The sequence below is a fragment of the Lacrimispora sp. genome (assembly GCF_047605665.1).
In the GTDB taxonomy this organism is placed as follows: domain Bacteria; phylum Bacillota; class Clostridia; order Lachnospirales; family Lachnospiraceae; genus Lacrimispora.
Window position 1 is genome coordinate 1 of record NZ_JASGFH010000002.1, and the last position, 57,671, is coordinate 57,671.

A 57,671-nucleotide genomic window follows, 5' to 3' on the forward strand; every position below is an offset into this window, starting at 1 on the left:
CTGACTGTCACTAATAGGTCGAGGGCTTAACCAGGTTGGTTTAGGTAAGAGGAAATAAGAACGGATGAATAGATATATAACAATGTGTGGTTTTGAGGGTATATGCCTCAGAAGAGAAAACGAAGAAAACAAAGTAAGCGCGAGTGGCTCAGTTGGTGGAGTACGACCTTGCCAAGGTCGGGGTCGCGGGTTCGAGTCCCGTCTCGCGCTTTTTTTAATTGCAGCGGAAACCTGGATTTATCAGGGGTTTGGCTGTTTTTTTGTGTTATAAAAATACCTTTTTGGCTGTATTGAGTTGTAGACAGGGTGGACAGTTTCATTTAAACGGATAAAAGACTGGAAGTCTGCGACATCAGCGGGTGGAGTCGGTAGAAAACCAGAATTTCTCCATTTTAACATTTTAACAAAAGTGTTTTCACAAGAACAGAATAGGGCAAATCACGCTGCATTTTGCAAGACAAAGGATGAAATACCGGGAAATATGGTATACAGGAGTTGAAGAATGTGGTAGAATGCAGATATATCAAGACAAATGGAACCCTGTAATAATCATGAACGCAGCTTGTGGACGGGCTTTGTCTGACCGTAAGGACTTTGGTTTGGCAGAACCGTTTAGGCAGCAGAAGATAAGGAGGAGTACATGTTGGAAAAGGTGATTACAATCAGCCGTGAGTTTGGCAGCGGCGGGCGTGAATTAGGTATGAAATTGGCGGAAAAGCTGGGAATTCCGTTTTATGATAAGGAACTGATTTCCCTGTCAGCAGAGGAAAGCGATTTGTCAGAGGAAGCATTTCTTCACTACGATGAGCATATTCCCACTTTGCAGGAATCTTTGAAGCAGCATGTTTATTCGCCGTTTTCTTCTCTTTATGAGGTGTCTGTATCAGACCAGATTTTCCTGGCTCAAAGCCGTGTCATCCGGAAACTGGCGGAGCAGGGGCCCTGTATTATTGTGGGACGGTGTGCGGACCGGGTTCTTGAAAACAGCTTGAACCTGTTTGTATATGCGAAGATGGAGAACCGTTTAAAGAGAATGAATTCTTTGTCCACGGGAGTTGCCCCTGAATTAATGGAAAGTAAAATCAGGGAAGTGGATAAAAAGAGAAAAGATTACTACCAGTATTACACGGGAAATGAATGGGGAAAAGCGCAGAATTACCATTTGTGCCTGGAAAGCGGTGTGGCAGGGATTGACGGCTGCTTAAGCGCTGTCATGGCCTATCTGGAGTTTGTGCATTAAATAAAAATGTGATTTGGATTGTATTAAGGAATTTCCGGAAAATGTAAGAATAATGTAAATCCTAACCCAATAAATGGATGGTATAATATGGTTTATGAGAAATCATTTTTAGGTTTCTGATACTGGGTATGAAAATTTGTTTTCGTAATATGACAAATAAGGGGGTTTTTAAGATTGTGAAATTGATAGGAAAAAAATATAAACGCCTGCTTGCCTGGGTATTTGCAGTGGTATTGTCTTTATTTGCCAGTTTGCCGGGCTATGGGGAAACCGTATCCGGGCCGGGAGCAAATCTTGGAGCAGGGGGCGCGCCATCCACAAACGGAGTGACCATATATGTGAGTAAGAGGACCAAGGTTTTGACATTAAAGCAAAACGGTGCATTGATTGCCCAATATCCCGTTGCATTAGGGGCTTCGTCTGAAGATGGAAACAAAAAGGTAGAGGGGGATATGAGGACGCCCAGCGGCCAGTTCTACGTTTGCACGAGAAATGATAAAAGCGTGGCTTATTTATCCTTAGGTCTTTCCTATCCCGGAATCAAGGATGCGGAAAGAGGTTTTGCAGACGGCATTATTACGCAAGAGGAGCGGGACGAAATCGTAAAAGCGAACCTGGAAGGCAGCCAGCCGCCCTGGGACACCGCTCTTGGCGGGGCTATTATGATTCACGGAGAGAGAATTCCCGATGGAACGACCAGCGGATGTGTTGCAGTTGATAATGCTGTAATGGATGTTTTGTGGAGCTACTGCAATCTAGGTGTGCCGGTTACCATAGGACCATAAGAAAAAATTCCCCCAATATACGGTTTTAAGCCGTTTTTGGGGAATTTTTTATGGCTGTCCTTGTATTATAACAGCCATTGTACTATAATGATTAGAACTATGATAAAATAAAGACACAGAGGAGAAGCGGTCCATGCAGTTTGCTGAAAGAATGAATCGTTTTGGAGAGGGAATCTTTTCAAAGCTGTTGGAAATGAAAAGACAGAAAGAAGAAAAGGGAGAACCGGTCATTGATCTGGGTGTAGGCGCTCCTAATATTCCTCCGGCAAAGCACATTACAGAGGCTTTGTGTCAGGCGGCGGCAGACCCGAAAAATTACATTTATGCCATCAACGACCAGAGGGAGCTTCTTGAAGCAGTGGCCCAGTGGTATGACAGAAGGTATGGCGTGACCTTGGACCCTGCAACGGAAATCTGTTCTTTATTAGGTTCCCAGGAAGGGTTGGCTCATATCGCTTTGTCCATTGTGGATGAAGGCGATGTGGTTCTGGTTCCGGACCCCTGTTATCCGGTATTTGCAGACGGCCCTCTTTTGGCGGGAGCAAATCTCTTTTACATGTCTCAGAAAAAGGAAAATGGTTATATTATAGATTTTAATGATATTCCTGAAGATATTGCAAAAAAAGCGAAATTTCTGATTGTTTCTTATCCCAATAACCCTACGACTGCCTTGGCGACTGATTCTTTTTATGAGAAGCTGATTGAATTTGCCGTAAAATATAATATTATCGTTCTTCACGACAATGCATACAGTGAGCTGGTGTTTGACGGCAGGGAATGCGGAAGCTTTCTTAAGTTTCCGGGGGCGAGAGAAGTGGGAGTGGAGTTTAATTCCCTTTCCAAGACTTACGGACTGGCAGGAGCCAGAATCGGCTTCTGCCTTGGAAATAAAGAAGTGGTCAGCCGGATGAAGACTCTGAAATCCAATATGGACTATGGCATGTTCCTGCCTCTCCAGAAGGCGGCCATTGCGGCCATCGGAGGGGATCAATCCTGTGTGACAGAGACGAGAAGAGCCTATGAAAGAAGACGGGATGCCCTTTGTGATGGGATGTCCCAAGTGGGCTGGAAAATGGAAAAGCCGGAAGCTACCATGTTTGTATGGGCTGAAATACCGGAAGGGTTTGCCAGTTGTGCCTCTTTTGCAGTGGAGCTGCTGGAAAAATCCGGTGTTCTGGTGACGCCGGGAAGCGCCTTTGGTCCGTCAGGAGAAGGATATGTGAGACTGGCTCTGGTTCAGGATGAGGATGTGCTGGCACAGGCAGCCAAAATGGTGGAGAAAAGCGGGATTTTGAGGAACCGGTCATGAAAAAAGGATATATCTGGACCGCGGTTACCGTGTTTTATGTGCTGTTTATATTTTCCCATTCCATGAAGCCGGCGGATATTTCGTCAGAGGACAGTGGAAGGGTGTTGGAGCTGATTCAGAAAGCTTTTAAATCATGGGAAATAAATGCCCCGTGGGTGACGGAGCATGTGATACGAAAGGCAGCTCATTTTTCAGAGTATGCTTTATTGGGAGTTCTGCTGTGGAACTGCCTGCCGGCCTGCGGATTTGATCCTCAGGTGCGTTGGCTGATCCATGTGACGGCAGGGTGCGTGGTCCCTCTTTTGGATGAAACAATACAGTTGTTTGTTCCGGGAAGGTCCGGACAGGTTGGAGATATATGGATTGACTGTTTTGGAGTGGCTTTTGGAACATTGCTTGGAGCCGCAGGGCTGATGGTGAGAAAGCGCGCCATGGATGGCAGGATAAAAAGAAGGGCGAAATAATATGATGAAAAATTACCGGATGGTATTGGAATATGATGGAAGCAGGTACGATGGCTGGCAGAAGCAGGGAAACAGCTCTCAGACCATACAGGGGAAAATAGAGAGCGTTTTGGAACGGATGGCAGGTGTGCCTGTGGAGGTTCACGGTTCCGGGCGGACGGATGCCGGTGTTCATGCATTGGCTCAGACAGCCAACTTTCACGCTGATGTGAACATGTCGGAGGCAGAAATAAAGGAGTATTTAAATAAGTATCTTCCGGAGGATATCGGGGTAAAATCAGTGGAACAGGCTTCTGACCGGTTTCACAGCAGGCTCAATGGAACGGAAAAGACGTATTTGTACCGGATCGAAACCGGCGAGAGGAAGCAGGTATTTGAAAGAAAATACATTTACGGCCTTTCTCAGCCTCTCAATGTAAAGGAAATGGAGCGGGCGGCTTCTTTTCTGACAGGAGAGAAGGATTTTAAGAGCTTTTGTTCCAACAAGAAGATGAAGAAGTCTTCGGTGAGAATTTTAAAGAGCATTGAATTTGAGCAGGAAGGAAGCAGGCTTTTCATCCGGTATACGGGAAATGGATTTTTATATAATATGGTAAGAATTCTTACGGGAACCCTGATTGAAGTGGGATTGGGACAGCGAAGAGCAGAGGAGATGAAGGAGATTCTGGAGGCAAAGGAGAGAAGTGCGGCAGGTTTTACGGCACCTCCGGAAGGGCTTTTTCTGGAAAAAGTATTTTATTAGAATAAATCAGGAGGCAGCGGGAAAGGAGCGGCATGACGGAATTTTTGGTGAGAAGGTTTGTCAGGGATTATGATAATACGGATGATGCACAGGTGAGGACAAGGTACGGGCTGATGGCCAGCACTGTGGGGATATGCTGTAATATTATTCTGTTCTGCGCCAAGATTCTTGTGGGACTGATGGTCAACAGCATTTCTGTCATGGCGGATGGATTCAACAACCTTTCTGATGCTGCATCCTCTATTATCGGGTTTGTGGGAGTGAAGATGGCCGGGAAACCGGCTGATGAGGAGCACCCCTTCGGACATGGAAGATTGGAATATATTGCCGCATTTATTGTGGCCTTTCTGGTCATTGAGGTTGGTTTTTCTCTCTTTAAAACTTCTTTGGGAAAAATTTTTCATCCTGAGGAAATGGTATTTAAAGGGATTTCTGTATTTATTTTACTCCTTTCCGTCTGTATCAAGCTGTGGCTGGCAGCTTTTAACCGCAAGCTGGGAAAACGGATTCAGTCTGCGGTCATGAAGGCCACGGCAGCGGACTCCTTAGGAGATGTGGCGGCTACCACGGCAGCCATGGTCTCTCTTTTGGTCTACGGGATATGGGGGCTGAATATTGACGGGATTGTGGGAATTATGGTTTCCCTGGTGGTTATGTGGGCAGGCGTGAGCATTGCAAAGGATACTCTGGCTCCCCTCATCGGTGAACCCATTGACCCCAGGCTGTACGGGGAAATTACCGGTTTTGTGGAAAGCTATGAGGGAATCATAGGAAGCCATGACCTGATCGTCCATAATTACGGCCCTTCCAGAAGTATGGCTTCCATCCATGCGGAGGTTCCCAATGATGTAAATGTGGATGATTCCCATGAAGTCATTGACAGGATTGAACGGGAAGCATTGAAAAAATTTGGCATATTTCTGGTGATTCACATGGACCCTGTGGAGACGAATAATTCCAGAGTGATGGAGTTCGGATGCATGGTGGAAAATGTGTTAAAGGAAGTGGACGCCAGAGTCTCATTTCACGATTTTCGCATGGTGGAGGGAAGGAGCCGGATCAACCTGATTTTTGATCTGGTGTTCCCCAGGGAGTATGATACAGAGAAGCGGGAATGGTTAAAGGAAGAGATTGAGAGAAGGATCACGGAGGCGGATAAGCGGTGCTGTCTGGTCATTACAGCCGAAAGCGGCTTTGGAGTGGAAAAATAAGGAAATAAAAAATTTCCATATTATGCAATAAGAAGACAGCATTCCGCATTAACTTAGTAGAAAGGAAATCTGATCCATGTTGTTTATGGGATTGATGAGCCTTGGCGGGCCTGAGGATTACGGCCGTTTGAGCGATGAAGCACTGCTTATAAAGGTTGCTGGCGGAGATCAGGAAGCCTTTCGGCAGTTATATCAGAATACAGACCGGACAATATATAGCTTTATTCTGTCCATTGTAAAGAACCCCCAGGATGCGGAGGAGATCATGCAGGAAGTCTATTTAAAGATATGGACTTCCGCAGCAGGCTACAAGTCCCAGGGGAAGCCTTTGGCGTGGATGTTTACCATTGCACGGAATCTTTGCTATATGAAATTTCGGGAACAAAAACATGATTCGGATATCACCTTGGAAGATTTAACTGGAATGGAAACGGGAGAAGTCTGCCCGGATATCGAAATGGCTGCGGATAAGATGGTGCTTCTTGCCGCCCTTCAGATTCTTAAGGAGGAGGAGAGGGAAATCGTCCTGCTTCACACCTCTGGAGGGTTAAAGCACAGGGAAATTGCCGCCAGCCTTAAGATACCGCTGGCTACGGCTCTTTCCAGATATAACCGGGCTATGAAAAAACTGGAAAATTATTTGAGAGAGGAGTAGGCTTTGTTATGGCAAAATTAGATCGCAGACAATTGAATAGACAACAGCTTGAAGCCTGCATAAGGTCTGCGGTATGCGAGTTGACTCCTGACGTTCTGGACCGGATTGATTTAAACACGCCCCAGGAAAAGGAAGCAGCAGCCCGGCCTGTCCGAACCCCCCAGGGGGGCCTCTCTTTGCCCGCAGGGCAAATTCACCTTAATGTAAGGCGGAAGGTGACAGGCATTTTAGCTGCCGCATGTCTTTCCATGATCGCCCTGGCAGGGGGAACGTACACCTACCAGAATGGAAAGGTGGATTCTGTAATCGGAATCGATGTGAATCCCAGTGTGGAGCTGTCTGTAAATAAGAGGAACAAGGTTCTGGAAGCAGAGGCCCTCAATGACGACGGGATAGCTATTATGGAAGATATGGACTTAAAGGGCGTGGACTTAAATGTTGCGGTCAATGCAGTCATTGGCTCCATGGTCACCCAGGGATACTTAAATGATCTGGACAATGCCATTTTGGTCACAGTGTCCAACGACAGCATCAAAAAGGCCCAGGGCCTGCGCTATGCGGTGGTAAAGGACATACAGGCCACATTGGAGGAAAAGCAGTTAAAGGCAGTGGTCTATGACCAGCAGGTCATTGAAGAGGATGAAGTAAAACAGCTTGCTGATGAATATAAGATTTCTTATGGAAAGGCTTATTTCTTAAAGGAGCTGATCAGTCAGAACTCTTCCCTGACTCTGGAAGATATGAAGGAACTGGCTCCCTTGACCATGGAAGAGATTGCCAGAGTCATAACAGAGCGTTCCTATGCGGTGGGAGATAAAACCGGTGTTCAGGAGCCTGAGACGCTGCCGCCCACAACGCAGGCGCAGACCAGCCCGGAGACCAGCCCTCCTTCCACAGAGGCATCGGTGCCTGAGACGCTTCCGGCTGCTACAGAGAGCCAGACAGCGGCCCAGACTTCCCAGCCACAGACCCAGCCGTCCACTTTAGCACCTTCCCAGACCCCGGAGGAGACTTCCTCAGGGCAGGAGGTGGTATCCTCAGAGGTCATAAAGATCGACTATGTGGACTATGAAAATGAGCTGGTTATGGTTTATTTCAAAACAAAAGTCAAATGGAAAAACCCCACTGTTTCCGTAAAGGACGGTGATGGAAATACTTATTCCGCAAAAATGGGAGACACTTCTTCCGACTATTGCGAGATTCATGTAACAGGACTTCAGGGAGCAACGGAGTATACCTTTATTTTAGGAGGCATTTCGCCTAAGATCGGAAGGCAGACAACGGTAAAGGGAGTATTTGAGACTCCTGTCATCGGAGACGGAATGCCGGATTCGGGGACAGAAGAGGAAACAGAGGAGACATCGGATACAGAACCGGCCTCCACCACTGCCACAGCACCGTCTGAAAGCAAAGAAAAAGAGACGAAAAAAGAAGAGACAACTCATACAGGAGAAGAGCCTTCCCGTTAGAAGGCTCTTTTTCTCCGTAAAGGCAGAAAAATAGTGAAATATGTAAAAAAGTGCTTGACCGGGGAGAAGTGCTATAGTATAATATATTCGTTGCGTCAATGGGCTATCGCCAAACGGTAAGGCAACGGACTCTGACTCCGTCATCTCAAGGTTCGAATCCTTGTAGCCCAGCTAAAAAGTTTTGGTTTTCCGGGAAGGAAAACGGAAACTTTTTTCATTTCCAGGCACTGGAAAAAGTGCTTGACAATTGTGAAAGCGTCATATATAATTAATCTCGTTGTAGTGATGGGCTATCGCCAAACGGTAAGGCAACGGACTCTGACTCCGTCATCTCAAGGTTCGAATCCTTGTAGCCCAGGTTGAAAGCGGAACCTTTGGTGGTTCCGTTTTTTGTGCGAAAAAATACGTATCAGGCCGGTTTTAGGGGGATTTCTCCGGTTTGTCTGGACAAGAACAGGAAAATGTTTTATAATGTTATTTAATTTTGATGAGAGGTGAGGCATGTATACGTTTGACAGCAGGGTCCGGTACAGTGAGATCGATGAATATGGAAAGCTGACCTTAACAGGTATCATGAATTACCTTCAGGATTGTTCTACCTTTCAGTCTGAGGATGTGGGACTGGGAATATCTTATTTAAAGAACCGCAATGAAGCCTGGTGGCTTTCTTCCTGGCAGATTGCCGTAAACCGTTATCCGGTTTACGGGGAAGAGATTGTGATCGGCACCTGGCCCTATGATTTTAAGGGATTTTACGGCTACCGCAACTTTACCATACAGAGTAAGACCGGAGAATATTTGATCAAGGCTGATTCGGTGTGGTTTTTGTTTGATACGGAAAAGGGGCGCCCCATTAAGGTCCGTCTTGAGGATATCCGCGGATACGGGGCCGGAAGCGAGGAACGGCTGGATATGAATTACGCTCCCCGCAGGATTGAAGTGCCGACGGATTACCAGGAGGCAGAGCCGGTCATTATTGGAAACCATCATATTGATACCAACCATCATGTCAACAACTCCAAATACGTGGAAATAGCCAGAGAGGTGCTTCCCGGTGAGATGGAGGTGGCTGAGCTGAGAGTTGAATATAAGAAGGCAGCAGTTTTTGGTGATATTGTTTATCCCCGCGTAAGCCGGACAGAAGAAGGATACATAGTTTCCTTGTGTGACGATCAGGAAAAGGCTTATGCAGTCGTTTGGCTGGGGGGAACAGCAGAGAGGATGTAAGATGATAGAATTAGGAAAGATGCAGACCCTGCTTGTGCAGAGGGTCAAGGAGTTCGGCGTGTATATAGGCGAGGAAGCAGGCAGTGAAGTGTCTGTGCTTCTGCCGAAGAAGCAGGTGCCGGAGGGCGCTAAGCCCGGAGATGAGGTCACTGTATTTATCTACAGGGATTCTGAGGACCGGCTGATTGCGACTTCAGCAGCCCCCTTGCTTCAGGTGGGGGAAATCGCTGTGCTGAACGTAAAGGATGTGGGAAAAATCGGCGCATTCCTGGATATGGGACTGGAAAAAGACCTTCTGCTTCCTTTTAAAGAGCAGACCCACAAGGTACGGACCGGAGAAAAGGTATTGGTCGCTCTTTACGTGGATAAGAGCCAGCGCCTGGCGGCAACCATGAAAATCTATTCCTATTTAAGTGACCAGACGCCTTATAAAAAGGATGACCAGGTGAGCGGAATCATTTATGAGCTCAACGATACTCTGGGAGCCTTTGTGGCGGTGGACAATAAATATTACGGATTGATTCCGAAAAAAGAGGTGTTTGAAGATTACCGGGAAGGCGATGAGATCACAGCCAGAGTCACCAAGGTGAGGGAAGACGGAAAGCTGGACTTAAGCCCAAGGCAGAAGGCCTACATTCAGATGGATGCGGATTCAGCCCAGGTCTTAGAGGTGATGGAAACCCAGTTTGACGGCATTTTGCCATTTACGGACAAGGCGGACCCGGAGATCATCAAACGGGAATTTGCCATGAGCAAGAACGCATTTAAGCGGGCAGTGGGACACCTTTTAAAAGAAGGAAAAATCAAAATAACAGAAAACAAAATCGAAAAGATCAAATAGCGGGTAAGCGGATAACAGGAGGATTGTTTTGGACTCGATAGACTATTATAATAAGTATGCGGCAAAGGAATTTGAAGAAACAGTGAATCAGGATATGTCGGCCATCATGAAGGAATTTTTAAGCCTTCTGGAGGAAGGGGATACGATTCTGGATTTAGGCTGCGGATCTGGCAGGGACAGTTTGTCCTTTTATGATCAGGGATATGATGTGACGCCCCTTGATGCATCGGAGGAGATGTGCAAGCTGGCGGAAATCCATACCGGCTTAGATGTGCTGCAGATGACATTTGAAGAAATGGATTTTGACAAAGTCTTTGATGGAATCTGGGCCTGTGCTTCACTGCTTCACACTCCGAAGAAGGAACTGTCTGACATTCTTAAAAAGATAGCAAGGGCCTTAAATGACAAGGGAATTCTTTACATGTCTTATAAGCTGGGAGATTTTGAGGGATTTCGGGGGAAACGGTATTTCTGTGATTTTACAGCGGATTCCATTTCAGAAATTTTAAGGGACAGCGGACGTTTTGAAATCGTAAAGCTTTGGGAGACAGAGGATGTTCGTTCTGGTCATTCTGACGTTAAGTGGCTGAACGTTTTAGCGAGGAAAATATAAAATAGCACGAAAATATACAAGGCAGCCCGGAGGATTTCCGGACTGCCTTGTGGTTTATCACTAAAAAAGCGAGGAAACATCAGTGTCTTATCGAATATAGACAGAAATATCTGAGCCCTTCTCGTGATATTTTGGCGTTTCAGTCATTTTTTAAATTGGTTATACAAATTAGCCAAAAGGCCCAAAAGGATTTTGGTAATTAGCAATATGGTAAAAGAAAAATAATTCATGTATGATGATTTCAGAAACAGGACACCCCGGTGAATCAGCCGGAAGGACCGATGAAAGAACACACATTTAATTTTTAGGAGGATTAGTAAAGATGGCTAGTTTATCGCTGAAAAACATCGTTAAGAAATACCCCAACGGATTTGAAGCAGTTAAGGATTTCAATCTGGAGATTGCTGATAAAGAGTTCGTTATCTTCGTAGGACCATCCGGATGTGGTAAATCAACTACTCTTCGAATGATCGCAGGCCTGGAGGATATCTCTTCCGGTGAACTTTATATTGATGGAAAGTTAGTAAACGATGTGGAGCCAAAGGACAGAGATATCGCAATGGTATTCCAGAACTACGCTCTGTATCCACATATGACAGTATTTGATAACATGGCATTTGGTCTGAAGCTGAGAAAGACTCCAAAGGAAGAGATTGACAAGCTGGTTCACGAAGCAGCCAGAATTCTTGACCTTGAGCACTTATTAGACCGTAAGCCAAAGGCTTTGTCAGGCGGACAGAGACAGCGTGTTGCTATGGGACGTGCTATCGTGCGTGATCCTAAGGTGTTCTTAATGGATGAGCCTTTATCCAACTTAGATGCCAAGCTGAGAGGACAGATGCGTATTGAGATTTCCAAACTGCATCAGAGACTTCAGGCAACCATTATCTATGTAACCCATGATCAGACAGAGGCTATGACCCTTGGTACCAGAATCGTAGTTATGAAGGACGGTGTCATTCAGCAGGTGGATTCTCCTCAGAACTTATATGATAAGCCAGGCAACAAGTTCGTTGCAGGATTTATCGGAGCGCCTCAGATGAACTTAATTGATGCTGCAGTTGCTAAGAACGGAAGCGACGTTACCTTGACCTTCGGCGGCAACACCATCGCTCTTCCGGAAGAAAAAGCGAAGAAGCTGGAAAGCTCCGGATACGTTGGAAAGACCGTTGTTTTAGGAATCCGTCCGGAAGATTTACACGATGAGGAAGCTTTCCTTGAGTCTTCCCCTGCAAGCGTGATCAGCGCTACCATCAGAGTTTACGAGCTTTTGGGTGCAGAGGTTTACTTATACTTTGATGTAGAGGATACAAACTTTACAGCAAGAGTAAATCCGCGTACAACTGCAAGACCTGGCGATACCATTAAGCTGGCTCTTGACTTAAGCAAGGTTCATGTGTTTGATAAAGACACAGAGCAGGTGGTCTTAAACTAAATTTTATGAAAATTTAAGCAGGCGGGTATGATACCCGCTTGCTTTTTTTTAATTTTTGCTTTAATATATTATACAAAGAAGTTCGATTCGCCCATTGGCTCATCGAACGGCTGGTTTTTTGTGACAATTTCCATTATTTTGAGGATTACAGAAAATTATGCCAAGGTAAATTTACGATAAAGGAGAATATGCCATGATTTCGAATCAGATACTTCAGACTACCATCGAAGGATTGAAAGGAATTACAAGAATTGATCTTTGCATTTGCGATACAGAAGGGAAGGTTTTGGCAACCACGTTTTCTGATGCAGAAGATTATGAAAGTTCAATCCTGGCGTTTGTGGATTCTCCGGCCGACAGCCAGGTGATCCAGGGATACCAGTTTTTTAAGGTGTTCGATGAACACCAGTTGGAATACATCCTTCTTGCAAAGGGAGGAAGCGATGATGTTTATATGGTAGGCAAACTGGCCGCTTTCCAGATACAGAGCCTGTTAGTTGCATATAAAGAGAGATTTGACAAAGATAACTTCATTAAGAACCTGCTGCTTGATAATCTGCTTTTGGTGGATATTTACAACAGGGCCAAGAAGCTTCATATTGAGACCAATGTCAAGAGAGTGGTATTCATCATTGAAACCCAGCATGAAAAGGATGTCAATGCGCTGGAGACAGTACGCAACTTATTTGCTGCTAAAACCAAGGACTTCGTCACTGCCGTGGATGAGAAGAACATCATCCTGGTAAAGGAAGTGAGAGAGGGAGAGACCTACGACGATCTGGAGAAGACCGCCAATACGATCTTAGACATGCTCAATACAGAAGCCATGACTCAGGTCCATGTGGCTTTCGGAACCATTGTCAGCGAAATCAAAGAGGTCTCCAGATCTTACAAGGAAGCCAAGATGGCTATGGATGTAGGAAAGATCTTCTACACCGGAAAAAATGTGGTTGCTTACAGCAAGCTGGGAATCGGACGTCTGATTTATCAGCTCCCATTGCCTTTATGCCGCATGTTCATCAAGGAAATTTTCGATGGAAAATCACCGGATGATTTCGACGAGGAGACTTTGACCACGATCAACAAGTTTTTCGAAAACAGCTTAAACGTGTCCGAGACTTCCAGACAGCTTTACATCCACAGAAATACCCTTGTATACCGCCTGGACAAGCTCCAGAAGAGCACAGGATTGGATCTGCGGGTATTTGAGGATGCCATTACCTTTAAAATTGCCCTTATGGTAGTAAAATACATGAAATATATGGAGAACCAGGACTATTGACGAAGCAATGAGCAGTGTGAATATTAACCAATGAGCAGTGCGAAAAAAGGCAGTAATACAGCCGCGTTGTGCTTGCACAAAAGCGGCTGTATGGCTGACTTTTTTCATAGGGCGAAGCCCGTAACCGAGATGAAGCGAAGCGGAATCGAGGTGCACTGCGGACGGCGTGCTTGTACAAAAGCTCGTTTTACACCCAACACTAGAGGACCAACATGATTGAATTTTGGAATGTAAGCAAAACATATGAAGCCGGAAACAAAGCCCTGCGCAACATCAGCATGACCATTCAGGACGGTGAATTCGTATTCATCATCGGCCGAAGCGGTTCAGGCAAATCCACGCTCTTAAAAATGCTGTTAAAAGAAGTAGAGCCAACCTCCGGAAAAATCGTAGTAAATGATATGAATCTCGGCAAGATGCCAAGAAAATTTATTCCTAAATACCGCCGGAAGCTTGGAATGGTTTTCCAGGACTTCCGTCTTTTAAAGGACAGAAATGTCTATGAAAACGTAGCCTTTGCCCAAAGGGTCATAGGCGCCTCCACAAAGAGCATCAAAGAATCAGTTCCTGCCATGCTGAAGATGGTAGGGCTTTCTTCAAAATACAAATTTTTCCCCCAGCAGCTTTCCGGAGGGGAACAGCAGAGAGTTGCTATTGCAAGAGCTTTAATCAACCGTCCTGAAATCCTTTTGGCCGATGAGCCCACGGGAAACTTAGACGGTCAGAACTCCATGGAGATCATGAAGCTTTTAAATGAGATCAATAAGCTTGGAACAACAGTGATTGTAGTCACCCACAGCCAGGAAATTGTGGACAGGATGAAGAAGCGGGTTATTGTGATGGACCGTGGAACCATCGTAAGCGACGAACAAAAAGGTGGTTATACATATGAGAATTAGTACGTTTTGGTATTGTCTGAAGCAAGGTGTCAATAATATATGCAGGAACATTCTTTTTTCCCTGGCCTCCATTGCTACAGTTGCAGCCTGCATCTTTTTGTTCTGCCTGTTTTTTTCCATTGTAGTCAATGTGCAGTATGTGATTAAAAATACAGAGAGCACCGTTGGAATCACGGTATTTTTCGAGGAAGGACTGGACCCGAACACAGTCACGGAAATCGGCAACAAGATCAGGGCCAGAGAAGAAGTGAAGGAAGTGAAGTTCACCTCGGCTGAGGATGCCTGGGAAGAGGCGAAGCAGGAATACTTCGGCGATATGCAGGAGCTTGCAGAAGGATTTGAAGAGGACAACCCTCTTGCCAATTCCTCCTCTTATACAGTATTTTTAAAAGATTTAGTAGAGCAGGATCAACTGGTCCAGTGGATAGAGAGCCTGGAAGGGGTCAGAAAAATCAATTATTCCAGGACGGCAGCAGAAGGAATGAACAGCTTAAACAAGGTGATCGGAATTCTTTCCATGCTGATCATCGGCGTCCTGCTGGCAGTGGCTATTTTCCTGATCAGCAACACCATATCCGTGGCTGCGGCCTTTCGGAAAAATGAAAATCAGATTATGAAGCTGATTGGAGCCACGAACTATATGATCCGGGCGCCTTTTGTGGTGGAAGGAGTTGTTATCGGCCTGGTGGGAGCTGCGATCCCTCTGGCTGCCATTTACTTCCTGTACCGCTCTTCCGTTGAGTATATTGTGACCCGTTTCAGCATTTTATCGGGACTTTTTCAGTTCCTTCCGGTAGAGGCCATCTATCCCTATATGGCGGCAACTGCCATGTCTCTTGGCGTTGGAATCGGCTTTTTTGTGAGCTTTTTTACAATCCGGAAGCATTTAAAGGTGTAAAAGGCTGTATCAGACATTTGGAAGCAGCCGTAAAAACGTATAATACGGCTGGTATGGGGAATATTAATGATATAGGTTTCTGTCTATCCGGTGAAATACGTCAGCCCATGAAGAGACAGATAGGAGAGTAACAGTGGAAAATAAAAATAAATTTTGGAAGGGTGCCCTGGTCGGGGCGCTTTTAACCACTTTGGCAGGTCTTGTTATTGTGGGCATGTCTTTGGGGATTTTTTTGATTGGAAGAGCTGCTATGGATGGAGGCGGTCAGACCGCTGAATCCGGACGGGCGCAGAATCAGGAAGGAAGCCTGGACTTAAAGCGGATTTCTGAAAAAATCCAGACCATTCAGGGAGTGATCGATAAGTATTTTCTCTTTGATGAGGATAAGACAAAGGTAGAGGACTGGATATACAAGGGAATGCTTTACGGACTGGAAGACCCTTATACGGTTTACTACAATGCAGAGGAATATAATAAGCTGATGGAAGACACTTCCGGGGAATACTGCGGAATCGGCGTCATGGTCAGCCAGAGCGCGGAAACCGGCGTCATTACGGTCACCAAGGTCTTTGAAGGCACCCCTGGTGCGGAAGCGGGAATGCTTCCCGGAGACATCATTTATAAGGTGGGCGACGAGGAAGTGACCGGCATGGATTTGGAACTGGTGGTAAAGGACCATATCAAGGGAGAAGAAGGTACTACAGTCATAGTCACGGTTCTGCGTCAGGAGACGGGAGAATATGTGGATATGAAAATGCAGCGCCGTCAGATCACGGTTCCCACGGTAGAGCATAAGATGCTGGAAAATAAGGTAGGATACATTTCCGTCAGCCAGTTTGATACGGTTACAGCAGGCCAGTTTAAAGAGGCCATAGCGGATTTGGAAAAACAGGGCATGGAGAAGATGATCGTGGATTTGAGAAACAACCCAGGCGGAGTTGTGGATGCGGTCGTTTCCATGGTGGATTATATCCTTCCCGATGATTTGATCATTGAAGGTGATCCAGACCTTGTGAGAACAAAGAAAGATAAGACCCTTTTGCTTTATATGGCGGATAAGAACGGAGAAGGGGAGCAGTATTACTCTTCCGACGGACATAAGGTGGATGTGCCCATGGCAGTTTTGGTCAACGGACAGTCGGCCAGCGCATCAGAAGTCTTTTCCGGCGCATTAAAAGCCTATGACAAGGCGGAGCTGGTGGGAACGAAGACCTTTGGAAAGGGAATTGTTCAGACCTTATTCCCTCTGGATCAGGGAACGGCCATTAAGATGACGGTAGCTCATTACTACACGCCAAGCGGTTTGGACCTTCATGGAAAGGGCCTGGAGCCGGATGTGGAAGTGGAGCTTAATGAGGAATTGAAAACAAAGATCAAAATTGAGCCTGAGGAAGACAATCAGCTTCAGGAAGCGATAAAAGCATTGAATGAAAGCTAGTGGATAGAAAAAAGCCCTCTGGGCCGGTGGCAGCCGGCAGCCAGAGGGCTTTTCCTGTTTCATAAGTTTTATCAGCATGCTTCCAGGTCTTTGAGAAACTGGCGGCAGGCATCTTCCCTGGTGGCCCAGGAGGTGACGAGGCGGATTGCAGTGTGGCTGTCGTCAATCCGTTCCTGTACAGAGAACAGATAGTTTTCCTCCAGCTTTGCGATAACCCGGTCAGGGAATATGGGGAAAAGCTGGTTGGTGGAAGAATCGGAGTAAAAGGAGTAACCGCATGCCTGAATTCCCTTTCTGAGAATGGAAGCCATTTCATTGGAATGGGAGGCCATGTCATAGAAGAGATTGTTCTGGAACAATTCTTCAAACTGGATTCCTAACAGCCAGCCTTTTGCCAGCATGGCTCCTCTCTGCTTGATCATAAAACGGAAGTCAGGCTTTAAATCCGGGTGGGAGATGATCAGGGCTTCTCCGAAGAGCGCGCCGCTTTTCGTGCCTCCGATGTAGAATACGTCTGTCAGCCGGGCAATATCCTCCAGGGTCAAGTCATTGGCGGAGCTTGTGAGGGCAGAGGCCATGCGGGCTCCATCCATAAACAGGTATAAGTCTTTTTGACGGCAGATATGGTGAATGGCTTCCAGCTCTGCTTTTGTATACTGGGTTCCGATTTCTGTGGAATTGGAGATATAGACCATTTTAGGCTGAACCATGTGTTCGTCGGTGTGATGATCCAGTGCTTTCTGAATGAGGGCAGGAGTCAGCTTTCCATCCTGGCTTGTCATGGCCAGAACCTTGTGCCCTGCAGCTTCGATGGCACCTGTTTCATGAACGTTGATATGTCCCTTGTCCGTGGAAATGACTGCCTGCCAGGGGCGGAGGGCAACTCCTATGGTGATGGCATTTGTCTGGGTGCCGCCTACGAGGAAATGGATGTCCACATCTTCCCGGCGGATTTCATCCATAATGAGTTTTTTTGCATGATCGCTGTGAATGTCCAGGCCGTATCCGGTATTTTGTGTTAAGTTGGCATTCATCATGGCTTCCAGAATCTTTGGATGAGCGCCTTCGCTGTAATCGTTGTTAAAGCTGTACATTGTAATTCCTCCTGCTGTTTAAGTGTATAAAACGTATGATATAACAAATGGAGGGGAATTACAATATATTTGTAAAAAAGGGGTGAGGAATTGTGATGGAAATAGAACGTATGTTCATAAACCGGGTATACATTTTTGTACCTGTATGGTATAATTGATAAATAGGGTAGGGGGAGTTTTTGATGGTAAAATCTTTGTTCAGATTTTAATTATCATATTATGAATGGCTATCAGAGATATGGAACCAGACATAAGGATAACAGGATTTGTTTTGAATTAAAAGATGGATTAGAAAGGTATGAGCCTTGGACTGAATGTTCCAGTGCCCAGATGCTAATAGAGGTGAAATGAAATGATAATAAGTGCGAGCAGAAGAACGGACATACCTTCATATTATTCGGAATGGTTTTACAACAGGATACAAGAAGGATATGTTTTGGTGAGAAATCCTATGAATATCCATCAAATAAGCAAAATCAACCTGTCTCCAGATATCGTGGATGGAATTGTGTTTTGGACTAAGAATCCGGCTCCAATGCTAAAACGATTAAATGAATTGGAAAGATATTCGTACTATTTTCAATTCACACTAACTCCGTATGGAGAAGAGATAGAACCCAATCTGCCGTCAAAGAGAAATGTGGTTATTTCTCAATTTATTGAATTATCTGATAAGATTGGACCGGACCGGGTGATCTGGCGGTATGATCCTATTATATTAAACCATCAATATACCGTACAAAATCACATTCGATATTTTGAGATGCTTGCGAAAATATTAAAGGGATTTACTAAGAGGTGTGTGATCAGTTTTGTGGATATGTATAGGAATACCAGAAATAATGTAAAAAGTCTTGGACTTGAAGCGATTACAAATGAGGATATGATAATAATTGCGGAAGCATTTTCTGAAATCGCTAAAAAGTATGATCTGAAATTATGTACATGTTCAGAAAGCATTGAATTAAGTCAATATGATATCTCACATGCGCACTGTATTGATAAAGACTTGTTTGAGTGTCTGATGGAGTGTAAATTACAATTGGCAAAGGACCCAAATCAAAGAGAGGAATGCGGATGCGTGGCGAGCATTGACATAGGCGCGTACAATTCTTGTAAAAGTATGTGTAAATATTGCTATGCTAACTATAATACTGATATAGTGGATAAGAATTATAATTTGCACAATCCCAAGTCCCCCCTGTTATTCGGGGAAATTGGCAAAGAAGATAAAATAACAGAAAGAAAGATGGTTTCATTGAAAGATGAGCAAATGAGTTTATTCTAAATTTATAGCCTATATAAACTTTTTATTTGGCCCCTATGGAGGTAAAATACATTATGGAATTCAAATTACAATCGGAATACCAGCCCACCGGCGATCAGCCGCAGGCCATTGAGCAGTTGGTCCAGGGCTTTAAGGAAGGAAATCAATTTGAGACTTTGCTGGGAGTTACTGGCTCCGGTAAGACGTTTACCATGGCAAATGTAATCCAGCAATTACAGAAACCTACTCTCATCATCGCCCACAACAAAACTCTGGCTGCCCAGCTTTACAGCGAGTTTAAGGAGTTTTTCCCGGAAAATGCAGTGGAGTACTTTGTATCCTATTACGATTATTACCAGCCGGAGGCGTATGTGCCATCCACAGACACCTATATTGAAAAGGACTCCGCCATCAATGATGAGATTGACAAGCTGCGCCATTCTGCCACGGCTGCCCTTTCCGAGCGGCGGGATGTGATCATTGTGGCTTCCGTATCCTGTATTTACGGTCTGGGAAGCCCCATTGATTATCAGGAAATGGTCATTTCCTTAAGGCCGGGCATGATCAAGGACCGGGATGAGGTGATTCACAAGCTGATCGACATTCAGTATGACCGGAATGATATGGACTTTAAGCGGGGGACCTTCCGGGTCAGAGGAGATGTGGTGGAGATTTTCCCGGCTTATTCCGGCAGCGAGGCATACCGGGTGGAATTTTTTGGCGATGAGGTGGACAGGATTACAGAGATTGATACTCTGACAGGGGAGATTCGGGCGGAGCTTGGCCATGTGGCCGTTTTCCCGGCCTCTCATTACGTTGTTTCCAAGGAAAAGATGGAGGCAGCCACCCAGACCATTCTGGAGGAGTTAAAGGAGCAGGTGGCTTATTTTAAAAGCGAGGATAAGCTTTTAGAGGCCCAGAGAATTTCAGAGCGGACCAACTTTGACGTGGAGATGATGAAGGAAACGGGATTTTGTTCAGGAATTGAAAACTATTCCAGACATTTGACCGGAGGGAAGGAAGGGGAGCCGCCTTTTACTTTGATCGACTATTTTCCTGATGATTTTCTGATCATTGTGGATGAGTCCCATATCACCCTTCCCCAGGTCAGAGGCATGTATGCAGGGGACCGGTCCAGAAAGACGACTCTGGTCAATTTCGGCTTCCGCCTTCCCTCTGCCCTTGACAACCGCCCCTTAAATTTCGGGGAGTTTGAGACGAAGATCAATCAGATGATGTTCGTGTCCGCCACACCTTCTGTCTATGAGGCGGAGCATGAGCTCTTAAGAGTGGAGCAGATCATCCGGCCTACAGGGCTTTTGGACCCTGAAATCGATGTGAGACCGGTGCAGGGCCAGATCGATGACCTGGTTTCCGAGGTAAATAAGGAAGTAGCTAATAAAAACAAGGTGCTGATCACCACCCTGACCAAGAGGATGGCAGAGGACCTGACGGATTACATGCGGGAGGTGGGAATCCGGGTGAAATACCTTCATTCCGACATCGACACTCTGGAGCGGTCTGAGATCATCAGGGACATGCGTCTCGATGTATTTGACGTGCTGGTGGGAATCAACCTGCTGCGTGAGGGCCTTGATATTCCGGAAATCACCCTGGTAGCGATTCTGGATGCGGATAAGGAAGGCTTCCTCCGTTCTGAGACATCATTGATCCAGACAGTAGGACGTGCGGCCAGAAACTCTGACGGACATGTTATCATGTATGCCGATAAGGTGACGGATTCCATGAGGGTGGCCATAGAAGAAACCAACAGAAGAAGGGCCATTCAGCAGAAGTACAATGAAGAGCATGGGATTACGCCTACGACCATTAAGAAATCGGTCCGCGATTTGATCGCCATTTCAAAGGCCGCCATCGAAGGGGAGAAGGACTTTAAGAAAGATCCGGAATCCATGGATGGAAAGGAACTGGAGAAGCTTGCTAAGGAGCTCACCAAGAAGATGCACCAGGCTGCGGCAGAACTGAACTTTGAAGAAGCAGCAAGACTCCGTGACCGGATGGTGGAAGTGAAGAAGCTGCTGCGGGATATGGAAGATTGATAATTGCGTTGACAATGATTTTCATTAAGAGTAAAATCTCTGTGGATGCAGTCTGTGGCATAAGCCATGGGGGCGGGAATGAAATGCCCTGTCCAAAGGAGATTATATGAAGCTTTATGAAGGGGAAATCGGAAAAAGTTATATTGTTTACAGCGTCATGGTGAAGGATGCCATTACAAGACGTCTGGAGGCTTTGGGCGTCAATGAGATGACGCCTGTTGTCCTTATGAATAAAAAAGGAAAGGGTACTGTCATCATTAAGGTGAGAGGAACCCGCCTTGCCCTTGGAAGAAGAATTTCAGAGGGAATTGAAATAAGGGAGGCCGTAAACCATGAGTGAAGAAAATAAAGTGATACGGGTGGGCTTCGTGGGAAATCCTAACTGCGGAAAGACCACCCTGTTCAATGCATTTACGGGCGCTAAGCTGAAAGTGGCTAACTGGCCTGGCGTTACTGTGGAGAGAGTTGAGGGAATGACCTCTTATAAGGGCTGTCCCCTCCGGATGATCGACACTCCGGGAATTTACAGCTTAACCTGCTATACCATAGAAGAGAAGGTGACCAGGAAATGCTTAGAGGACGGAGAAGTGGATGTGATCGTCAATGTGGTGGATGCCTCTTCTCTGGAACGGAATCTGTATCTGACGCTTCAGCTTCTGGAGCTGAAAAAGCCGGTGATACTGGCCCTTAATATGATGGATATTGTGGAAGAGCGTGGGATGGAAATTGACTTACATCGTCTTCCGGAAATGCTAGGCTCCATTCCTGTGGTACCTGTGTCTGCCAGGAAGCGGACCGGACTCGATGTGCTCCTTCATGCGGTGATTCATCACTATGAGGAAGGGCCTCAGGGCGTGGTGGTGAATTACAGCCCTAAAATCGAGAACAAGATTTCCAAGATTGAGACCGTATTAAAGGCCCATTATGGGAAGCTGGACAATTTGAGATGGCATGCCATTAAGCTTTTGGAATACGATGAAGAGGTCGGAAAAGACCATCCCGTGGATTTGACCAATATCATTGACCGCAATTATGAAAAGGAAATTATTAACGAGAAATACGATTACATAGAAGGGATCATCAGCGAATGCCTGGTGAACAAGGAGCAGAAGGCCGCATTTACGGATAAAATCGACCGATATCTGACCCATCCCTTCTGGGGAGTGCCTATCTTCCTTGGAATCATGGCTTTGGTGTTCTTTTTGACCTTTACTGTAGGAGATTTTCTAAAGGGGTATTTTGAAACGGCTCTCGATGGATTTTCCGGGATGATGCTGGGCCTGATGGAAAGCATAAAAGCAGCTCCCTGGGTCATATCCCTGGTGGTGGATGGGATCGTGGCCGGCGTGGGAGGAATCCTCACCTTTCTTCCCAATATTTTTATTTTGTTCCTCGCTCTTGCATTTTTGGAGGACAGCGGATATATGGCCAGAGTGGCATATGTGATGAATGAAATTATGGGCAGGGTAGGGCTTTCGGGAAAGGCATTTCTTCCCATGCTTCTGGGATTTGGCTGTACCGTTCCGGCGGTTATGGCGGCCAGGGCCCTTCCGAGTGAAAAGGACAGAAGGAGGACTATTTTTATCACTCCTTTTATGTCCTGTTCGGCAAGGCTTCCCATATACGTTCTCTTTTCCCAGATGTTTTTCCCCGGTCATGCCATGGCTGCGGCTTACTCCCTGTATCTGGTGGGTCTGGCGGCGGCTATTGCGATCGCTTATGTGACTCACCGGATGAGAAGGGAAATGGATGAGGACGCTCTTTTGATTGAGCTTCCTGAGTATAAGGCTCCCAATGGAAGAACGGTGGCCATCTATGTGTGGGATAAGGTGAAGGATTATCTGGGAAAGGCGGGAACGACGATTTTCCTGGCTTCCATTGTCTTGTGGTTTGTGCTGAATATAGGGCCTTTTGGATTTGTTTCAGATGTGTCGGAAAGCCTCGCTGCCATAACCGGGCAGGTTCTCGTTCCTCTGCTGCGCCCTGCCGGTCTTGGTGACTGGAGGATTGCAGTGGCTTTGATTTCCGGCTTATCTGCCAAGGAAGTGGTGGTATCCAGCTTTTCCGTGCTGTTTGGAATCAGTAATATCAACTCTGCGGCAGGAATGGAAAGCCTTTCGTCAATTCTCGGAGGTGTTGGGTTTGGGGCTGTAAATGCCTATGCCCTGATGATTTTCTGTCTTTTGTATTCGCCCTGTATTGCGGCGGTTGCGACCATTAAAAGAGAAACCCATTCTTTTAAATGGACGGCAGGCATGGTGCTTTTCCAGATCGCAGTTGCCTGGGGCGCTGCGGTGCTGGTATTTCAGATAGGAAGTCTGATTTTTTGAGAAAAGAGCAGGAGACAAATTATGAATGATAAACTGCTTGTGGAAACCGCAGTTTTAGCAGGCGAGATCATGCTGGTAAGCGGTGCGGAAATTTACCGGGTGGAGAGTACCATTGATCATATTCTGAGAAAATCCGGCCGGGATACGGCGGAGGCCATTGTGTTTTCCACAGGCATTTTTGCGTCTCTCAACGATTCTTCCATTGAAGCTATCACAATAGCCAGAAGGGTGTCCGGGCGGTCTACCAACTTAAATAAGGTATATCTGGTCAATGATGTGTCCAGAAGGCTCTGTCAGGATTTGATCACAGTGGAGGAAGCTCACCGTTTGCTTAAGGAGATAAGGAATACGGTTCAGTATGGGAGGCGGTTAAAGGACATTGGCGTCGTGGGCGTGGCCCTGTTTTTCACTCTTCTTTTGGGAGGAGGGATCAGGGAATGCCTGGCCGCTGCTGTGACGGGAATTGTGCTGGCTGCATCCATGGAAGCAGCTTTAAAGATTCAGCTCAACGATTTTTGTGTCAACGGAGTCTGTGCCTGTTTGATTGCGGTCACCGCTCTTTTGATGGAATATCTGTTTATGCCTGGGATGAAAAGCGATATCGTCATCATCGGCGCCATCATGCCCCTGGTTCCCGGTATGATATTTACAACCGCCATCAGGGATACTTTAAATGGTGACTTCGCTTCCGGAATCTCCAGAATCATGGAAGCGGTGGTAGTCGCTCTGGCGGTTGCCGCCGGAGTGGGAGCAGGAATGGGCCTGTTTCAATGGCTGGCAGGAGGTGGACTGGCATGGTAATACAGACAATCGGCGCTTTCCTGGCAGTGCTCAGCTTTTCCCTGCTTCTGGAGGTTCCCAGAAAATATCTGGTCCTGGCAGGAGGTGCAGGTGCAGCAGGCTGGCTGGCCTATCTTTTGGCAGAGTCCTGGTCAGGATCGGTAATAGCGGCAGCTTTTTTGTCCAGCCTGATGGTGGCTCTCTTCAGCCATATTTTTGCCAGGGCTTTTAAAGCTCCGGTCACAGTGTTTTTGGTTGCGGGAATTCTGCCCTCGGTGCCGGGGGCTTCTATCTACCGCAGTGTTTCTTATGTGATCACCAATGAGCCGGAGCTTTCCAGCCGGTATCTGGTGGAGACGCTTCAAATAGCCGGCGCCATAGCCGTGGCCATTTTTATTATGGATTCTCTGTTCCGATTGGGGCAGAAGAAGTGAATGCAACGGTTAAGCTGTTCTTGCTTTTAGAATAGTGATAGATGTGATTGGAGAGGCGGTCTTCTTCAGGAACTTCTTCCTGGTTGATGGAAAAGACGGTATCCGACAGCTCTTCAAGAGAAATGGTGTCGTTATAGGGAATAATGAGGACTTCGTGAATGCTGGAGGGCAGGATGATTAAATCACTGTCATTGGCGTTTGCGAAGTCTTTTAGTATGCCTTCGTAAAATAAGGAGGAAGCTCCGTTTATTCCGGTGGAATTGGTCAGTACGAACATAGGGGGAGACATGGGAGAGGTATCGAAAAATTCTTCCAGAGCGCCTTCCAGTTCTTTTTCCGCAGTTTCCCTGGCGATGTCTTTAATGACCTCAGAAAGGCTTCTGATGCGGGCCGGGAAAAGGCGGGGAGTATTAGCTTTGGCTGCCAGGAATAAGTCTTCGGTGGAAAAGCCCCAGGTATGCAGATGGCTGTTGTGGATAAGGGCGGTCATAAGGCAGTCTTTTGTCCTTTGAAGGGCCAGGCAGAACACAAGAGTCAGGTCCAGATCGGGGTAAGGGATGTGGGGAATGTCCTTTAGCAATGTTTCATTGGCAGTTTTGCTGATGAGCCGGAAAATGACCTTGTTTTTGATCTGGTCCGGAATCAGCAGCTCTTCAAAGGGAGGGGACATGGGGAGCAGGCTGTCGTGATAGAGAGACAGGATGTCGCTTAAAATGTCTTCCAAAGGCCTGCCATAGCTAAATTCCTGATAAAACTGGTTTAGATAAACAGTGGGAGCAGACTTTTCTCCGGCCTTTCCAATGCACAGCCCGTCTAACTGCAGGCCGTTATTCTTCTGAACCGATTGCAGGGACAAGTCAAATTCATCTCCAAGTGTTTCCTTCAGGGAATTTTTGACGGTTTCCAGAAATGTTTCGTATACCATATGTATACCTCCTTAGATGTGATTTATGTAAACTGCACAGGGCAGATTACAACAATTTAGAAATGGTAATTCCGGAATCGGAATAAGATGGGATTAAATCTTTTTCATTATAAAGGAGTTTTTGCAAAATAACAATATAATTTGTATATTTTTAAGTTTTTTATGTCGTGTGAGGTGTGCAGGATACATAAGAATGCTTGATATTCGGGGCTAAAAGATATATAATTGTATAAAATAAAAAACATTCCGGCTGTATAAAAATGAAGCTGCCGGCGATGTAAAGGGGGAGTTTGTGTGACAAGGCAGGAAAGAAGGCAGGTTTTAATACTGGCTTTGTGCGCTGTTATTTTTGCTGTCTCCCTTTCCTTGATCTTCACACAGGAAAAGGAGAAGCTGGATAAGGAATTTGGGAGCATGATTACGGGCAGCTTAAGTCTCCATATCCAGCATAATGCTGAGGAAATTGACCAGACCATTCTGGACGTAGGACGGGCCATGCAGGTGGCAGAGAAGACCCTTCACATGGTCGATCAGACGCCCCAGGATTTTTTTCGGCAGAGAAATGCAGAAAATCCTGTTTATACGGTGGAATACCTGGCCGATCCATCCCAGTTAATGGAGGCTGAAAGCGGGAAAGCAGTCTGGAAGCTGCCAAATGGCCGGGAGTTGGTGGGCAGAATCTATTATGATGAAGCTTTGGCTGGTCATTATCTTTCGGTGGTCATGCCGCTGAAGGAAGAGGAGGGGATTCCGGGAGTATTGTACAGCAGCGTGTCAATAGACAGCCTGCTGCGGGAGACTACAGAAAGCGCTGTCTATCAGGATGTGCAAAGCTGTTTTGTCATGGAGGACGGAGCTCTTATTTTCAACACTTTCCAGCCGGAGTATGACGGTAATTTATTTAAGGCACTGGAAATGTATGGTATGACCCCGGAGGAAATCGACAGTATCAGGGCCATGGTAGAGAGCCCGGAGGTGGACAGCACTACCCTTTCTATCCAGAAGCAGACGTATTTCATATCTGCGGCCCGGCTGGAGCAGAGCGGCTGGATTCTGGTGTCTTTTGCCCGCGGGCCTGAGGCGCTGGCCCATTCGGAAAATATTTTTGCAAGTGTCGTATATACCAGTGCGCTTTCCATTCTTCTGACTACGGCAATCGGGAGTATGGGATTCTTTCTGTTCCTCTCCGGCCGGAAGCTCCTGCATAAGGAGCAGGAACACGGCGCTGCACTGGCCCATCGGCTTAAGGCCATGTTTGAGCAGCACAGCGCCCTTAAGGTGGTTTTTGATGCGAAATCTTACAGGATCGTAGATGCCAATCCGTCTCTCCTGGAGTTTTTCGGACATACCAGGGAAGAGGTTCTGGGACGGAAGGTCCATGAGTTCAGCGTTTTATCTCCGGAAATACACGATGAAAGGCTTCAAAAAGAGTTAAACAGAGAGGCCTCCTTTTCCGCTTCGCCCTACCGCCTTAAAAATGGAGAAGTCAGATACATGGATGTTCACGCTTCCGTGGTTCAGGATGGGGAGAATAAGCTGATATATGCCATTCTCTTTGATGTGACTGACAGGGAGAAGCTCCGGGATGATCTGGTCCAGGAAAAGGAACGGCTCAGAACCACCTTGCAGTCCATTGGGGACGGCGTGGTGACGACGGACAGAAACGGTGTGATCACCAGCTTAAACAGCGTGGCAGAGGAGCTGACAGGCTGGGACAGCGGACAAGCCGTTGGCAGGCCCTTTGCCGATGTGTTTATCCTGCAGAGTGAGGAAACCGGGAAACCGGTGGAAAACCCCATTCAGAAGGTTTTGGAAACAGGGCTGATCATCGGTATGGCAAATCACACGGAACTGGTCAACCGGCATGGAGAGCGCATTTCCATTGCCGACAGCGCGGCTCCTATCAAGACAGAAGACGGACAGACTTTTGGTGTTGTCATGGTATTCCGGGACGTGGGAGATGAAAAGGAACACAACAGGCAGATTGAATTTTTGAGCTATCACGATTGTCTGACCGGGCTTTATAACCGGCGCTACATAGAAGAGGCCATGAACTGTCTGGACAGGGCAGAGAATCTGCCGGTTTCAGTGGTTATGGCGGATGTCAACGGTCTTAAGATCACCAATGACGTATTCGGACACAAGGCAGGGGATGCCCTGCTTCTTCGCGCAGCGGGATTGATGCGAAAATGCTGCGGAAAGGATGCCATTATCGCCAGATGGGGCGGGGATGAGTTTGTCATCTTAATGCCCCAGACAGGGCTTCAGGCGGCGGAAGAGATCACGGACAAGATAAAGCATACGCCTATTGTCATTGAAAACGGAAGTCTATCCCTCAGCCTGTCTCTTGGCTGCGCCTGCAAGGACACAGCCGAGGGCAGCATTCAGACCGCTCTTCAACTGGCTGAGGAATATATGTACCACCAGAAGCTTTTGGAGGGCAAGAGCTACCGGAGCGCCTTAATCAGCACTCTGCTGGTCACCCTCTATGAAAAGAGCAATGAAACGGAAGAACACTCCAAACGGATTGAAAAATACTGCCACACCATAGGAAGAAGGCTTCACCTTTCTTCTAAGGAGATGGATGAACTGTCTCTGTTTTCCCTTCTGCACGATATCGGAAAGGTCAACATTGACCCCAATATCTTAAAAAAGCCGGGTTCCCTCACCCAGGAGGAATGGGAGGAGATGAAGCGCCATCCGGAAATCGGCTACCGCATTGCCCAGGCAACTCCGGAACTGACAACGGTGGCGGATTTGATTCTCTCCCACCATGAGAGGTGGGACGGAAAAGGCTACCCCAGAGGATTAAAGGAAAGGGAGATTCCCCTTGCCTGCCGCATTCTGTCCGTGGTTGACGCCTTTGATGCCATGACCAATGACCGCATATACCGGCAGGCCATGACAGCCGGGGAAGCTGTTTTGGAACTGGAGCGGGGTGCCGGGACCCAGTTTGATCCCCAGATGGCGGGATTTTTAATTGAAGCGATTGTAAATGAACAACAATGACCGGAAAAGCCGGATATAAAAAGGGGTAAACGCTGCCCTGACCGTTGAGCACTATTTTTAGTGTCTCACGGTCAGGATGCCGTTTACCTCTTTAAAGTTCGTATGTAAAAACAAAAATCCCATCCAGTGGGTTATTCTGAATGGGAAAAAGTCTGTTCTATAAAATTAAGCTATAGCGTTTACAGCCTTAGTGATTCTGGATACTTTTCTGGAAGCAGTATTCTTATGATATACGCCCTTTGTAGTAGCCTTATCGATTTCTGTGATAGCGCTGATTAAACTTGCCTGTGCAGCAGCCTTGTCACCGGCAGCAATAGCAGCTTCTACCTTCTTAATTGATGTCTTCACCTTGGATCTGATCGCTTTGTTTCTAGCGGCCTTTGTTTCGTTAACTAAGATTCTCTTTTTTGCGGATTTAATGTTAGCCAATCTGTACACCTCCAATCAAATAATAAGTATAATCATTTTTTTGTTTCCCATTAAAGTCTGGACACGGACAGTTCAATGTAAACATACCTTAGTATTTTAACGAATTTTAACGTATATGTCAATACATAATTCCCGCTTTTTTGCAGAAAATGTAATTATTCCAGTCATGCAGAAAGATTTTTGTAACTTGAGCGTATGAGCTTGCTGGCAGGTTGAATAATGATCAGAAGTGAAAAAGGAGAAAGACATGGAAAACACATTTGAAGTGCGCACAGACCTTGCGCTGGAGGAAAAAGAAAGCTTTCCGGGAGATGGCGGTGAGATTACAGGGGTATCCTTAAGAGAATGGCACAGGGCCAACAGCCCCATAAAGATGACGGAAGTGAAGATTTTGGATAAAAAGGGGGAAAAGGCCATGGGAAAGCCCGTCGGCACCTATATCACCCTGGAAGCGGGAGAGCTGTCCGTAAAGGATGAGGATTACCACAGGGAGGTTTCTGAGGAGCTGTCAAGCCAGATTCAGAAGCTTTTGTCGGGAAAGAGCTATAGAAAGCCTGATTTTCACGTATTGGTGGTAGGCCTTGGCAACGGCTCTGTAACCCCAGACTCCTTAGGGCCCAGGGTTCTTAAAAATCTTCAGGTCACCAGGCATTTAAAGGTACAGTACGGGGATGACTTCTGGAAGGGCAGAAGCATGCCTGTCATCAGCGGAATCATACCCGGTGTCATGGCCCAGACAGGAATGGAAAGTGCAGAAATTTTAAAAGGGATCATCAGGGAGACAAAGCCCGATCTGATCATTGCCATTGACGCGCTGGCGGCCAGAAGCGTAAGGCGTCTGGGAACCACCATCCAGCTCACGGATACGGGAATCCATCCGGGTTCAGGAGTGGGCAATCACAGACACAGCCTGACAAAGGAAAGCCTGGGCGTTCCGGTCATGGCAATCGGTGTTCCGACTGTAGTGGGGGCGGCGGCCATTGTCCACGATACGGTTTCCGCTATGATAGGGGCTTTGTCAAAGAGCATGGAAACAAAGGGGATGGGAGATTTCATGGGAAGCATCAGCTCTGATGAGCAGTACGATTTGATCAGAGAGCTTTTAGAACCGGAATTCGGCCCCATGTACGTCACACCGCCCGATATTGACGAAACGGTGAAGGAGCTGAGCTTTACCATTTCCGAAGGAATCCATCTGGCATTTTTGGGACAGGAAGATTCGTAGTAAATGACAGGCTTTTTGCATAGGATAGGAGAGGGGGCAAAGAGAAGCCCCTCTGGGGGTGCAGGAAGAGGCTATGAGACAGAGAGACAGAGGAATCAACTGGTTTATAAAAAATATGATGATTGCAGTAAGCCTCATTCTGGCGGTGTTTCTGGCGGGAAAGACAGGAGGCTTCCAAAGGGCGGCCGGCTGGTTAAAGGGCGGGGCAGGCTTTGGAATTTCCTATATCTGGCACATCCAGTATCCCGGCGCGGTCTGGGAGGAAGGGGACAACGGGGATTTTCCCGGCGGCTTTTTCGGCAGCGTTCTCTTTGGCGGCTCTCCCCTTTACCGGTATAAGGGGAAACGGGAGAGGCCGAAGGCTGGCTATAATGAGGCGGACCCTGCGTATGAAGGATATCTGGAAAGCGGAAGATTTTATGAGGAACACAGCTTTCTTTTATATGACGGCGGCGAGGAAAGCGGGGAGGATGGAAGCGTCAATGCAGAGGTCCACAAAGCTCCGGAGGCTCAGGCTCCTGCCCAGACAGAGGTTTTAGCGGAAAAGGACCCGGCTTTGACCTGCTCCTCAAGCAGTATATGGCCCATCGTGGGAGCCACCTACCGGAGGGAGCAGCTCGCTGATTACGACTACCTGATGAAGCATTTTTACAGCGTTCATGCGTCTACCACGGCAGGAAGGGATTTGATGCAGTCGGACCGTTTTCTTTCCGAGGATTTCACCGTGACAGGAGGAAGTGATAAGCCTCAGATTCTCATTTACCACACCCATTCCCAGGAGGAGTTTGCGGACCACGGACCCGATAATCCGGGGGCTACAGTGGTGGGAATCGGAAACTATCTGACGGAGCTTTTGACTGCCAAGGGCTACAACGTGATTCACGATACCTCAGTTTATGACTTACAAGGCGGGAAGCTGGACAGGAACAAGGCTTACACCCTGGCTTTAGAGGGCATTTCCGGCATTCTCCAGGAAAACCCCTCCATTGAGGTGATTCTCGACGTTCACCGGGATGGGGTCAATGAAAGCCTTCATATGGTAAATGAGGTAAACGGAAAGCCTACGGCTCCCATCATGTTCTTTAACGGGGTCAGCCAGACTCCCAAAGGGCAGATTGAATACCTGCCCAATCCCAACAGGGAGAAAAATCTGGCTTTCAGCTTTCAGATGCAGCTTGATGCAGCAGCTTATTTCCCCGGTCTGACCCGGAAAATATACATAAAGGGACTCCGTTATAACCAGCATCTTCGGGCCAGGTCCGCCCTCATTGAAGTGGGGGCCCAGACCAACACCTACCAGGAAGCCTTAAATGCCATGGAGCCCCTGGCAGAAGTTTTGGATATGGTGTTGCAAGGGAATTAAAAAAATGGTATATTTTAATTCGGAGAACATCAGAAAAGAGGAATTTACCATATGGCAGGCGCCCAGCAGAATAAAATACGGAATTTTTGCATTATTGCACATATTGATCACGGAAAATCCACCCTTGCGGACCGGATTATAGAGAAGACAGGACTTTTGACCAGCCGGGAAATGCAGTCCCAGGTCCTTGATAATATGGACCTGGAGCGGGAGAGAGGAATCACCATCAAAGCCCAGACTGTCCGCACCGTTTACAAGGCCAAGGATGGCCAGGAATATATTTTTAACATGATCGACACCCCTGGTCATGTGGACTTTAATTATGAGGTTTCCAGAAGCCTTGCAGCCTGTGACGGAGCGGTCCTTGTGGTGGACGCTTCCCAGGGAATCGAGGCTCAGACCCTTGCAAACGTCTACATGGCCTTAGATCACAATCTGGATGTGTTCCCGGTGCTCAATAAGATCGATCTGCCCAGCGCAGACCCGGAGCGGGTGGTGAGTGAGATCGAGGATGTCATCGGCATTGAGGCTCATGACGCCCCCAGGATTTCCGCCAAGACAGGGGAAAACGTGGAAGACGTGTTAGAAGCCATTGTGGCGAAGATACCGGCTCCCGTAGGTGATCCGGAAGGGCCTCTTCAGGCTCTCATCTTTGACTCCCTTTACGATCAGTATAAGGGTGTAATCGTATTCTTCCGGGTAAAGGAAGGAGCGGTGAAAAAAGGCGATAAGATCCGGATGATGGCTACCGGCGCTGTGGAAGAAGTGGTGGAGGTCGGTTATTTCGGTGCAGGCCAGTTTATTCCCTGCGAGGAACTGAAGGCAGGCATGGTAGGCTATCTGACCGCCAGCATAAAGAATGTAAAGGATACGGCAGTAGGCGATACCATTACCCTTGCAAACAGGCCATGTAAGGAGCCCCTTCCCGGATATAAGAAAGTGACCTCCATGGTTTACTGCGGTTTATATCCTGCTGACGGAGCCCGTTACAATGACCTTCGTGATGCCCTTGAAAAGCTGCAGCTCAATGACGCTTCCCTGTTTTTCGAGCCGGAGACCTCCCTGGCCCTTGGCTTCGGATTCCGGTGCGGATTTTTAGGACTTCTCCATTTAGAGGTCATTCAGGAGCGTCTGGAGAGAGAGTATAATTTAGATTTAGTCACCACAGCTCCCAGCGTTGTTTACAGGGTCTATAAGAAAAACGGCGATATGCTGGAGCTGACCAATCCTTCCAATCTTCCGGACCCTACGGAGATTGAATACATGGAGGAACCCATTGTCAGCGCGGAAATCATGGTGACTACGGAATTTGTAGGCGCTATCATGACTCTCTGCCAGGAACGCCGGGGCGTATATCTGGGCATGGAATATATGGAAGCCACCAGGGCACTGTTAAGGTATGAGCTTCCATTGAATGAGATCATTTACGATTTCTTTGATGCACTGAAATCCCGTTCCAGAGGTTATGCTTCCTTTGATTACGAGCTGAAGGGCTATGAGCGGTCTGAGCTGGTGAAGCTGGACATCCTGGTGAACAAGGAGGAAGTGGATGCGTTATCCTTCATTGTCCATGCGGAATCCGCTTATGACAGAGGGCGCAGGATGTGTGAAAAGCTAAAGGATGAGATTCCGAGACAGCTTTTTGAAATCCCCATTCAGGCGGCCATCGGAGGAAAGATCATTGCCCGTGAAACAGTAAAGGCCATGAGAAAGGACGTTCTTGCCAAGTGTTACGGCGGCGATATTTCCCGTAAGAAAAAGCTTCTTGAAAAGCAGAAGGAAGGGAAAAAGCGCATGCGTCAGGTTGGCAATGTAGAAATACCGCAAAAGGCGTTTATGAGCGTATTAAAACTGGATGATGAATAAAAAGGATAAGGTGAATTTGCCCCGTGGGCAAAGAGAGGACCCCCTGGGGGGTATGGAGATTTATATACACATTCCCTTCTGTGTCCGCAAATGCGCATACTGCGACTTTCTCTCCTTCCCAGGAGATGAACAGGCCCAGAGGGAATACAGTTTAAAATTAATAGAAGAAATCCGATGTCAGAGTGCCCGTGCCCAGGAATACCAGGTAGTCAGCGTATTTATAGGAGGAGGCACTCCTTCTATATTAAAAGCGGAATATATGGCGGAAATTCTCTGCTGTTTAAAGGAGAGTTTTCATATCCTTCCTGACGCAGAGATTTCCATGGAGGTAAATCCCGGCACGGTTACGGCTGAGGGACTTGCCTGTTATAAGGAGGCAGGAGTCAACCGGATCAGCATGGGGCTTCAGTCTGCCGACGATCAGGAGCTGCGCTGGCTGGGACGAATCCATACGTATGATGAATTTTTAAAAAGCTATCAGAGAGTCCGCATGGCCGGTTTTGACAATGTGAATGTGGACTTGATTTCTGCCATTCCGGGGCAGACTCTGGAGTCCTGGAAAAACACCTTAAAAAAGACAACCATGCTGAAACCGGAGCACATATCCGCTTACAGCCTGATTGTGGAGAAGGGAACCCCTTATTATGACCGGTATGGCGGTTATGAGCCTGCAGAGGGCGGCTGTGTGGGTCAGAGAGAGAGCATCTGCCTCATGTCTCTGCCGGAGCTTCCTGACGAGGATACGGAGCGGGAAATGTATTATCTGACTCAGGACTTTTTAAGGGAACAGGGATATGAGCGGTATGAGATATCCAACTATTCCAAAAAGGGATATGAGTGCAGGCACAATACGGGATACTGGCTGGGAAGGCCGTATCTGGGCTTTGGACTGGGGGCTTCTTCTTACTTTGAAGGCTGCCGTTTTCACAACACCCCTGATTTTAATGAATACTGCGATGCCGATTTTGAGCAGGAAGAAGTGTTTCAGAAGGTTTTAAGACAGGATTTTGAAAAACTGACCATAGAGCAGAAGATGGAAGAGTACATGTTTTTGGGTCTGCGGATGATAGAAGGCGTTTCCTCCCAGGAATTTGTCAGCCGCTTCGGCCATAACATTAAAAATGTCTATGGGATGGTCTTGTCGGAAATGGAGGAAAACGGCCTTATGGAGTGGAAGGACGGATATCACCGTCTGACCGCACGGGGAATTGATATCAGCAATTACGTGATGAGCCGTTTCCTGCTGTAGAGTGCCGCTGACATCAGCAAAAAAAGTGCCCTGATCGAGCCGAAGAGCTCTTTCAGGACACTTTTTTTTATTGAACCAGAAATGCTTCTACATTCCGTAAGCCGTAGGTTCTGCTTTCTCCGTGGGTGTTGAAGAAAATATCGATGTGATTTCCTTTCACACCGCTTCCCCGGTCCTCTGCCGTATAGATGATCCCGTTGACCATGACGCGGGTTCCGTAGGGAATGACTCTGGGATCAACGGAAATGGTGTGGTTTGCCTTTGCGATGGTGCCGGTGCTGGTTCGTCCGCCCCAGCCGCCGGAGCACTGTCTGCAGGGGCAGTAGGCTGTGGTCTTAAAGACTCCTAAAGAGCGGAGCTGGGAAGAAGCGGGAAGTCCCTTGCCGTAGAGCTTGGAGGAAAACCTCTGTCCGCCTGCGTAGGTTTCCACCAGGAAGGTGCCTTCCCCGTAGGATTCCCAGGGTACGGAGATGTCAAAGCCGCAGTTTCCTGATCCCAGGCCCTGGGCAGCCAAGTCTTCCCGGTAGATGGAGGCTTGTGCGGTCAGCTCGGCAGCTACCTGTCCGTTTGCCTGATTGGTGATGACCACTTTGACCTCCAGAGGCTGATCCGCCTGGGCGCTGTTATATGCCCAGCCCCTCACTCCGTTTTCATCGGCGTAATCGATGATGCCTGATGCCTGTGCGGCAAAAATATTAAGGGCGCTGATCCATAAGAACGCCGTCATTAGTAATGCTCCTGAGAGCCAGTGAATTCGCTTTGCTGTTTGTGTCATATATTACATCCTTTCTTTTTTACAATCTGTTAACATGATTTAATATAATATAAATATATGTAACAGTTTTGTAATAAATGAGGTACAAGTAATCATTTTACACATTTTTCCAGATTTGTCAAGGCATACCAGAAAAGGATAATAAAAAACGCTGCAGAAAAGAGGTGAGTTCCGCTTTTCTGCAGCGTTTTATGAGTAGGTATGTTAATTTTTTGTAACTTCTTTGACCGCAAAGATTTCGATGGTCTGTCTTCCGAACTGCAAAGCTTCATGACGGCTTGCAACGAAAATATCCACTTTTTTGCCTTTGATGCTGCTTCCGGTGTCTTCCACTGTGTAAACAGTTTCTCCTATCATCACCTTTGTTCCCAATGGGAGAAGAGTTAAATCCGCTGATAAGGTGTGTCCTGCCTGGGGAATGGTTCCTGAATAAGTTTTTCCGCCGCCGGTGCAGCTGGGGCAGTAGGCAGTAGCACCAAAGTTTCCTAAGGACTCGCCTTTTTCATAAACAGGGGCTGCCGGTGTTTCCTGAACAGGTTCTTCTTTTTTCTTAATGCCCGGTCCGATTTCTTCAGAAGGGGTATTTGTAGTGTTCTCTTTGATGGTCTCAGCGGTTTCAAGACTGGCGGACTGTGCAGCTTCCGCCTGGCTGTTCTCTGTGGCTGCCATGGAAGTCATGGACAACAGCAGTACACAAAGGATTGTCAAAATTACGGTAATTCGTTTCTGTCTTGGAAAGCTTTTCATGATATACCTCGCAATGATGTTGTTTTGGTGTTCTCAGTTTCTATTATATTACAAATATGTTAAATGTCAAGAAAATAATGTCAACACATTGTAACATTTGAAAGAAAAGTGACAAATAGAAAAGAAAACTGTTACAAAAACTTCACTAAAAATTTTTTCGGTAATGTATTGACAAAAACCAAAAAAAAGAATATATTATGAACAGAAGATGTTAGCACTCCTAAACGTCGAGTGCTAACAAAAACAACTCAGAAAGGAAGTGGGGCAGTTTGAATCAAAAGGATCAGTTGGATGAGAGGAAGGTTACCATATTAAAGGCCATCATCAAAACTTATCTGGAAACAGGAGAGCCGGTAGGGTCCCGTACGATTTCAAAGTATACGGATTTAAACTTAAGCTCCGCCACCATCCGGAATGAGATGTCTGATCTGGAGGAGCTTGGATACATTATGCAGCCCCATACCTCTGCAGGAAGAATTCCTTCTGACAGGGGATATCGCTTTTATGTGGACCAGATCATGCAGGAAAAGGAAGAAGAGGTCACTGAGATCAAGGACATGATGCTAAAGCGCGTGGACCGGGTGGAGCTTTTACTCAAGCAGATGGCAAAGCTTCTGGCCCAGAACACCAATTATGCGGCAATGATCAGCGCTCCCCAGTACCACAGGAACAAATTAAAATTTATCCAGATGTCAAAGGTTGATGAGGAAAGGCTTCTTGTGGTCATCGTGGTGGAAGGCAACATCATTAAGAATACCATGATCCCTCTCAGGACAGAATTAAATGACGAAGGGCTTTTAAATCTTAACATTCTTCTTAATAACGCCCTCAACGGGCTGACCATAGAGGAAATCAATCTCGAAGTGATCAGCAGTTTAAAGGTCCAGGCAGGCCCCCACTGCGATGTGGTGGACCGGGTTCTCACCGAGGTGGCGGCAGCCATCCGGGGAGATGACGAGGACCTTCAGATTTATACCAGCGGAGCCACCAACATTTTCAAGTACCCGGAATTAAGCGACGGGGAACGGGCCAGCAAGCTGATCGGCACCCTGGAGCAGAAAGAGCTTTTGCAGGAGCTGGTGGATGATGTGAACAGCTCAGAGAGCGGATCAGAAATTCAGGTTTACATCGGTGATGAGGCTCCTGTCCAGAACATGAAGGACTGCAGCATTGTAACAGCCAATTATGAGCTTGGTGAAGGACTGCGGGGGACCATTGGAATCATCGGTCCCAAGCGCATGGATTATGAAAAGGTGTTAAGCACCCTGCGCAATCTCATGACGCAGCTTGATATCATATTAAAAAAAGATGAAAGGTGAAGGAAGAACATTGAGCATGGAAGACAAGAAAACAGACGGGAAGCCGGCAGACGAGGCTTTGGATACAGAGGATGTCCTTGACCCTGAACATGAAATAGAAGGTGAAAACGCCTGTGCTGAAGAAGAGACAGAAACCCGGAAAAAGAAAGACCCCAAAGATGAAAAGATCGAGGAGCTGACAGACCGGCTTCAACGGAATATGGCTGAATTCGACAACTTCCGAAAGAGAACGGAAAAAGAAAAATCCGCCATGTTTGAGATCGGGGCAAAGGATATTGTGGAACGAATCCTTCCGGTTGTGGATAATTTTGAAAGAGGCCTTGCAGCCGTTCCTGAGGAGGAAAAAGGCACTCCTTTTGCAGAAGGAATGGAAATGATATACAAACAGCTTATGAAAACCCTGGAGGAAGCAGGCGTAAAGCCCATCGAAGCGGTGGGAAAATCCTTTGACCCCAATTTCCATAATGCGGTGCTTCACGTGGAAGATGAATCTCTGGGTGAAAATGTGATTTCCCAGGAACTTCAAAAGGGCTATACCTACCGCGACACTGTGGTGAGACATTCCATGGTGCAGGTAGCTAATTAATAATAATAGAAATGATGACATTCACACTTTGTTTAATAATAGGAGGAAAAAAACTATGGGCAAGATCATTGGTATTGACTTAGGTACTACAAATAGCTGTGTTGCTGTTATGGAAGGCGGGAAGCCGGTTGTAATCCCCAACAGCGAAGGCGTAAGAACCACACCGTCTGTTGTTGCATTTACTAAGAACGGAGAAAGACTGGTAGGCGAGCCTGCAAAGCGTCAGGCTGTGACTAACGCAGACCGCACCATCTCTTCCATTAAGAGACATATCGGTACAGACTACAAGGTATCCATTGACGGAAAGAATTACAGCCCTCAGGAAATTTCTGCCATGATTCTTCAGAAGTTAAAGGCAGATGCAGAGGCTTACTTAGGCGAGAAGGTAACAGAGGCAGTTATTACGGTTCCTGCATACTTTAACGATGCTCAGCGTCAGGCTACCAAGGACGCTGGAAAGATTGCCGGTCTTGATGTAAAGCGTATCATCAACGAGCCTACGGCAGCAGCTTTGGCTTACGGACTTGACAATGAAAAAGAGCAGAAGATCATGGTATACGACTTAGGCGGCGGTACCTTCGACGTCTCCATCATCGAGATCGGTGACGGCGTTATCGAAGTTCTTTCCACCAACGGCGATACCCGTCTGGGCGGCGATGACTTTGACAACCGCATTACCCAGTGGATGGTTGACGAATTCAAGAAAGCAGAAGGCGTTGACTTATCCGGTGACAAGATGGCTATGCAGAGATTGAGAGAGGCTGCTGAGAAGGCTAAGAAGGAACTTTCTTCTGCAACCACCACCAACATCAACCTTCCATTCATCACTGCAACCTCAGAAGGACCGAAGCATCTGGATATGAACCTGACGAGAGCGAAATTTGACGAGCTGACTTTAGACCTCATTGAGCGCACTGCTGTTCCTGTACAGAACGCATTAAAGGATGCAGGAATTACAGCAGCAGAGTTAGGAAAGGTGCTGTTAGTAGGCGGTTCCACCCGTATGCTGGCTGCACAGGAAAAAGTAAAACAGTTGACAGGCAAGGAGCCTTCCAAGACATTAAACCCGGATGAGTGTGTTGCCATCGGCGCCAGCATCCAGGGCGGAAAGCTGGCAGGCGACGAAGGCGCAGGCGATATCCTGCTTCTGGACGTAACTCCTCTTTCCTTATCCATCGAGACCATGGGCGGAGTTGCCACCAGACTGATCGAAAGAAATACAACAATCCCTACAAAGAAGAGCCAGATCTTCTCCACAGCGGCAGATAACCAGACAGCGGTTGATATCCACGTGGTACAGGGTGAGAGACAGTTTGCAAGAGACAACAAGACCCTTGGACAGTTCCGTCTGGATGGAATCCCGCCAGCAAGAAGAGGCGTTCCTCAGATCGAAGTTACCTTTGATATCGATGCAAACGGCATTGTAAATGTTTCTGCTAAAGACTTGGGAACAGGCAAGGAGCAGCACATCACCATCACCTCCGGTTCCAACATGTCTGATTCCGATATCGAAAAGGCTGTGAAGGAAGCGGCTGAGTACGAGGCACAGGATAAGAAGCGTAAAGATGCCATTGACGCCAGAAATGATGCAGATTCCATGGTATTCCAGACAGAAAAGGCTCTCGAAGAGGTTGGAGATAAGATCGATGCAAATGATAAGGGAGCAGTGGAAGCGGACTTAAATGCTTTGAAAGAAGCCATTAACAGAGCACCCCTTGAAGAAATGACAGACGCTCAGGTAGAAGACATCAAGGCCGGAAGAGAAAAACTGATGGCCAGCGCACAGGCTCTGTTTGCAAAGGTTTACGAGCAGGCACAGGCAGGCGCTCAGGGCGCAGGACCTGACATGGGAGGCCCGGAGGCGTCCTATCAGGACAGCGATGTGGTTGACGGCGACTACAAAGAGGTGTAAACTAATCTGGTCGGTTGACGAGACATTGGAAAGAGTGTTGTAGTGATACAACACTTTTTCCGTGGTTTTCAAGCATGGAGTGAAAGGTAAGACCTAAGATGGCAGAGAGTAAAAAAGATTATTATGAGACCCTGGGCGTGGCCAAGGATGCGGATGACGCAGCCATTAAAAAGGCCTACAGGGCATTAGCAAAGAAATACCATCCTGACACCAACCCCGGAGATGCTGCGGCTGCCGAGAAGTTTAAACAGGCTTCCGAGGCCTACAGTGTATTAAGCGACCCGGATAAGAGACGCCAGTACGACCAGTTTGGTTCCGCTGCCTTTGACGGAAGCGCAGGAGCCGGCGGTTTTGGCGGTTTTGATTTCAGCGGAGCGGATATGGGAGATATTTTCGGAGACATTTTCGGGGATATCTTTGGCGGCGGAAGGAGAAGCAGCGCCCGTTATAACGGACCCTCCAGAGGTGCCAATGTCAGAACCAGCATCCGGATCACCTTTGAGGAGGCGATTTTTGGCTGCGAAAAAGAAATTGAGATCAATTATAAGGAAGAGTGCGCCACCTGTCACGGAAGCGGAGCAAAGGCGGGAACTTCTCCCACCACCTGTCCCAAGTGTAACGGAAAAGGAAAGATCATGTACACACAGCAGTCCTTTTTCGGCCAGGTGCAGAATGTCCAGACGTGTCCGGACTGCGGCGGCACCGGTACCATCATAAAGGACAAATGTCCGGACTGCTATGGAACCGGATATATTACCAAGAGGAAGAAATTCAAGGTCACCATTCCGGCGGGAATTGACAACGGTCAGTCCGTACGCCTTGGAGGAGCCGGCGAGCCGGGAACCAATGGCGGGGAAAGAGGAGATCTTCTGGTGGAGGCAGTTGTTTCCAACCATCCGATCTTTAAGCGCCAGGATACCAGCATTTATTCCACAGTGCCCATTTCCTTTGTAAAGGCTGCATTAGGCGGTCCCATCCGCATTAAGACTGTGGATGGAGAAGTGGAGTACGAGGTAAAGGCCGGAACCCAGACCGATACCAAGGTGCGGTTAAAGGGCAAAGGGGTTCCTTCCCTGCGCAACCGGGCTGTCAGAGGGGATCATTACGTGACTTTGGTGGTTTCAGTGCCTGAGAGGCTGACAGAGGCTCAAAAGGAAGCGCTCCGCAGCTTTGACGACGTGATGAATGGAATCACACCGGAAGGCGAAAAAGAAAAACATAAAAAGAAAGGGCTCTTTAAATAGAGCCCGAAATGACTTCATAAGAAAAACAGGAAATGCGCCATGTGACTGAATGGTTTCGTCATGCGGCGCATTTCCTGTTTTTAATTGTAAAAAGGTTCCTGTTCCGATTCCGGCTGCCAAGGCGGGTGTGATGGGGTGTAATGCATCAAGGAATTTCGTTTACTTGATATTTTTTTGCCTCTGCCGCCGGATCAAAACAAAGTTCCTTTTCATCCGTTCATTAAGTTAATGCACCAGCCATCTTTTTTATTGCATTGTTTTTCAAAAAAAATTATTTTTTTTATAAAAAAGGGAAACAGCCCTGGATATTCGTTGATTTTATACGCTTGCAAGGGGTTTCATTGTATGTTATGATATCATATGTTTAAAATGACGTTCATACTAAAGAGAGGGAAAGCACATGTATCAATATCTGATTGTATGCCCTTTGGTTTTTCTGGCAGGCTTTGTGGATTCCATTGCCGGAGGAGGAGGGCTGATTTCTCTGCCTGCATTTCTCGCAGCAGGAATACCCCCTCATCTCGCCATAGGCACCAATAAAATGAGCTCTACCATGGGAACTGTGGTTTCTACGGCCCGGTTTGCAAAAAGCGGGTATATCAAAGGTCTTCTGTCTTTGATCGCAGCCGGTTTTGCCATCATCGGCTCCACCATCGGAGCCCATTTATCCATGCTTGCCGACGAAAGAATCTTAAAGGGAATGATGCTTGCTGCCCTTCCGGTAGTTGCCTTCTACGTTCTTAAAAATAAGAATTTGGGGGATAATGAGGAAGTCAACACCCTTCCAAAGAAAAAGATGTACTTGATCACCGTGACAGCCGCATTTCTCATCGGCTGCTACGACGGATTTTATGGGCCGGGTACGGGTACGTTTTTACTGCTTATTTTGACCGGACTGGTAAAGATGGATGTCAGGTCCGCTTCCGGAACCACGAAGGTGATTAATTTGTCTTCTAATATTGCGGCTCTGGTCACATTTTTGATCAATGGAAAGGTTTTGCTTCCATTGGGGATTGCCTCCGGGATTTTCTGCATTGCAGGCCATTATCTTGGATCAGGCATGGTGGTAAAGAACGGTTTAAAGGTGGTCCGCCCTGTGATTATGGTGGTGCTGCTCTGTTTGTTTGTAAAGATTATTAAAGGATAAGGGATTGCTATGAAATGGAAAAAATTTACGCTGACCACCACGACAGAAGCGGTGGACTTGATCAGCAGCACGTTTGATGAAATCGGAATTGAAGGAATTGAAATTGAGGACAATATTCCTCTCACGGAAGCGGAGACAAAGGGCATGTTCATTGACATCCTGCCGGAACTGCCTCCTGATGAGGGCGTGGCAAAGGTCAGCTTTTACTTAGATCCTGATTCTGATATAGAAGGAATGTTAAAAAAGGTGGAAGAAGGCTTAGACGAACTTTCCATGTTTGTGGATTTGGGAAAGAGAACCATTACCTCCGGGGAAACAGAGGATAAGGACTGGATTAATAACTGGAAGCAGTATTTTAAGCCGTTTACTGTGGATGATATTCTCATAAAGCCCACCTGGGAGGCGATTCCCAAGGGACATGAGGACAAGCTTTTGATTGAAATCGATCCGGGGACAGCATTTGGAACCGGGCAGCATGAGACAACCCAGCTCTGCATCCGCCAGTTAAAGAAGTATGTGACACCGGATACGGTTCTTCTCGATGTGGGAACCGGAAGCGGAATTCTGGGCATTACTGCTCTGAAACTGGGAGCGAAAAGCGTATTCGGAACAGACCTTGATGAAAATGCCATCACTGCCGTAGGGGAAAATCTGGAGGCAAATGAGATTTCTTCTGATAAATTCCGGGTGCTACAGGGCAATATCATCGATGATCAGGCTGTTAAAGAGGAAGCGGGCTTTGAGGCATACGATGTGGTGGTTGCCAACATTCTTGCCGACATCATCATCCTGCTTCAAAAGGAAATTCCCGTTCATATGAAAAAGGGAGCCATTTTCATCACTTCCGGCATTGTTAATATGAAGGAAGAGGCAGTGAAAAAGGCTTTTGCGGAAAATGAAGCCTTTGAACTGGTGGAGGTCACCTATCAGGGTGAGTGGGTCTCCGTCACAGTGAGAAAAAAATAGGAAGAGGCAGAACATGTACCACTTTTTTGTGAAAGAGGATCAGGTGGGAGCGGAAACCGTATCCATCACCGGACCGGATGTGAACCACATGAAAAATGTACTGCGCATGGGTGCAGGGGAAGAGATTTTAATCAGCAATGGGGTGGACAAGGATTATTTGTGTGAAATCGTGTCCGTTTCTTCTGAAGAGGTGCTGGCAAAAATCCTTTCGGTTACAGAGGGGGGAACAGAGCTTCCTGCCAGGCTTTATTTATTCCAGGGGCTTCCTAAAAGCGATAAAATGGAGCTGATCATCCAGAAGGCAGTGGAGCTTGGAGTATATGAGATCATTCCGGTGGAGACAAAGCGGACTGTGGTGAAGCTGGATAAAAAGAAGGAAGAGTCAAAGCTTAAGCGGTGGCAGGCTGTTTCTGAAAGCGCTGCCAAGCAGTCGAAGCGGCTGATCATTCCCAAGGTGTCAGGCGTCATGACCTTCCGGCAGGCTCTGGAATTTGCAGAAAAAGAACTGGACAGGACCGTGATCCCCTTTGAACATGCGGGCAACATGGCTGAAACCAGGGAAATATTAAAGGGAATTGAACCGGGCATGAGCGCCGGAATCTTCATCGGGCCGGAAGGCGGGTTTGAGGATTCTGAGGTGGAGCTTGCAACGGTTCACGGCGCAAAGCCCATCACATTGGGAAAACGGATATTGAGGACGGAAACAGCGGGACTTGCCCTGCTGTCTGTTCTGGCTTTTGCGCTGGAGCCGTCTGAGACGGAATAAGAGAGAGGTCAGATATGGAAGTTTATTTTGATAATTCGGCCACGACCAGGGTGCTGGAGCCGGTCAGGGACTTGATGGTAAAGGTCATGATGGAGGATTACGGCAATCCGTCAGCCAAGCATAAAAAGGGCATGGAGGCGGAGCAGTATGTAAAGGAAGCCGCTGAAATCATAGCCGGAACCTTAAAGGTGTCTCCAAAGGAAATCCTTTTCACCTCAGGCGGCTCGGAATCCAACAATATGGCCCTGATTGAAACGGCCATGGCTAATAAAAGGGCGGGAAATCACATCATCAGCACAGGGATTGAACACGCTTCTGTCTATAATCCTCTGGCATTTTTAGAGGAACAGGGCTTTTCGGTCACCTATCTGCCCGTGAATGAAAAAGGCCATGTCAGCCTGGAAGCGCTGGAGGCGGCCATACGGCCTGAGACCATTCTGGTTTCCATCATGTATGTGAACAATGAGATCGGAGCCATCGAGCCGGTGGAGGCCATTGCAAAGGTGATAAAAAAGAAGAATCCGGCCATCCTGTTTCATGTGGATGCCATTCAGGCTTATGGAAAGCTGGTCATAAGACCAAAGCGCCAGGGAATCGACCTTTTGTCAGCCAGCGCCCATAAGTTTCATGGACCGAAAGGGGTGGGCTTTCTATATATTGACCAGCGGGTGAAAATAAAGCCTCTGATTTACGGAGGGGGCCAGCAGAGAGGCCTGCGCTCCGGCACGGAAAATGTGCCCGGCATCGCGGCCATGGGAGAAGCGGCGAAACTCATCTATACGGATCACGGGGAAAAGATCAGGGCCCTTGTTTCCTTAAAGGATTATATGATTGAAAGGCTTTCAGAAATTGACGGGGTGACGGTGAACAGCCTTCCCGGCGATCAGTCGGCGCCTCAGATCGTCAGCGCCAGCTTTTCGGGAACCAGAAGCGAAGTGCTTTTGCACGCCCTGGAAGAGAAGGGAATTTACGTGTCTTCCGGTTCTGCCTGCTCTTCCAATCATCCGGCAGTCAGCGGAACCTTAAAGGGAATCGGCGTAAAAACGGAGCTTTTGGACTCCACCCTGCGGTTTAGTTTTGGAATTAGTAATACAAAAGAAGAAATTGATTACTGTATCGATATGTTAAAAGAACTTCTTCCGGTTTTGCGGAGGTATCAGAGAGGATAAGATTACTCATGGATTATAAATCATTTTTAATTAAGTATGCGGAGATCGGTGTAAAGGGAAAGAACCGGTATCTGTTTGAGGATGCCCTGGTGGCTCAGATCCGCCATTCTTTAAAGAAGGTGGATGGGGACTTTGTGGTTTCCAAGGAGTCAGGACGTATTTATGCTTCCGCGGAGTCGGATTACGATTTTGACGAAGTCATTACGGCTCTCCAGTGTGTGTTCGGCGTTGCCGCCATCTGCCCTATGGTTCAGGTGGAAGACAATGGGTATGAGGATTTGAAGGAACAGGTTCTTGCTTACGTTGAGGAAGTTTATGAAGATAAGCACTTCACCTTTAAGGTAAACGCCAGAAGGGGAAATAAAAAGTATCCGGTGAATTCTGAACAGATCAACCGGGACTTGGGAGAGGTGATTTTGAACCGTTTTCCTGAGACAAAGGTGGATGTCCATAAGCCAGAGGTAATGCTTCACGTGGAAGTCAGAAATAAAATTAATATTTATTCCCGCATTATTCCAGGTCCGGGCGGCATGCCGGTGGGAACTAATGGAAAGGCCATGCTTTTGCTGTCCGGCGGAATTGACAGTCCGGTGGCAGGATATATGATCGCAAAGAGGGGCGTTAAGATTGACGCCGTTTATTTCCATGCGCCGCCGTATACCAGTGACAGGGCAAAACAGAAGGTGGTGGACTTAGCAAAACTGGTTTCCAGATATTCAGGCCCCATTCATCTTCATATTGTTAACTTTACGGATATTCAGTTATATATTTACGATAAATGCCCTCATGAGGAGCTCACCATCATTATGAGAAGGTACATGATGCGGATTGCAGAGCGCCTTTCTCAGGAGTGCGGAGCAATGGCTCTGATTACGGGAGAGAGCATCGGACAGGTGGCTTCCCAGACCATGCAGTCTCTGGCGGCCACTGATGCAGCCTGTGCCATGCCTGTATTCCGTCCGGTCATCGGCTTTGATAAGCAGGAAATCGTGGACTTGTCAGAAAAGATCGGCACTTATGAAACCTCTGTTCTGCCTTTTGAGGACTGCTGTACCATTTTCGTGGCAAAGCATCCGGTGACAAAGCCGAACATTAAGATGATCGAGCGTTCTGAGGAAAGTTTACAGGAAAAGATCGACGAATTGGTGGAGACAGCTATCGCTACCGTAGAAAAGGTCTGGTGTTAAGAAATAAAAAAAGGGCCCGGCGCTTTCAAACGCCGGGCCCCGGAAAACACGTAAGGAAGCTTTAGTCTACGATGTATGGGGACAATATATTGATGATCTCATCAGCATTGTTCTCAGAATGAATATTTAAATCAATGGGTTTGGATAAATCTAAGCTGAAGATGCCCATAATGGACTTTGCATCAATCACATATCTTCCGGAAACCAGATCAAAGTCAGCGTCAAATTTTGTCAAATCATTAACAAAAGATTTGACTTTGTCGATGGAATTTAAAGAGATACGAATTGTTTTCATGTAAAAACCCTCCTTAGGTGAACTTATTTTATAGTCAGGGTACCGCCCCTTATTTCCTCTATACTACTGAGATATTGGGCAAAAGTCAATGGTAAATTTACATGAAAATAAACAAATATTCAGATAGGAGATACAAAATGAGAAAGGCAGCTCTGCATAATCTTGGATGCAAGGTGAATTCATATGAAACAGAGGCCATGCAGCAGCTTCTGGAAAATGCGGGATATGAAATTGTCCCCTTTACAGAAGGGGCTGACGTTTATATCATCAACACCTGTTCCGTGACCAATATTGCGGACCGCAAGTCGAGACAGATGCTTCACCGGGCAAAGAAAATGAACCCTAATGCAGTGGTGGTTGCGGCAGGGTGCTACGTCCAGGCAGCAGGGGAAGAACTGAAAAAAGACGAGGCAGTGGACCTGGTTGTAGGCAACAACAAAAAGACGGAGCTGGTTTCCATTTTAGAGGAGTATTTTGCCTGTACAGGGGAAATGGAGGAGCTGGAAACCGTCATTGACATCAATGACACGAGAGAGTATGAGAACCTCTCCATTGACCGGATCGCAGACCATACAAGGGCCTTTATCAAGGTTCAGGACGGCTGCAACCAGTTTTGCAGCTACTGTATCATCCCTTATACGAGAGGCCGGGTCAGAAGCCGGAAGCCGGGCGAGGTGGTGGAGGAAATCAAGCGCCTCACTGCTTCCGGTTTTCAGGAGGTGGTTCTTACGGGAATCCATTTAAGTTCCTATGGAAAGGATTTTCCGGAGGAAGAAAGGCTTTCCCTTTTGGACTTGATTCAGGCCATTCATGAGGTGGAAGGGCTGCAGAGGATTCGTCTGGGGTCTTTGGAGCCCAGAATCGTGACGGAGGAATTCGCCCAGGCTCTTGCACAGCTTCCAAAGATGTGCCCTCATTTTCACTTGTCCCTTCAGAGCGGATGTGATGCCACTTTAAAGCGGATGAACCGCCGTTATACAAGGGCGGAGTATTTGGAATGCTGCCGCATTCTGCGCAGGGCATTTCACAATCCGGCCATTACCACGGATGTGATCGTGGGATTTCCGGGAGAGACAAAAGAAGAATTTGAAGAAACCAGAAAATACTTGGAGAGCATCCGTTTTTACGAAATGCACGTTTTTAAGTATTCCAGAAGAAACGGAACCAAGGCGGCAGATATGCCGGATCAGATCGGGGAGTCTGTGAAGACAGAACGAAGCAATGTACTTCTCGGACTGGAAAAGGAAATGTCCCTGGAATACAGGAAATCTTTTTTAGGCACAGAGGCTGAGGTTCTTATGGAAGAGGAATTCCAGTGGGATGGAAAGACGTATATGATCGGTCATACCATGGAATATGTAAAGGCGGCAGTTCCTTTTGAAGAGGGCTTAAAAGGCCGGATGGTAAAGGGAATTGTGACGGAAATGCTGAATGATGAAGTCCTGTTTTTAAAACCTTAATGGACAAAATTTATTTTGGTCTTGCCGAATTTGCAATTTTGGTTTAGAATATAGGAGAACAGTTAAAGGACGTGAGAAACATGAGTGATATTCATAACACACAATTTTTCAAAGCAGTGCAGGAAAATAAGATGGATGTAAGCCAGGTCTTAGAGCAGGTATATATTGCCCTCACAGAAAAGGGGTATAATCCTGTTAATCAGATCGTGGGTTATATTATGTCAGGAGATCCTACTTATATTACCAGCCATAAGAACGCCAGAAGTCTTATCATGAAGGTAGAACGGGATGAGATTTTAGAGGAGCTTATGGGAGTATATATTGATACGATGTTAAAGTAAGATTGTGGATAATCTTAGGTCTAGCTGTCAGATGAAGTGAATGGGCGGAGTCTGACAGTTTGTTTTTAATTAGACATGCAGAAATATTTATAGGGCGAATAGTTGGTTTGAAACCAACTTTATTTTGCTGCGCAAACACGGACAAACATGAACAAACACGCACAACCGGAGGACATTTATGAGAATCATGGGACTGGATTTCGGTTCTAAAACTGTGGGAGTTGCAGTTTCCGATTTATTGGGAATAACGGCTCAGGGAGTGGAAACCATTACAAGAGAAGATGAAAATAAGCTGAGAAAAACCTGCGCCAGAATCGAAGAACTGATTCAGGAATACGAGATTGAAACCATTGTTTTGGGTTATCCTAAGAATATGAATAACTCGGCAGGTGACCGGGCGGAAAAAACGGAACAATTTAAGGAAATGCTGGAGCGCCGTACAAAGCTTCCGGTGATTTTATGGGATGAAAGACTGACCACCATTGCCTCAGAACGGATTCTGCAGGAAAGCGGTGTGAGGCGTGAAAACAGGAAGGCAGTCATTGACAAAGTGGCGGCAGGTCTCATCCTGCAGGGCTACTTGGACAGCTTAGGGCATAAGTAAAAATGTGCCCATAACAGGAGAAATCAAATGAGCAGTGAAGAGAAGAAGATCACCCTGACAACAGAAGACGGGGAAGCTGTGGATTTTTACGTTCTGGAAGAGACCAGAATCAGCAACATGAATTATCTGCTGGTAACAGATGCGGCAGAGGAAGACGAAGATGGAGAATGTTACATCTTGAAGGATTTGTCAAAGCAGGAGGATTCTGAGGCTTTGTATGAATTTGTAGAGGATGATAACGAGATAGATTATTTATTTAAGATATTTTCTGAACTGCTTGACGGTGCGGACGTGGGAATTGAAAAGTGATTATGGTAAGTGACAAGGGACTGTTAAATGGAACAGGAAATACCGTGAAACAATCGAAAGGAGCAGGACGGAAAATTACAACATGGAGGTAAAATATTGAAAAAACAAGACAACAACGCGAAAGTTAAAATCATTCCTTTAGGAGGAATGGAGCAGATTGGTATGAATATCACTGCTTTTGAATGTGAAGACAGCATTATCGTGGTGGACTGCGGACTGGCATTCCCTACCGATGATATGCTTGGAATCGACTTGGTCATACCGGATGTTTCCTACTTAAAGCAGAACATCCACAAGGTAAAGGGCTTTGTCATCACCCATGGGCACGAGGATCACATCGGCGCGCTTCCTTACATTTTAAAGGAAATCAATGTGCCGGTATACGGAACAAAACTGACCATCGCCCTGATTGAAAATAAATTAAAAGAACACGGATTGCTGAAAAATACGAAGAGAAAGGTGATCAAACACGGACAGTCCATCAACTTAGGCTGCTTCCGCATTGAATTCATCAAGACAAACCACAGCATCGCCGATGCTTCCGCCCTTGCCATCTTCTCACCGGCAGGCGTCATCCTTCATACAGGTGACTTTAAGATCGATTATACGCCTGTATTCGGAGAGCCCGCTGATTTGGAGCGTTTTGCAGAGCTTGGCAAAAAGGGAGTTCTGGCTATGATGTGTGACAGTACCAATGCCACGAGAGCCGGGTTTACGCCTTCGGAAAAGACGGTGGGAAAGACCTTTGACAACATTTTTGCAGAACATAAAAATAACCGGATTATTGTAGCTACCTTTGCTTCCAACGTGGACCGTGTGCAGCAGGTTATTAACTCAGCAGCCAAGTACGGCCGCAAGGTAGTGGTGGAAGGCCGAAGCATGGTCAATGTCATCGGCACAGCGAGCGAGCTGGGCTACATCAGTATTCCCGATGGAACCTTAATTGAAATCGACCAGTTAAAGAATTATCCCGATGAGCAGACCGTTCTCATCACAACCGGAAGCCAGGGGGAGTCCATGGCAGCCCTTTCCCGTATGGCAGGAAGCACCCACAAAAAGGTTTCCATTAAGCCAACTGACGTGATCATTTTAAGCTCTCACCCCATTCCCGGAAATGAAAAAGCCGTTTCCAAGGTCATCAACGAGCTTTCCATGAAGGGTGCAGAGGTGATCTGTGAGGACACCCACGTATCAGGACATGCCTGTCAGGAAGAAATCAAGCTGATGTATGCTCTGGTTCGCCCGAAATACGCCATTCCGGTGCACGGTGAGTACCGTCACATCATGGCCCAGAAAAATCTGGTTCAGGCCATGGGATTTGCCAAGGAAAACGTGATCATCATGTCCTCAGGCGACGTGGTGGAGCTGGGACAGGAGTCCTGGAAGACCGTGGACCACGTTCAGTCAGGCGGAATCCTGGTGGATGGTCTGGGCGTCGGAGACGTGGGAAATATCGTTTTAAGAGACAGACAGAATTTAGCACAGAACGGAATCATCGTGGTGGTTCTGACTTTAGAGAAATACTCCAACCAGCTTTTGGCAGGTCCGGATATCGTATCCAGAGGATTCGTCTATGTACGTGAGTCGGAGGATTTGATGGAAGAGGCCAGAAATGTGGTCAATGACGCGGTCAATGACTGTCTGGAACGCCATGTCAACGACTGGGGCAAGATCAAGAACATCATCAGGGACAGCTTAAGCGACTTCTTATGGAAGCGCATGAAGCGAAATCCCATGATTCTGCCGATTATTATGGAAGTATAAAGACCAGCAATGGGGGAAAGAGATATGAGCCGGAGAACGAAAGGGATCAACAAAATAGTGGGAGTGGTATTCGCCATTTCAAGCCGGCTCATTCTCCTGGCCCTGGTGGCGGTTTTGCTGTACGAGGGCGCTGTCAGGGGATACGCTTTTGGACACGATATATTTTACACCTCTTCTGCGGAGGCGGCGCCGGGACGGGATAAGAACGTGACCGTAAACGGCGGCATTTCCGCATTTCAGGCTGCAAGGATACTAAAGGAAAACGGCCTCATTGAAAACGAATATTCCTTTGTCATACAGGCTGAGTTTTTCGGATATAAGGTAAATCCCGGAACCTACACCTTAAACACTTCCATGACTCCCAAGGAAATCCTTCAGGAAATGAATGAAAACAAAGGGGAAGAGGAAGAAAAGAAATGATTGTAAATGACAGGATTACGGATTATATCCGGTCTCTGGAAGGGGACAGAAGCCCCCTTTTAAGAGAGATCGGAAAGACGGCCAGACGAAACGGGGTTCCGGTCATCAGAGAGGAAACAGCGGCTTTTTTACAGGCCATGACAGCCTCGGTCAGACCGAAAGCCATTTTAGAGGTGGGCACGGCAGTGGGTTATTCGGCCCTTTTGATGGCAGAGGCCATGCCCTCTGACTGTCACATCACCACCATAGAAAAATACGAAAAAAGGATTCCCGAAGCTAGAGAAAACTTTCAAAAGGCCGGGGAGACAGAACGGATCACCTTGATGGAAGGCGACGCGCAGGAGATATTAGAGGGGCTATCCGGCCCCTTTGACCTTGTGTTTTTAGACGCCGCCAAGGGGCAGTATCTCGTCTGGCTCCCCCGGCTTTTGGAGCTTATGAGGCCGGGAGGAATGCTGATTTCCGACAACGTGCTTCAGGATGGGGACATTATAGAGTCCCGGTATGCGGTGGAACGCCGCAACCGGACCATTCACACCAGGATGAGGGAGTACTTATATGAGTTAAAACACTCAGAGCGCCTTTTGACCTCCATTGTTCCCATCGGTGACGGCATTGCAGTCAGCATTCTATTACAATCTGATTCATAAAAGCAAGAGAGGATTTACATGAGAAAGACCGAACTTTTGATTCCGGCAGGCAGTCTGGATGTGTTAAAAACCGCAGTGGTTTACGGTGCTGACGCTGTCTACATCGGAGGAGAAGCCTTTGGCCTCCGGGCCAAGGCCAAGAATTTTACAAATGAAGAAATCAGGGAAGGCATAGACTTTGCCCATGAAAGAGGGGTCAAGGTCTATATTACGGCCAATATTCTGGCTCACAATGACGACCTGCCCGGAGTTGAAGAGTATTTTAAAGAATTAAAGGAAATAAAACCGGATGCCCTGATCATTTCCGATCCAGGCGTTTTTGCCGTTGCAAAGCGGATTATTCCCGATATGGAGCTTCACATCAGCACCCAGGCCAACAACACCAATTACGGAACGTACTTATTCTGGCATCAGCTTGGAGCCAAGCGGGTGGTTTCTGCCAGAGAGCTTTCCCTGGCGGAAATCAAGGAAATCCGCAGCCGGATTCCTGAGGATATGGAGATTGAAAGCTTTATTCACGGGGCCATGTGCATGTCTTATTCAGGCCGCTGCCTGCTGAGCAATTTCATGACAGGAAAGGATGCCAACCAGGGGGCCTGCACCCATCCCTGCCGCTGGAAGTATTCCATTGTAGAGGAAAAACGTCCCGGCGAATATATGCCTGTTTATGAAAATGAACGGGGAACTTACATCTTTAATTCCAAGGATTTATGCATGATTGAATACATCCCGGAGATGATGGATGCCGGAATCGACAGCTTTAAGATAGAAGGCAGGATGAAAACTGCCTTGTATGTGGCGACAGTAGCCAGAACGTACCGGAAAGCCATTGACGACTACAGCAAAGACCCGGAAATCTATAAGGTCAACATGGAGTGGTATAAGTCTGAAATCGGCAAGTGCACCTACCGGGAGTTTACCACAGGCTTTTACTTTGGAAAGGCCGATTCCTCTGCCCAGATTTACGACAACAATACTTATGTGAAAAATTATACTTATCTGGGAACCGTAGAGCGGATCGATGAAAGAGGCTTTGCCCTGATTGAACAGAAAAATAAGTTTTCCATCGGCGAGACCATTGAAGTCATGAAGCCTGACGGACGGAATCTGGAGGCTGTTGTAAAGGCCATTTACAATGAGGAGGGAGTGCTTCAGGAGAGCGCACCTCATTCGAGACAGGTTCTCTACGTGGACTTAGAGGCCGAGATGGAGCAGTACGATATCCTGCGCCGCAGTGAAATGTAAAAACGTGAAATAAAAGAAAAGCCTGAATTTCAGTAAAGCCCTGGATTCAGGCATTTTTTGATAAATTCCCTCCCATCAGGAAGGGAGAAATCGGTTTGACATTTTATCCGGGTACGGTATAATGAAAGAAAGAGTTCCGGCTGTCTTATGAAAACACATCATACAAAAGGGGAATACATATGAAGAGAATCGAAAAGAATCATGTCTTAAGAGTGAAGTCCATTCGTTACCAGGTTTTGCGGGTTCTGCTTCCCATTGTCCTGGGCGGTATGGTTCTTCTGTCATTTTTAGGCTATAACACTGCCAGACAGGTCATCCAGGACAAGACCGACAGGGAGATGGAGCTGAATCTCTCTTCCGCTGTGGCTGTCATTGAAAAATCCCTTTCCCAAAACCGCATGGTGGCAGAAGGGCTGGCGCGGTCAGTGGAAGCCAATGAGGATATGGACGCAGCAAATTACCGTAAACTCCTCCCAGCCATGGTGGGAGCAAATGATGAGACTTTCGGAGGCGGCGTGTGGTTTGAGCCCTATGCCCACAATCCCAGGGAACAGTATTTTTCTCCTTACTGCATGCGGGAAAACGGGACCATCAGTTTTGTGGACAACTATTCTCTGGGAGACGGAGTTTATTATACGGATCAGGACTGGTACACCAATGTGGTGAACACCGCTCAGAAGACTGTCTGGAGCGCCCCTTACTATGATGAGTTCGCCAAGATATCCATGGTAACGGCTTCTTCCCCCTTTTATGACAATTCCGGAAAATTTAAAGGCGTTGCAACGGCTGATATCGATCTGACCGATATGCAGAAGATGATCCTCGGCCTCCAGTCCGGAGAAGAGGAGCAGGTTTTTCTTCTGGATACCAGCGGAACGTATATCGCAGATGACGACAGCTCCAAGCTTTTGAAAATGAATATCACCCAGGAGAGCAACGGTTCCCTGGCCGGCCTTGGAAATGCCATTCTCTCCAATAAGAGCGGAAGAGGAAGCTTTGAAGAAAACGGGCAGAAATACCTGGTTTGGTATACCCAGGTTCCGGAATCAGGCTGGATTCTCGCATTTGCAGGGACAGAGGACCATCTGTTTGGAAGCGTGAATACGCTGGCTGAGGCCCTGGTCATTCTCTGCGTTGTCCTGGCCCTGCTGGTCAGCGTAATCCTTTCTTATTCCATACACAGACGGGTTGTCAGGCCCTTAAAGCACCTTGCAGACGTGACAAAGAGCATTGCGGACGGCGATCTTTCTGTCAACATCGATCACAGGCTGAAAAATGAAATCGGATTGGTCTTCGATTCCGTCAAAAAGACTACAGAACGGCTTCACGATTACGTGGATTACATCGATGAGCTTTCCGGTATTTTAAATCAGATTTCTGCCGGAAACCTGGACTATGAGCTCCAGCTTCACTATGTGGGAGAATTTGAAAAGCTGAAGACCTCCCTGGAGAATATCCGGGAATCCATGACAGACACACTGTCTGCCATCCGGGCTTCTTCCGATCAGGTGAACACCGGGGCCTCCCAGATTTCAGACGGAGCCCAGGCCCTTGCAGCAGGCGCATCAGAGCAGGCGGCAACCATGGAAGAGTTGAGCGCCTCCGTTGCCAACATATCCCGGCAGTCAGAGGAGAACGCCGGGAGCGTCACCAAGGCCATGGAATATGTGCAGGCGGCCGGAAAGGGCGTGTCAGCGGGCAATGATTTCATGGAGCGCCTTAACCAGGCCATGAAGGAAATCGGAGAATCCTCCCAGGAGATATCAAAAATCACAAAGCTTGTGGAGGACATCGCCTTCCAGACCAATATTCTGGCTCTAAATGCCGCAGTGGAAGCGGCCCGTGCAGGAGAGGCCGGAAAGGGTTTTGCCGTGGTGGCAGATGAGGTGAGAACTCTTGCAGCGAAGTCTGCAGAAGCTGCCAAGCAGACGGCTGACTTGATCCAGAGGTCCACCGTTTCCGTGTCCGAAGGGGAGCGGCTGGCCGATGAAACAGCAAAGATTCTGGCCGATGTTTCAGAAAAATCCAGGCTGGCGGACCGGATGATCGGCGAGATCAGGCAGGCTTCCCTGCAGCAGGCAGAAGCCATTGACCAGATCAATATGGGGCTGTCAGAGGTATCCTCTGTCGTACAGACTAATGCAGCCACTGCAGAAGAAAGCTCTGCCGCCGGTGAGGAGCTGGCCGCACAGTCCCAGATTCTGAAAGCGGAAGTGGGAAGATTCAGGCTTAAACGCTATTAAATCAAATATTCATGATAGAGAAAAACGCTGTTGTAAAAAGCAGATCAGATGCTGATTTTCTTTTTGCAGCAGCCTTTTTTTCTCTTATTTTACTCCAGGTTGTAGAAATTGCCATATTGTGGTATGCTATAAAAGGTTATACCCGGAGGCTTTCCGGGTTTAGAACGTGCAAAACGGAGGATGGAATATGACATGGATATTATGGCTGGCTGCTGTTATCTGCGTTATTTATTATGCTGTGATCACAGCTTATTCGGGCCTGACCACCACCATGTCCTTCATATGGCTTGTATTTGCGGCCCTCAGCATGGCTTTGGCAGTGGGCTGGGAAGTCTATATGAGGCATAAGGACAAGGTTCCTCTATGGCTTCCGGTGTCGGTCATTACCATGTGCTGTACCGGGATTCTGGTATTTGTGACGGTGGAAGTTCTGATCTTTACAGGAGTGACGGCCCGCGATGCCTCCAGCCTGGACTATGTGATTGTACTGGGAGCCAGGGTGAAGGAAACAGGGCTGAGCAAATCCTTAAAAAACCGCCTGGATAAGGCCATTGAATATGTGGAGGAAAATCCTGATACCATTCTGGTGCTTTCGGGAGGCCAGGGAGCTGATGAGCCTGTCAGCGAGGCTGCAGCCATGAGGGATTATCTGGTATACAACGGAATCAGGGAGGAGCGGCTGGTTTTAGAGACCCGTTCCACCAGTACGGTTGAAAATATTGCTTACAGCAGAGTGGCGATTGAGGAGGACTTGGAGAGGCGGAAAGAGCACCGCAGAAAAAATCCTATTTTCATGCAGCCGGGAACCTTTGTGGAAGTGCCTGATAAGCCGGTGAGGATTGGAATCCTGACCAGTGATTTTCATATATTCCGCGCCCAGCAGATTGCAAAAAAATGGGGAATTCCCGATGCATCCGGCATTGCCTGCAGTTCGGACCCCATTCTTTTCGTTCACTTTTGCGTAAGAGAGTGCGCCGCTATATTAAAAGACAAATTAGTGGGTAACATGTAAATAATACCTAACAATCAGCAGGAGGAAATCATATAGAATGAATCAATTAAAAAATCTTGCAGCCTATGAGGTTGTGGAAGAAAAGAGAATCAAAGAAATCAACGGAGACGGATGTGTGCTCCGCCATAAAAAGAGCGGAGCCAGGATTTTTATCATATCCTGTGAAGACGAAAACAAGGTGTTTTCCATCGGATTCCGTACGCCGCCGGCAGACAGCACAGGAGTGGCTCACATTCTGGAGCACAGCGTTTTGTGCGGCTCAGAAAAGTTTCCCATAAAGGACCCGTTTGTGGAGCTGGTAAAGGGTTCCTTAAATACATTTTTAAATGCAATGACCTATCCCGATAAAACCGTTTATCCGGTGGCAAGCTGCAATGAAAAAGATTTTCAGAATTTAATGAACGTGTATATGGATGCAGTGCTTCATCCAAACATTTACCGGGAGCCAAAGATTTTCATGCAGGAGGGCTGGCATTATGAGCTGGAAACTCCTGAATCTGATCTGATTTACAATGGCGTGGTATATAATGAGATGAAGGGGGCATTTTCCTCTCCGGAAGAAGTGCTGGACCGCTGCACCAGAAAGGTCTTATTCCCGGACAACTGCTATGGACATGAATCAGGGGGAGACCCTGCCTTTATTCCGGACCTGACTTACGAAAATTTTCTGGATTTTCATAAGAAGTATTACCATCCTTCCAACAGCTATATTTACCTTTACGGGGATATGGACATGGAGGAAAAACTGACGTGGCTCGATAAAGAGTATTTGAGCCATTATGACGAAATCCAGGTGACTTCCGTCATCGGCAGGCAGAAGCCTTTTGAAAATCCCGTTACAGAGGAAACCTCCTATTCCATCACAGAAGGGCAGTCAGAAGATCACGCCACTTACCTTTCCATTCATACGGTGGTGGATTCTGATCTGGACCCGAAACTTTACGTGGCATTCCAGATTCTGGAATACACGC

At 47.2% G+C, this 57,671-nt stretch carries 54 protein-coding genes and 3 tRNA genes (1 of these 57 running past the window's edge); 51 read left to right on the forward strand and 6 right to left on the reverse strand.

The genetic code is table 11. From position 1 onward, the window contains the following. Positions 1-137 precede the first annotated feature (137 nt). The 19 genes from QM657_RS01385 (at position 138) to QM657_RS01475 (ending at position 16,508) form a co-directional block, all read left to right on the forward strand. Positions 138-210, forward strand: a tRNA-Gly gene (locus QM657_RS01385). Between the two features lie 433 nt (positions 211-643). Further along, positions 644-1,240, forward strand: a complete 597-nt coding sequence (locus QM657_RS01390; protein WP_415064967.1) for an AAA family ATPase — start codon at positions 644-646, stop codon at positions 1,238-1,240. Between the two features lie 176 nt (positions 1,241-1,416). After that, positions 1,417-2,025, forward strand: a complete 609-nt coding sequence (locus QM657_RS01395) for a L,D-transpeptidase family protein (protein ID WP_415064740.1) — start codon at positions 1,417-1,419, stop codon at positions 2,023-2,025. Positions 2,026-2,158: 133 nt separating this feature from the next. Beyond that, on the forward strand, positions 2,159-3,334 hold the full coding sequence (locus tag QM657_RS01400) for an aminotransferase class I/II-fold pyridoxal phosphate-dependent enzyme (protein ID WP_415064741.1): 1,176 nt from the start codon (positions 2,159-2,161) through the stop codon (positions 3,332-3,334). Continuing rightward, positions 3,331-3,798: a VanZ family protein gene (locus QM657_RS01405; protein ID WP_415064742.1), complete on the forward strand. Its 468-nt coding sequence runs from the start codon at positions 3,331-3,333 to the stop codon at positions 3,796-3,798. The genes QM657_RS01400 and QM657_RS01405 overlap by 4 nt, the downstream gene beginning before the upstream one ends. Position 3,799: 1 nt before the next feature. Next, positions 3,800-4,540: a tRNA pseudouridine(38-40) synthase TruA gene (truA, locus tag QM657_RS01410; RefSeq protein ID WP_415064743.1), complete on the forward strand. Its 741-nt coding sequence runs from the start codon at positions 3,800-3,802 to the stop codon at positions 4,538-4,540. 32 nt (positions 4,541-4,572) lie between these two features. Beyond that, a complete protein-coding gene (locus QM657_RS01415) occupies positions 4,573-5,751 on the forward strand; it encodes a cation diffusion facilitator family transporter (protein WP_415064744.1) in 1,179 nt (392 codons plus the stop codon). Positions 5,752-5,827: 76 nt separating this feature from the next. Further along, positions 5,828-6,406, forward strand: a complete 579-nt coding sequence (locus tag QM657_RS01420) for an RNA polymerase sigma factor (protein WP_415064745.1) — start codon at positions 5,828-5,830, stop codon at positions 6,404-6,406. 8 nt (positions 6,407-6,414) lie between these two features. Further along, positions 6,415-7,875: a hypothetical protein gene (locus tag QM657_RS01425; RefSeq protein WP_415064746.1), complete on the forward strand. Its 1,461-nt coding sequence runs from the start codon at positions 6,415-6,417 to the stop codon at positions 7,873-7,875. Between the two features lie 99 nt (positions 7,876-7,974). Further along, a tRNA-Gln gene (locus tag QM657_RS01430) sits at positions 7,975-8,046 on the forward strand. 115 nt (positions 8,047-8,161) lie between these two features. Next, positions 8,162-8,233, forward strand: a tRNA-Gln gene (locus tag QM657_RS01435). A gap of 143 nt (positions 8,234-8,376) precedes the next feature. Then, positions 8,377-9,102: an acyl-[acyl-carrier-protein] thioesterase gene (locus tag QM657_RS01440; RefSeq protein ID WP_415064747.1), complete on the forward strand. Its 726-nt coding sequence runs from the start codon at positions 8,377-8,379 to the stop codon at positions 9,100-9,102. A gap of 1 nt (position 9,103) precedes the next feature. Continuing rightward, positions 9,104-9,943, forward strand: a complete 840-nt coding sequence (locus QM657_RS01445; protein WP_415064748.1) for a S1 RNA-binding domain-containing protein — start codon at positions 9,104-9,106, stop codon at positions 9,941-9,943. A gap of 28 nt (positions 9,944-9,971) precedes the next feature. Further along, entirely contained in the window at positions 9,972-10,556 is a 585-nt protein-coding gene (locus QM657_RS01450) for a class I SAM-dependent methyltransferase (RefSeq protein WP_415064749.1), read from the forward strand. A gap of 322 nt (positions 10,557-10,878) precedes the next feature. Then, the gene (locus QM657_RS01455; RefSeq protein ID WP_415064750.1) at positions 10,879-11,991 is read left to right on the forward strand and encodes an ABC transporter ATP-binding protein; all 1,113 of its coding nucleotides are present in this window, start codon (positions 10,879-10,881) and stop codon (positions 11,989-11,991) included. Between the two features lie 193 nt (positions 11,992-12,184). Then, entirely contained in the window at positions 12,185-13,273 is a 1,089-nt protein-coding gene (locus QM657_RS01460) for a PucR family transcriptional regulator (RefSeq protein ID WP_333650281.1), read from the forward strand. 212 nt (positions 13,274-13,485) lie between these two features. Beyond that, on the forward strand, positions 13,486-14,172 hold the full coding sequence (ftsE, locus tag QM657_RS01465) for a cell division ATP-binding protein FtsE (protein WP_415064751.1): 687 nt from the start codon (positions 13,486-13,488) through the stop codon (positions 14,170-14,172). After that, the gene (ftsX, locus tag QM657_RS01470; RefSeq protein ID WP_415064752.1) at positions 14,162-15,070 is read left to right on the forward strand and encodes a permease-like cell division protein FtsX; all 909 of its coding nucleotides are present in this window, start codon (positions 14,162-14,164) and stop codon (positions 15,068-15,070) included. Before ftsE ends, ftsX begins: the two co-directional genes overlap by 11 nt. Before the next feature lie 133 nt (positions 15,071-15,203). Beyond that, positions 15,204-16,508: a S41 family peptidase gene (locus tag QM657_RS01475; RefSeq protein ID WP_415064753.1), complete on the forward strand. Its 1,305-nt coding sequence runs from the start codon at positions 15,204-15,206 to the stop codon at positions 16,506-16,508. Between the two features lie 71 nt (positions 16,509-16,579). On the opposite strand, the gene QM657_RS01480 is transcribed toward QM657_RS01475, so the two are convergent. Further along, complete coding sequence (locus QM657_RS01480) at positions 16,580-17,602, reverse strand: threonine aldolase family protein (protein ID WP_415064754.1); 1,023 nt, start codon at positions 17,600-17,602, stop codon at positions 16,580-16,582. 352 nt (positions 17,603-17,954) lie between these two features. Here QM657_RS01480 and QM657_RS01485 point away from each other — a divergent pair, with 352 nt between their 5' ends. From QM657_RS01485 to QM657_RS01510, 6 genes are all read left to right on the forward strand, one after another. Continuing rightward, positions 17,955-18,890 (forward strand): DUF1848 domain-containing protein, encoded by a 936-nt coding sequence (locus QM657_RS01485; protein WP_415064755.1) that lies wholly within the window; start codon positions 17,955-17,957, stop codon positions 18,888-18,890. A gap of 53 nt (positions 18,891-18,943) precedes the next feature. After that, the gene (uvrB, locus tag QM657_RS01490; protein ID WP_415064756.1) at positions 18,944-20,929 is read left to right on the forward strand and encodes an excinuclease ABC subunit UvrB; all 1,986 of its coding nucleotides are present in this window, start codon (positions 18,944-18,946) and stop codon (positions 20,927-20,929) included. A gap of 106 nt (positions 20,930-21,035) precedes the next feature. Continuing rightward, positions 21,036-21,269 (forward strand): FeoA family protein, encoded by a 234-nt coding sequence (locus tag QM657_RS01495; protein WP_415064757.1) that lies wholly within the window; start codon positions 21,036-21,038, stop codon positions 21,267-21,269. Continuing rightward, the gene (gene feoB / locus QM657_RS01500) at positions 21,262-23,259 is read left to right on the forward strand and encodes a ferrous iron transport protein B (protein ID WP_415064758.1); all 1,998 of its coding nucleotides are present in this window, start codon (positions 21,262-21,264) and stop codon (positions 23,257-23,259) included. Before QM657_RS01495 ends, feoB begins: the two co-directional genes overlap by 8 nt. Before the next feature lie 21 nt (positions 23,260-23,280). Beyond that, on the forward strand, positions 23,281-24,060 hold the full coding sequence (locus QM657_RS01505) for a threonine/serine exporter family protein (protein WP_415064759.1): 780 nt from the start codon (positions 23,281-23,283) through the stop codon (positions 24,058-24,060). Beyond that, entirely contained in the window at positions 24,054-24,473 is a 420-nt protein-coding gene (locus QM657_RS01510) for a threonine/serine exporter family protein (RefSeq protein WP_415064760.1), read from the forward strand. The genes QM657_RS01505 and QM657_RS01510 overlap by 7 nt, the downstream gene beginning before the upstream one ends. On the opposite strand, the gene QM657_RS01515 is transcribed toward QM657_RS01510, so the two are convergent. After that, entirely contained in the window at positions 24,436-25,398 is a 963-nt protein-coding gene (locus tag QM657_RS01515) for a DUF5688 family protein (protein ID WP_415064761.1), read from the reverse strand. The genes QM657_RS01510 and QM657_RS01515 overlap by 38 nt on opposite strands. A 294-nt stretch (positions 25,399-25,692) precedes the next feature. Between QM657_RS01515 and QM657_RS01520 the strand changes: the two genes are divergently transcribed. After that, positions 25,693-28,407, forward strand: a complete 2,715-nt coding sequence (locus QM657_RS01520; protein WP_415064762.1) for an HD domain-containing phosphohydrolase — start codon at positions 25,693-25,695, stop codon at positions 28,405-28,407. A 165-nt stretch (positions 28,408-28,572) separates the two neighbouring features. Here the strand turns inward: QM657_RS01520 and rpsT are convergent, their stop codons facing one another. Continuing rightward, positions 28,573-28,836: a 30S ribosomal protein S20 gene (rpsT, locus tag QM657_RS01525; RefSeq protein ID WP_333650249.1), complete on the reverse strand. Its 264-nt coding sequence runs from the start codon at positions 28,834-28,836 to the stop codon at positions 28,573-28,575. A 247-nt stretch (positions 28,837-29,083) separates the two neighbouring features. Between rpsT and gpr the strand changes: the two genes are divergently transcribed. The 4 genes from gpr to hemW all read left to right on the forward strand — a co-directional run bounded on the left by gpr (position 29,084) and on the right by hemW (position 34,539). Next, positions 29,084-30,061 carry a GPR endopeptidase gene (gene gpr, locus QM657_RS01530; protein WP_415064763.1) on the forward strand — a complete coding sequence of 326 codons (978 nt, stop codon included), beginning with the start codon at positions 29,084-29,086 and terminating at the stop codon, positions 30,059-30,061. A 73-nt stretch (positions 30,062-30,134) separates the two neighbouring features. Further along, positions 30,135-31,424, forward strand: coding sequence for a stage II sporulation protein P (locus tag QM657_RS01535; protein ID WP_415064764.1), 1,290 nt, complete (start codon positions 30,135-30,137; stop codon positions 31,422-31,424). Between the two features lie 51 nt (positions 31,425-31,475). Then, the gene (gene lepA, locus QM657_RS01540) at positions 31,476-33,290 is read left to right on the forward strand and encodes a translation elongation factor 4 (protein ID WP_415064765.1); all 1,815 of its coding nucleotides are present in this window, start codon (positions 31,476-31,478) and stop codon (positions 33,288-33,290) included. 52 nt (positions 33,291-33,342) lie between these two features. Further along, a complete protein-coding gene (gene hemW / locus QM657_RS01545; protein WP_415064766.1) occupies positions 33,343-34,539 on the forward strand; it encodes a radical SAM family heme chaperone HemW in 1,197 nt (398 codons plus the stop codon). Between the two features lie 67 nt (positions 34,540-34,606). Here hemW and QM657_RS01550 read toward each other — a convergent pair whose 3' ends face one another. Further along, positions 34,607-35,314 carry a 3D domain-containing protein gene (locus QM657_RS01550; protein ID WP_415064767.1) on the reverse strand — a complete coding sequence of 236 codons (708 nt, stop codon included), beginning with the start codon at positions 35,312-35,314 and terminating at the stop codon, positions 34,607-34,609. Between the two features lie 204 nt (positions 35,315-35,518). Continuing rightward, the gene (locus QM657_RS01555) at positions 35,519-36,061 is read right to left on the reverse strand and encodes a 3D domain-containing protein (RefSeq protein WP_415064768.1); all 543 of its coding nucleotides are present in this window, start codon (positions 36,059-36,061) and stop codon (positions 35,519-35,521) included. A gap of 269 nt (positions 36,062-36,330) precedes the next feature. Here QM657_RS01555 and hrcA point away from each other — a divergent pair, with 269 nt between their 5' ends. From hrcA to thiI, 9 genes are all read left to right on the forward strand, one after another. Beyond that, positions 36,331-37,380, forward strand: coding sequence for a heat-inducible transcriptional repressor HrcA (hrcA, locus tag QM657_RS01560; protein WP_415064769.1), 1,050 nt, complete (start codon positions 36,331-36,333; stop codon positions 37,378-37,380). 10 nt (positions 37,381-37,390) lie between these two features. Then, the gene (gene grpE, locus QM657_RS01565; protein ID WP_415064968.1) at positions 37,391-37,966 is read left to right on the forward strand and encodes a nucleotide exchange factor GrpE; all 576 of its coding nucleotides are present in this window, start codon (positions 37,391-37,393) and stop codon (positions 37,964-37,966) included. Between the two features lie 55 nt (positions 37,967-38,021). Next, the gene (dnaK, locus tag QM657_RS01570; RefSeq protein ID WP_415064770.1) at positions 38,022-39,878 is read left to right on the forward strand and encodes a molecular chaperone DnaK; all 1,857 of its coding nucleotides are present in this window, start codon (positions 38,022-38,024) and stop codon (positions 39,876-39,878) included. A 98-nt stretch (positions 39,879-39,976) separates the two neighbouring features. Then, positions 39,977-41,122, forward strand: a complete 1,146-nt coding sequence (gene dnaJ / locus QM657_RS01575; protein ID WP_415064771.1) for a molecular chaperone DnaJ — start codon at positions 39,977-39,979, stop codon at positions 41,120-41,122. Between the two features lie 400 nt (positions 41,123-41,522). Next, entirely contained in the window at positions 41,523-42,269 is a 747-nt protein-coding gene (locus QM657_RS01580; protein ID WP_415064772.1) for a sulfite exporter TauE/SafE family protein, read from the forward strand. Positions 42,270-42,278: 9 nt separating this feature from the next. Beyond that, on the forward strand, positions 42,279-43,235 hold the full coding sequence (gene prmA / locus QM657_RS01585; protein ID WP_415064773.1) for a 50S ribosomal protein L11 methyltransferase: 957 nt from the start codon (positions 42,279-42,281) through the stop codon (positions 43,233-43,235). Between the two features lie 13 nt (positions 43,236-43,248). Next, positions 43,249-44,001, forward strand: coding sequence for a 16S rRNA (uracil(1498)-N(3))-methyltransferase (locus QM657_RS01590; RefSeq protein WP_415064774.1), 753 nt, complete (start codon positions 43,249-43,251; stop codon positions 43,999-44,001). Between the two features lie 14 nt (positions 44,002-44,015). Further along, on the forward strand, positions 44,016-45,170 hold the full coding sequence (locus QM657_RS01595) for a cysteine desulfurase family protein (protein ID WP_415064775.1): 1,155 nt from the start codon (positions 44,016-44,018) through the stop codon (positions 45,168-45,170). 8 nt (positions 45,171-45,178) lie between these two features. Beyond that, positions 45,179-46,357 carry a tRNA uracil 4-sulfurtransferase ThiI gene (thiI, locus tag QM657_RS01600; protein WP_415064776.1) on the forward strand — a complete coding sequence of 393 codons (1,179 nt, stop codon included), beginning with the start codon at positions 45,179-45,181 and terminating at the stop codon, positions 46,355-46,357. 61 nt (positions 46,358-46,418) lie between these two features. Here thiI and QM657_RS01605 read toward each other — a convergent pair whose 3' ends face one another. Beyond that, positions 46,419-46,652, reverse strand: a complete 234-nt coding sequence (locus tag QM657_RS01605) for an HPr family phosphocarrier protein (protein WP_415064777.1) — start codon at positions 46,650-46,652, stop codon at positions 46,419-46,421. Positions 46,653-46,789: 137 nt separating this feature from the next. Here QM657_RS01605 and mtaB point away from each other — a divergent pair, with 137 nt between their 5' ends. The 12 genes from mtaB to QM657_RS01665 form a co-directional block, all read left to right on the forward strand. Next, positions 46,790-48,112 (forward strand): tRNA (N(6)-L-threonylcarbamoyladenosine(37)-C(2))-methylthiotransferase MtaB, encoded by a 1,323-nt coding sequence (gene mtaB / locus QM657_RS01610; RefSeq protein ID WP_415064778.1) that lies wholly within the window; start codon positions 46,790-46,792, stop codon positions 48,110-48,112. Between the two features lie 80 nt (positions 48,113-48,192). Further along, a complete protein-coding gene (locus tag QM657_RS01615) occupies positions 48,193-48,453 on the forward strand; it encodes an IreB family regulatory phosphoprotein (protein ID WP_333650217.1) in 261 nt (86 codons plus the stop codon). A gap of 178 nt (positions 48,454-48,631) precedes the next feature. Beyond that, positions 48,632-49,057, forward strand: a complete 426-nt coding sequence (ruvX, locus tag QM657_RS01620; RefSeq protein WP_415064779.1) for a Holliday junction resolvase RuvX — start codon at positions 48,632-48,634, stop codon at positions 49,055-49,057. A 27-nt stretch (positions 49,058-49,084) separates the two neighbouring features. Beyond that, positions 49,085-49,366, forward strand: a complete 282-nt coding sequence (locus QM657_RS01625) for a DUF1292 domain-containing protein (protein WP_367567844.1) — start codon at positions 49,085-49,087, stop codon at positions 49,364-49,366. Positions 49,367-49,462: 96 nt separating this feature from the next. Continuing rightward, entirely contained in the window at positions 49,463-51,130 is a 1,668-nt protein-coding gene (locus QM657_RS01630) for a ribonuclease J (protein WP_415064780.1), read from the forward strand. A 24-nt stretch (positions 51,131-51,154) separates the two neighbouring features. After that, entirely contained in the window at positions 51,155-51,550 is a 396-nt protein-coding gene (locus QM657_RS01635; RefSeq protein ID WP_415064781.1) for an aminodeoxychorismate lyase, read from the forward strand. Beyond that, positions 51,547-52,200, forward strand: a complete 654-nt coding sequence (locus tag QM657_RS01640; RefSeq protein ID WP_415064782.1) for an O-methyltransferase — start codon at positions 51,547-51,549, stop codon at positions 52,198-52,200. The genes QM657_RS01635 and QM657_RS01640 overlap by 4 nt, the downstream gene beginning before the upstream one ends. An 18-nt stretch (positions 52,201-52,218) precedes the next feature. After that, positions 52,219-53,445: a peptidase U32 family protein gene (locus QM657_RS01645; RefSeq protein WP_415064783.1), complete on the forward strand. Its 1,227-nt coding sequence runs from the start codon at positions 52,219-52,221 to the stop codon at positions 53,443-53,445. Positions 53,446-53,624: 179 nt separating this feature from the next. Further along, positions 53,625-55,688, forward strand: coding sequence for a methyl-accepting chemotaxis protein (locus tag QM657_RS01650; RefSeq protein ID WP_415064784.1), 2,064 nt, complete (start codon positions 53,625-53,627; stop codon positions 55,686-55,688). Positions 55,689-55,699: 11 nt separating this feature from the next. Continuing rightward, positions 55,700-55,879 (forward strand): hypothetical protein, encoded by a 180-nt coding sequence (locus QM657_RS01655; protein ID WP_415064785.1) that lies wholly within the window; start codon positions 55,700-55,702, stop codon positions 55,877-55,879. Next, a complete protein-coding gene (locus QM657_RS01660) occupies positions 55,876-56,700 on the forward strand; it encodes a YdcF family protein (protein WP_415064786.1) in 825 nt (274 codons plus the stop codon). Before QM657_RS01655 ends, QM657_RS01660 begins: the two co-directional genes overlap by 4 nt. A 37-nt stretch (positions 56,701-56,737) precedes the next feature. Next, positions 56,738-57,671 carry the 5' end (the start) of an insulinase family protein gene (locus QM657_RS01665; RefSeq protein WP_415064787.1) on the forward strand. Its footprint extends 1,991 nt past the window's final position, so only the first 934 of its 2,925 coding nucleotides appear in the window; the start codon lies at positions 56,738-56,740; the stop codon falls past the right edge of the window.

Bases quoted from the DNA above. Each gene is read 5' to 3' on its own strand.
- QM657_RS01420 (WP_415064745.1), top strand. From the start codon at position 5,828: ATGTTGTTTATGGGATTGATGAGCCTTGGCGGGCCTGAGGATTACGGC.
- QM657_RS01655 (WP_415064785.1), top strand. From the start codon at position 55,700: ATGATAGAGAAAAACGCTGTTGTAAAAAGCAGATCAGATGCTGATTTT.
- QM657_RS01440 (WP_415064747.1), top strand. From the start codon at position 8,377: ATGTATACGTTTGACAGCAGGGTCCGGTACAGTGAGATCGATGAATAT.
- QM657_RS01590 (WP_415064774.1), top strand. From the start codon at position 43,249: ATGTACCACTTTTTTGTGAAAGAGGATCAGGTGGGAGCGGAAACCGTA.
- QM657_RS01460 (WP_333650281.1), top strand. From the start codon at position 12,185: ATGATTTCGAATCAGATACTTCAGACTACCATCGAAGGATTGAAAGGA.
- gpr (WP_415064763.1), top strand. From the start codon at position 29,084: ATGGAAAACACATTTGAAGTGCGCACAGACCTTGCGCTGGAGGAAAAA.
- truA (WP_415064743.1), top strand. From the start codon at position 3,800: ATGATGAAAAATTACCGGATGGTATTGGAATATGATGGAAGCAGGTAC.
- mtaB (WP_415064778.1), top strand. From the start codon at position 46,790: ATGAGAAAGGCAGCTCTGCATAATCTTGGATGCAAGGTGAATTCATAT.
- feoB (WP_415064758.1), top strand. From the start codon at position 21,262: ATGAGTGAAGAAAATAAAGTGATACGGGTGGGCTTCGTGGGAAATCCT.
- lepA (WP_415064765.1), top strand. From the start codon at position 31,476: ATGGCAGGCGCCCAGCAGAATAAAATACGGAATTTTTGCATTATTGCA.
- QM657_RS01605 (WP_415064777.1), bottom strand. From the start codon at position 46,652: ATGAAAACAATTCGTATCTCTTTAAATTCCATCGACAAAGTCAAATCT.
- QM657_RS01535 (WP_415064764.1), top strand. From the start codon at position 30,135: ATGAGACAGAGAGACAGAGGAATCAACTGGTTTATAAAAAATATGATG.
- QM657_RS01425 (WP_415064746.1), top strand. From the start codon at position 6,415: ATGGCAAAATTAGATCGCAGACAATTGAATAGACAACAGCTTGAAGCC.
- QM657_RS01660 (WP_415064786.1), top strand. From the start codon at position 55,876: ATGACATGGATATTATGGCTGGCTGCTGTTATCTGCGTTATTTATTAT.
- ftsX (WP_415064752.1), top strand. From the start codon at position 14,162: ATGAGAATTAGTACGTTTTGGTATTGTCTGAAGCAAGGTGTCAATAAT.
- uvrB (WP_415064756.1), top strand. From the start codon at position 18,944: ATGGAATTCAAATTACAATCGGAATACCAGCCCACCGGCGATCAGCCG.
- dnaK (WP_415064770.1), top strand. From the start codon at position 38,022: ATGGGCAAGATCATTGGTATTGACTTAGGTACTACAAATAGCTGTGTT.
- QM657_RS01400 (WP_415064741.1), top strand. From the start codon at position 2,159: ATGCAGTTTGCTGAAAGAATGAATCGTTTTGGAGAGGGAATCTTTTCA.
- dnaJ (WP_415064771.1), top strand. From the start codon at position 39,977: ATGGCAGAGAGTAAAAAAGATTATTATGAGACCCTGGGCGTGGCCAAG.
- QM657_RS01510 (WP_415064760.1), top strand. From the start codon at position 24,054: ATGGTAATACAGACAATCGGCGCTTTCCTGGCAGTGCTCAGCTTTTCC.
- ruvX (WP_415064779.1), top strand. From the start codon at position 48,632: ATGAGAATCATGGGACTGGATTTCGGTTCTAAAACTGTGGGAGTTGCA.
- QM657_RS01550 (WP_415064767.1), bottom strand. From the start codon at position 35,314: ATGACACAAACAGCAAAGCGAATTCACTGGCTCTCAGGAGCATTACTA.
- QM657_RS01515 (WP_415064761.1), bottom strand. From the start codon at position 25,398: ATGGTATACGAAACATTTCTGGAAACCGTCAAAAATTCCCTGAAGGAA.
- QM657_RS01405 (WP_415064742.1), top strand. From the start codon at position 3,331: ATGAAAAAAGGATATATCTGGACCGCGGTTACCGTGTTTTATGTGCTG.
- QM657_RS01480 (WP_415064754.1), bottom strand. From the start codon at position 17,602: ATGTACAGCTTTAACAACGATTACAGCGAAGGCGCTCATCCAAAGATT.
- QM657_RS01415 (WP_415064744.1), top strand. From the start codon at position 4,573: ATGACGGAATTTTTGGTGAGAAGGTTTGTCAGGGATTATGATAATACG.
- QM657_RS01595 (WP_415064775.1), top strand. From the start codon at position 44,016: ATGGAAGTTTATTTTGATAATTCGGCCACGACCAGGGTGCTGGAGCCG.
- QM657_RS01485 (WP_415064755.1), top strand. From the start codon at position 17,955: ATGATAATAAGTGCGAGCAGAAGAACGGACATACCTTCATATTATTCG.
- ftsE (WP_415064751.1), top strand. From the start codon at position 13,486: ATGATTGAATTTTGGAATGTAAGCAAAACATATGAAGCCGGAAACAAA.
- QM657_RS01455 (WP_415064750.1), top strand. From the start codon at position 10,879: ATGGCTAGTTTATCGCTGAAAAACATCGTTAAGAAATACCCCAACGGA.
- prmA (WP_415064773.1), top strand. From the start codon at position 42,279: ATGAAATGGAAAAAATTTACGCTGACCACCACGACAGAAGCGGTGGAC.
- QM657_RS01645 (WP_415064783.1), top strand. From the start codon at position 52,219: ATGAGAAAGACCGAACTTTTGATTCCGGCAGGCAGTCTGGATGTGTTA.
- QM657_RS01555 (WP_415064768.1), bottom strand. From the start codon at position 36,061: ATGAAAAGCTTTCCAAGACAGAAACGAATTACCGTAATTTTGACAATC.
- QM657_RS01580 (WP_415064772.1), top strand. From the start codon at position 41,523: ATGTATCAATATCTGATTGTATGCCCTTTGGTTTTTCTGGCAGGCTTT.
- QM657_RS01625 (WP_367567844.1), top strand. From the start codon at position 49,085: ATGAGCAGTGAAGAGAAGAAGATCACCCTGACAACAGAAGACGGGGAA.
- QM657_RS01445 (WP_415064748.1), top strand. From the start codon at position 9,104: ATGATAGAATTAGGAAAGATGCAGACCCTGCTTGTGCAGAGGGTCAAG.
- QM657_RS01640 (WP_415064782.1), top strand. From the start codon at position 51,547: ATGATTGTAAATGACAGGATTACGGATTATATCCGGTCTCTGGAAGGG.
- QM657_RS01635 (WP_415064781.1), top strand. From the start codon at position 51,155: ATGAGCCGGAGAACGAAAGGGATCAACAAAATAGTGGGAGTGGTATTC.
- hemW (WP_415064766.1), top strand. From the start codon at position 33,343: ATGGAGATTTATATACACATTCCCTTCTGTGTCCGCAAATGCGCATAC.
- thiI (WP_415064776.1), top strand. From the start codon at position 45,179: ATGGATTATAAATCATTTTTAATTAAGTATGCGGAGATCGGTGTAAAG.
- QM657_RS01505 (WP_415064759.1), top strand. From the start codon at position 23,281: ATGAATGATAAACTGCTTGTGGAAACCGCAGTTTTAGCAGGCGAGATC.
- QM657_RS01650 (WP_415064784.1), top strand. From the start codon at position 53,625: ATGAAGAGAATCGAAAAGAATCATGTCTTAAGAGTGAAGTCCATTCGT.
- QM657_RS01615 (WP_333650217.1), top strand. From the start codon at position 48,193: ATGAGTGATATTCATAACACACAATTTTTCAAAGCAGTGCAGGAAAAT.
- QM657_RS01495 (WP_415064757.1), top strand. From the start codon at position 21,036: ATGAAGCTTTATGAAGGGGAAATCGGAAAAAGTTATATTGTTTACAGC.